Annotated in this window: 50 protein-coding genes and 2 tRNA genes; 23 read left to right on the forward strand and 29 right to left on the reverse strand. The window is 69.3% G+C overall.

The annotated features are described in order from the left end of the window. Window positions 1-37: 37 nt before the first annotated feature. The 6 genes from EIZ44_RS16360 to EIZ44_RS16385 all read right to left on the reverse strand — a co-directional run bounded on the left by EIZ44_RS16360 (window position 38) and on the right by EIZ44_RS16385 (window position 6,779). Window positions 38-772, reverse strand: coding sequence for a thioesterase II family protein (locus EIZ44_RS16360; protein WP_134729493.1), 735 nt, complete (start codon window positions 770-772; stop codon window positions 38-40). Between the two features lie 26 nt (window positions 773-798). After that, window positions 799-1,959 (reverse strand): sialidase family protein, encoded by a 1,161-nt coding sequence (locus EIZ44_RS16365; protein WP_134729495.1) that lies wholly within the window; start codon window positions 1,957-1,959, stop codon window positions 799-801. Window positions 1,960-2,831: 872 nt separating this feature from the next. Next, a complete protein-coding gene (locus tag EIZ44_RS16370; RefSeq protein WP_134729497.1) occupies window positions 2,832-3,887 on the reverse strand; it encodes an AAA family ATPase in 1,056 nt (351 codons plus the stop codon). Window positions 3,888-3,931: 44 nt separating this feature from the next. After that, window positions 3,932-4,969 carry an aliphatic amidase gene (locus EIZ44_RS16375; protein WP_037814141.1) on the reverse strand — a complete coding sequence of 346 codons (1,038 nt, stop codon included), beginning with the start codon at window positions 4,967-4,969 and terminating at the stop codon, window positions 3,932-3,934. 24 nt (window positions 4,970-4,993) lie between these two features. After that, window positions 4,994-5,620 (reverse strand): AmiS/UreI family transporter, encoded by a 627-nt coding sequence (locus EIZ44_RS16380; RefSeq protein WP_037814139.1) that lies wholly within the window; start codon window positions 5,618-5,620, stop codon window positions 4,994-4,996. Between the two features lie 88 nt (window positions 5,621-5,708). Continuing rightward, entirely contained in the window at window positions 5,709-6,779 is a 1,071-nt protein-coding gene (locus tag EIZ44_RS16385) for a substrate-binding domain-containing protein (protein ID WP_134729499.1), read from the reverse strand. Between the two features lie 95 nt (window positions 6,780-6,874). Between EIZ44_RS16385 and EIZ44_RS16390 the strand changes: the two genes are divergently transcribed. After that, complete coding sequence (locus tag EIZ44_RS16390) at window positions 6,875-7,282, forward strand: MarR family winged helix-turn-helix transcriptional regulator (RefSeq protein WP_167754156.1); 408 nt, start codon at window positions 6,875-6,877, stop codon at window positions 7,280-7,282. On the opposite strand, the gene EIZ44_RS16395 is transcribed toward EIZ44_RS16390, so the two are convergent. Continuing rightward, window positions 7,279-8,025, reverse strand: a complete 747-nt coding sequence (locus tag EIZ44_RS16395; protein ID WP_037814136.1) for an IclR family transcriptional regulator — start codon at window positions 8,023-8,025, stop codon at window positions 7,279-7,281. The two genes, EIZ44_RS16390 and EIZ44_RS16395, sit on opposite strands and share 4 nt — an antisense overlap. A gap of 106 nt (window positions 8,026-8,131) precedes the next feature. Between EIZ44_RS16395 and EIZ44_RS16400 the strand changes: the two genes are divergently transcribed. Together EIZ44_RS16400 and EIZ44_RS16405 are read left to right on the forward strand one after the other, a co-directional pair. Continuing rightward, complete coding sequence (locus EIZ44_RS16400; protein ID WP_037814135.1) at window positions 8,132-9,253, forward strand: CaiB/BaiF CoA transferase family protein; 1,122 nt, start codon at window positions 8,132-8,134, stop codon at window positions 9,251-9,253. Continuing rightward, window positions 9,250-10,440: an acyl-CoA dehydrogenase family protein gene (locus EIZ44_RS16405; protein WP_037814134.1), complete on the forward strand. Its 1,191-nt coding sequence runs from the start codon at window positions 9,250-9,252 to the stop codon at window positions 10,438-10,440. Before EIZ44_RS16400 ends, EIZ44_RS16405 begins: the two co-directional genes overlap by 4 nt. Here EIZ44_RS16405 and EIZ44_RS16410 read toward each other — a convergent pair. From EIZ44_RS16410 to EIZ44_RS16425, 4 genes are all read right to left on the reverse strand, one after another. Beyond that, entirely contained in the window at window positions 10,407-11,597 is a 1,191-nt protein-coding gene (locus tag EIZ44_RS16410; RefSeq protein WP_134729502.1) for an MFS transporter, read from the reverse strand. The genes EIZ44_RS16405 and EIZ44_RS16410 overlap by 34 nt on opposite strands. After that, window positions 11,594-12,070, reverse strand: a complete 477-nt coding sequence (locus EIZ44_RS16415; RefSeq protein WP_134663161.1) for a carboxymuconolactone decarboxylase family protein — start codon at window positions 12,068-12,070, stop codon at window positions 11,594-11,596. The genes EIZ44_RS16410 and EIZ44_RS16415 overlap by 4 nt, the downstream gene beginning before the upstream one ends. 48 nt (window positions 12,071-12,118) lie before the next feature. Beyond that, entirely contained in the window at window positions 12,119-13,504 is a 1,386-nt protein-coding gene (gene pdxR, locus EIZ44_RS16420) for a MocR-like pyridoxine biosynthesis transcription factor PdxR (protein ID WP_134729504.1), read from the reverse strand. A 157-nt stretch (window positions 13,505-13,661) separates the two neighbouring features. Then, window positions 13,662-15,797, reverse strand: coding sequence for a phosphocholine-specific phospholipase C (locus EIZ44_RS16425; protein WP_134729506.1), 2,136 nt, complete (start codon window positions 15,795-15,797; stop codon window positions 13,662-13,664). Window positions 15,798-16,134: 337 nt separating this feature from the next. Here EIZ44_RS16425 and EIZ44_RS16430 point away from each other — a divergent pair, with 337 nt between their 5' ends. From EIZ44_RS16430 to EIZ44_RS16450, 5 genes are read left to right on the forward strand one after another with little or no spacing between them, the layout of a single operon-like run. Next, the gene (locus EIZ44_RS16430) at window positions 16,135-16,671 is read left to right on the forward strand and encodes a YbaB/EbfC family nucleoid-associated protein (protein ID WP_043829430.1); all 537 of its coding nucleotides are present in this window, start codon (window positions 16,135-16,137) and stop codon (window positions 16,669-16,671) included. A gap of 4 nt (window positions 16,672-16,675) precedes the next feature. Continuing rightward, on the forward strand, window positions 16,676-17,008 hold the full coding sequence (locus EIZ44_RS16435) for a type VII secretion target (protein WP_134729508.1): 333 nt from the start codon (window positions 16,676-16,678) through the stop codon (window positions 17,006-17,008). Next, on the forward strand, window positions 17,005-21,489 hold the full coding sequence (locus tag EIZ44_RS16440) for a DUF6531 domain-containing protein (protein ID WP_134729510.1): 4,485 nt from the start codon (window positions 17,005-17,007) through the stop codon (window positions 21,487-21,489). The genes EIZ44_RS16435 and EIZ44_RS16440 overlap by 4 nt, the downstream gene beginning before the upstream one ends. Next, window positions 21,486-22,085, forward strand: coding sequence for a hypothetical protein (locus EIZ44_RS16445; protein WP_200864233.1), 600 nt, complete (start codon window positions 21,486-21,488; stop codon window positions 22,083-22,085). Before EIZ44_RS16440 ends, EIZ44_RS16445 begins: the two co-directional genes overlap by 4 nt. A 31-nt stretch (window positions 22,086-22,116) precedes the next feature. Beyond that, window positions 22,117-22,647, forward strand: coding sequence for a hypothetical protein (locus tag EIZ44_RS16450; protein ID WP_134729512.1), 531 nt, complete (start codon window positions 22,117-22,119; stop codon window positions 22,645-22,647). A 167-nt stretch (window positions 22,648-22,814) separates the two neighbouring features. On the opposite strand, the gene EIZ44_RS16455 is transcribed toward EIZ44_RS16450, so the two are convergent. The 3 genes from EIZ44_RS16455 to EIZ44_RS16465 all read right to left on the reverse strand — a co-directional run bounded on the left by EIZ44_RS16455 (window position 22,815) and on the right by EIZ44_RS16465 (window position 24,260). Then, window positions 22,815-22,886 (reverse strand) — tRNA-Val (locus EIZ44_RS16455). Window positions 22,887-22,920: 34 nt separating this feature from the next. Next, a tRNA-Val gene (locus EIZ44_RS16460) sits at window positions 22,921-22,992 on the reverse strand. Between the two features lie 83 nt (window positions 22,993-23,075). Then, window positions 23,076-24,260, reverse strand: coding sequence for a sigma-54-dependent transcriptional regulator family protein (locus EIZ44_RS16465; protein WP_037814121.1), 1,185 nt, complete (start codon window positions 24,258-24,260; stop codon window positions 23,076-23,078). Between the two features lie 161 nt (window positions 24,261-24,421). Here EIZ44_RS16465 and EIZ44_RS16470 point away from each other — a divergent pair, with 161 nt between their 5' ends. After that, entirely contained in the window at window positions 24,422-26,239 is a 1,818-nt protein-coding gene (locus tag EIZ44_RS16470) for a flavin-containing monooxygenase (protein ID WP_134663155.1), read from the forward strand. Between the two features lie 33 nt (window positions 26,240-26,272). On the opposite strand, the gene EIZ44_RS16475 is transcribed toward EIZ44_RS16470, so the two are convergent. Continuing rightward, window positions 26,273-26,905, reverse strand: coding sequence for a TetR/AcrR family transcriptional regulator C-terminal domain-containing protein (locus tag EIZ44_RS16475; RefSeq protein ID WP_134663154.1), 633 nt, complete (start codon window positions 26,903-26,905; stop codon window positions 26,273-26,275). Between the two features lie 71 nt (window positions 26,906-26,976). Between EIZ44_RS16475 and EIZ44_RS16480 the strand changes: the two genes are divergently transcribed. Both EIZ44_RS16480 and EIZ44_RS16485 read left to right on the forward strand, forming a co-directional pair. Then, on the forward strand, window positions 26,977-27,852 hold the full coding sequence (locus EIZ44_RS16480; protein WP_240691320.1) for an alpha/beta hydrolase: 876 nt from the start codon (window positions 26,977-26,979) through the stop codon (window positions 27,850-27,852). A gap of 9 nt (window positions 27,853-27,861) precedes the next feature. Next, window positions 27,862-29,364: a class I adenylate-forming enzyme family protein gene (locus EIZ44_RS16485; RefSeq protein ID WP_134729516.1), complete on the forward strand. Its 1,503-nt coding sequence runs from the start codon at window positions 27,862-27,864 to the stop codon at window positions 29,362-29,364. Window positions 29,365-29,367: 3 nt separating this feature from the next. Here EIZ44_RS16485 and EIZ44_RS16490 read toward each other — a convergent pair whose 3' ends face one another. Further along, window positions 29,368-30,777, reverse strand: coding sequence for an aminotransferase-like domain-containing protein (locus EIZ44_RS16490; protein WP_134729518.1), 1,410 nt, complete (start codon window positions 30,775-30,777; stop codon window positions 29,368-29,370). On the opposite strand from EIZ44_RS16490, the gene EIZ44_RS16495 reads away from it, so the two are divergent. After that, a complete protein-coding gene (locus tag EIZ44_RS16495) occupies window positions 30,776-31,696 on the forward strand; it encodes a DMT family transporter (RefSeq protein ID WP_134729520.1) in 921 nt (306 codons plus the stop codon). The two genes, EIZ44_RS16490 and EIZ44_RS16495, sit on opposite strands and share 2 nt — an antisense overlap. A gap of 373 nt (window positions 31,697-32,069) precedes the next feature. Here EIZ44_RS16495 and EIZ44_RS16505 read toward each other — a convergent pair whose 3' ends face one another. Next, window positions 32,070-34,313 (reverse strand): helix-turn-helix domain-containing protein, encoded by a 2,244-nt coding sequence (locus EIZ44_RS16505; RefSeq protein ID WP_134729522.1) that lies wholly within the window; start codon window positions 34,311-34,313, stop codon window positions 32,070-32,072. Between the two features lie 146 nt (window positions 34,314-34,459). Between EIZ44_RS16505 and EIZ44_RS45500 the strand changes: the two genes are divergently transcribed. From EIZ44_RS45500 to EIZ44_RS16530, 5 genes are all read left to right on the forward strand, one after another. After that, window positions 34,460-34,699 carry a hypothetical protein gene (locus EIZ44_RS45500; protein ID WP_238605005.1) on the forward strand — a complete coding sequence of 80 codons (240 nt, stop codon included), beginning with the start codon at window positions 34,460-34,462 and terminating at the stop codon, window positions 34,697-34,699. Between the two features lie 32 nt (window positions 34,700-34,731). Then, entirely contained in the window at window positions 34,732-35,892 is a 1,161-nt protein-coding gene (locus EIZ44_RS16515; RefSeq protein ID WP_134729524.1) for a serine hydrolase domain-containing protein, read from the forward strand. Window positions 35,893-35,915: 23 nt separating this feature from the next. Next, window positions 35,916-36,767, forward strand: coding sequence for a hypothetical protein (locus EIZ44_RS16520; protein ID WP_134729526.1), 852 nt, complete (start codon window positions 35,916-35,918; stop codon window positions 36,765-36,767). A 23-nt stretch (window positions 36,768-36,790) separates the two neighbouring features. Then, window positions 36,791-37,876, forward strand: coding sequence for an alpha/beta hydrolase (locus EIZ44_RS16525; RefSeq protein ID WP_134729529.1), 1,086 nt, complete (start codon window positions 36,791-36,793; stop codon window positions 37,874-37,876). Window positions 37,877-37,983: 107 nt separating this feature from the next. Continuing rightward, window positions 37,984-38,877 (forward strand): NADP-dependent oxidoreductase, encoded by an 894-nt coding sequence (locus EIZ44_RS16530; RefSeq protein ID WP_134729531.1) that lies wholly within the window; start codon window positions 37,984-37,986, stop codon window positions 38,875-38,877. A 7-nt stretch (window positions 38,878-38,884) separates the two neighbouring features. Here the strand turns inward: EIZ44_RS16530 and EIZ44_RS16535 are convergent, their stop codons facing one another. The 4 genes from EIZ44_RS16535 to EIZ44_RS16550 are packed head-to-tail and all read right to left on the reverse strand — an operon-like array spanning window position 38,885 to window position 43,501. Further along, on the reverse strand, window positions 38,885-39,541 hold the full coding sequence (locus tag EIZ44_RS16535; protein ID WP_134729533.1) for a GDSL-type esterase/lipase family protein: 657 nt from the start codon (window positions 39,539-39,541) through the stop codon (window positions 38,885-38,887). A 14-nt stretch (window positions 39,542-39,555) separates the two neighbouring features. Beyond that, window positions 39,556-40,968, reverse strand: a complete 1,413-nt coding sequence (locus EIZ44_RS16540) for an amidase (RefSeq protein ID WP_134729534.1) — start codon at window positions 40,966-40,968, stop codon at window positions 39,556-39,558. Further along, the gene (locus tag EIZ44_RS16545; protein WP_134729536.1) at window positions 40,965-42,281 is read right to left on the reverse strand and encodes an MFS transporter; all 1,317 of its coding nucleotides are present in this window, start codon (window positions 42,279-42,281) and stop codon (window positions 40,965-40,967) included. Before EIZ44_RS16545 ends, EIZ44_RS16540 begins: the two co-directional genes overlap by 4 nt. Before the next feature lie 20 nt (window positions 42,282-42,301). Next, window positions 42,302-43,501: a CaiB/BaiF CoA transferase family protein gene (locus tag EIZ44_RS16550; protein ID WP_167754157.1), complete on the reverse strand. Its 1,200-nt coding sequence runs from the start codon at window positions 43,499-43,501 to the stop codon at window positions 42,302-42,304. A gap of 105 nt (window positions 43,502-43,606) precedes the next feature. Between EIZ44_RS16550 and EIZ44_RS16555 the strand changes: the two genes are divergently transcribed. Beyond that, window positions 43,607-44,224, forward strand: coding sequence for a TetR/AcrR family transcriptional regulator (locus EIZ44_RS16555; protein ID WP_167754158.1), 618 nt, complete (start codon window positions 43,607-43,609; stop codon window positions 44,222-44,224). Here the strand turns inward: EIZ44_RS16555 and EIZ44_RS16560 are convergent. Both EIZ44_RS16560 and EIZ44_RS16565 read right to left on the reverse strand, forming a co-directional pair. After that, window positions 44,206-44,781 carry a DUF3885 domain-containing protein gene (locus tag EIZ44_RS16560; RefSeq protein WP_134729540.1) on the reverse strand — a complete coding sequence of 192 codons (576 nt, stop codon included), beginning with the start codon at window positions 44,779-44,781 and terminating at the stop codon, window positions 44,206-44,208. The genes EIZ44_RS16555 and EIZ44_RS16560 overlap by 19 nt on opposite strands. Then, window positions 44,778-45,446, reverse strand: a complete 669-nt coding sequence (locus EIZ44_RS16565; RefSeq protein ID WP_439098601.1) for a DUF4291 domain-containing protein — start codon at window positions 45,444-45,446, stop codon at window positions 44,778-44,780. The genes EIZ44_RS16560 and EIZ44_RS16565 overlap by 4 nt, the downstream gene beginning before the upstream one ends. Before the next feature lie 144 nt (window positions 45,447-45,590). On the opposite strand from EIZ44_RS16565, the gene EIZ44_RS16570 reads away from it, so the two are divergent. Together EIZ44_RS16570 and EIZ44_RS16575 are read left to right on the forward strand one after the other, a co-directional pair. Further along, window positions 45,591-46,298 carry a DUF6218 family protein gene (locus tag EIZ44_RS16570; protein WP_134729541.1) on the forward strand — a complete coding sequence of 236 codons (708 nt, stop codon included), beginning with the start codon at window positions 45,591-45,593 and terminating at the stop codon, window positions 46,296-46,298. 5 nt (window positions 46,299-46,303) lie between these two features. After that, window positions 46,304-47,584: an exonuclease domain-containing protein gene (locus tag EIZ44_RS16575; RefSeq protein ID WP_240691329.1), complete on the forward strand. Its 1,281-nt coding sequence runs from the start codon at window positions 46,304-46,306 to the stop codon at window positions 47,582-47,584. Window positions 47,585-47,679: 95 nt separating this feature from the next. Here the strand turns inward: EIZ44_RS16575 and EIZ44_RS16580 are convergent, their stop codons facing one another. Genes EIZ44_RS16580 through EIZ44_RS16590 form a run of 3 tightly spaced genes read right to left on the reverse strand, consistent with a single transcriptional unit; the run spans window position 47,680 to window position 50,358 of the window. Then, window positions 47,680-48,648, reverse strand: a complete 969-nt coding sequence (locus tag EIZ44_RS16580; RefSeq protein WP_205673173.1) for an ornithine cyclodeaminase family protein — start codon at window positions 48,646-48,648, stop codon at window positions 47,680-47,682. 19 nt (window positions 48,649-48,667) lie between these two features. Next, complete coding sequence (locus EIZ44_RS16585) at window positions 48,668-50,137, reverse strand: sodium:solute symporter family protein (RefSeq protein WP_134729547.1); 1,470 nt, start codon at window positions 50,135-50,137, stop codon at window positions 48,668-48,670. Beyond that, the gene (locus tag EIZ44_RS16590; protein ID WP_037814089.1) at window positions 50,134-50,358 is read right to left on the reverse strand and encodes a DUF3311 domain-containing protein; all 225 of its coding nucleotides are present in this window, start codon (window positions 50,356-50,358) and stop codon (window positions 50,134-50,136) included. Before EIZ44_RS16590 ends, EIZ44_RS16585 begins: the two co-directional genes overlap by 4 nt. A 290-nt stretch (window positions 50,359-50,648) precedes the next feature. Between EIZ44_RS16590 and EIZ44_RS16595 the strand changes: the two genes are divergently transcribed. Continuing rightward, window positions 50,649-51,143, forward strand: a complete 495-nt coding sequence (locus EIZ44_RS16595) for a hypothetical protein (RefSeq protein ID WP_134729549.1) — start codon at window positions 50,649-50,651, stop codon at window positions 51,141-51,143. 25 nt (window positions 51,144-51,168) lie between these two features. Here the strand turns inward: EIZ44_RS16595 and EIZ44_RS16600 are convergent, their stop codons facing one another. The 3 genes from EIZ44_RS16600 to EIZ44_RS16610 are packed head-to-tail and all read right to left on the reverse strand — an operon-like array spanning window position 51,169 to window position 53,973. Then, entirely contained in the window at window positions 51,169-51,759 is a 591-nt protein-coding gene (locus tag EIZ44_RS16600) for a TetR/AcrR family transcriptional regulator (protein WP_037814086.1), read from the reverse strand. Beyond that, on the reverse strand, window positions 51,756-52,778 hold the full coding sequence (locus EIZ44_RS16605; protein ID WP_134729551.1) for a phosphotransferase family protein: 1,023 nt from the start codon (window positions 52,776-52,778) through the stop codon (window positions 51,756-51,758). The genes EIZ44_RS16600 and EIZ44_RS16605 overlap by 4 nt, the downstream gene beginning before the upstream one ends. Beyond that, window positions 52,771-53,973 (reverse strand): acyl-CoA dehydrogenase family protein, encoded by a 1,203-nt coding sequence (locus tag EIZ44_RS16610; RefSeq protein WP_134729553.1) that lies wholly within the window; start codon window positions 53,971-53,973, stop codon window positions 52,771-52,773. The genes EIZ44_RS16605 and EIZ44_RS16610 overlap by 8 nt, the downstream gene beginning before the upstream one ends. 127 nt (window positions 53,974-54,100) lie before the next feature. Between EIZ44_RS16610 and EIZ44_RS16615 the strand changes: the two genes are divergently transcribed. Further along, window positions 54,101-54,865 carry an SDR family NAD(P)-dependent oxidoreductase gene (locus tag EIZ44_RS16615; protein ID WP_205673174.1) on the forward strand — a complete coding sequence of 255 codons (765 nt, stop codon included), beginning with the start codon at window positions 54,101-54,103 and terminating at the stop codon, window positions 54,863-54,865. A 449-nt stretch (window positions 54,866-55,314) separates the two neighbouring features. Then, window positions 55,315-55,917 carry a DUF3558 domain-containing protein gene (locus EIZ44_RS16620; protein WP_043831439.1) on the forward strand — a complete coding sequence of 201 codons (603 nt, stop codon included), beginning with the start codon at window positions 55,315-55,317 and terminating at the stop codon, window positions 55,915-55,917. Window positions 55,918-56,655 lie beyond the last annotated feature (738 nt).

Genomic DNA, 56,655 nt, shown 5'->3' on the forward strand with positions numbered 1-56,655 from the left:
CCGTCACCCGGCTGACCAACCTCCCTGGACATCACAGTTAGAACCCGCTCGTGGTCAGTTTCAGCAGGGCGTCGGTCAGCGCGGCCGCGTGTTCCACCAGGTAGAAATGGCCGCCTGGGTAGGTGGTCAGGGTGAAATCCCCGGTGGTGTGGGACGACCAAGCCTGTACGTCGTCTACGGGGGCATGCGGGTCGGCGTCTCCGGTGTGGGCGTGGATGGGCGCGGCTAGCGGTCCTGGGCTTGGGCGGTACGTCTCGACAGCCGTGTAGTCCGCGCGCAGGGCTGGCAGGAACAGTTCTCGCAGTTCGGGGTCTCGCAAGACTTTCGGGTCGGTGCCTGCCAGGCCTTCGATCTCGGCCAGCAAACCGTCGTCGTCTTGGAGGTGGACTTGTTCGTTGACCAGGCGGGACGGGGCTCGGCGGCCGGAGATGACTACTGCTTCCGCTGGGGTGCCTCGCGATTCCAGGCGCAGCCCTACCTCGTACGCGAGCGTCGCGCCCATGCTGTGGCCGAACAGCACTACCGGGAGGTCCAGCCACGCCAGCAGGGCTTGGGTGACGCCGTCCGCCAGTTCTTCGATGGTGCGCAAAGCCGGTTCGGCCATTCGGTCCTGGCGGCCGGGGTATTGCACCGCCAGGACGTCGACAGTGGGGGACAGCGCCTTCGACAACGGGTGGAAGAACGGGGCCGCGCCGCCTGCGTGCGGGAGGCACACCACGCGGGCGGGGGCGTCGTCGGCGGGGTGGAAGCGGCGTAGCCACGGGTCCGTCATGCGCGCGATTTTACCGGCGACCCCTGTCAGGAAAGGGGCAAGCGGCGGAATTCGATCTTTTCGTACGCACTGGTGACGCCCGTTTCGAACAGCACTCCGATGGTGAAACGGTCTGGTTGGACCAGGTCGGAGTAGCCGGCGGGGGCGTCGGCGAGAACGGTGTACGGCTGCCAGGTTTTGCCGCGGTCTGAGCTGGTCCTGAGTTGCATTGTGCGGCGGGACGCTGGATCCGACGGGCCGGAATAGAGGAGTACGCTGCGGTTCGTTGTTTGCAGGACGCTGCCTTCTACCTTCGGGCCGGACAGGGTTGGCTGCACTTGGTACGGGCGGGTCAGGGTGGCTCCGCCGTCGGTGCTGTAGGCGTCTAGGCGGTGTTCCGGGGCCGAGCCTTGGTTGCGGCTCGAGAAATACACCGTGCCGTCGGGGAGTTCGGTGGCGGTGGTTTCGTTGGGGGCGAGGACGCCGTCAGTCGGGTCGTCGGTGAAGCCGATGTGCCAGGTGCGGCCGTTGTCGTCGCTGTAGAGGTCGTGGCCGCCGTAGTACTTGGCTTCGGTTCCCACGTCCGCGGAACCTGCGGGCGGGGCGCTGGAGTGGTTGGCGGGGACCACGATCCGCCCGGCGTGGCGGCCGTGTTTGAGGACGGTGGCGTGACCGGGGGCGGTGGCGTACCAGCGCCAGGCCGGGAGTTTCGTCGTGGCGGTGATGTCGCGGGCTGGGGTCCAGGTGCGGCCGTTGTCGGGGCTGCGTCGGACGAAAACCCGGCGGGTGTCTTGTGCGGACACGGTGCCGGACATGATGGCTTTCTCGCTGACGGGTCCGTTGTGGACAGTCAGGAGCACCAGGTCGCCGTTGCGGGCTACCGCGGGGGTCGGGTTTCCTGCGGTGGCCTCGCCGTTGCTGTCGACTACCCGCAGGTCGCCCCAGGTGCAGCCGCCGTCGTGGGAGGTTTTGGCTACGGTTTGGATCGCGCCGGAGTCGCCGGGGGAGTCGCGGCGGCCTTCGGCGAAGGCGATCAGCGAGCCGTTCGCTGCGCGGACCACCGCGGGGATGCGGAAGGTGTGGTAGCCCTCGGCGCCTGAGACGAACGGGGTCGACGACGTGCAGCTGCCGCTCGCGTGGGCGGGCGGGGTCGGGGTGAGGCTCAAGAGGGTTGCGGCGAGCGCAAGCGTGACTGTTCTCGGGAGCACCGGGGGACCGCCTCTCGCTCCGGACGTGGGATGTCCGACGTCCTATGTCCGGAGAACTTAGAGAGGCGGTCGCGCGGCGTCAAGGCTCTGGGTCGGTGGTGGTGGCGCGGGTGGGTTTCGGCTGAGGTGGTCGTGGGGTGTCGAGGCTCTGGGTCGGTGGTGGTGGCGCGGGTGGGTTCCGGTCGAGGTGGTCGTGGGGTGTCGAGGCTCTGGGTCGGTGGTGGTGGCGCGGGTGGGTTCCGGTCGAGGTGGTCGTGGGGTGTCGAGGCTCTGGGTCGGTGGTGGTGGCGCGGGTGGGTTCCGGTCGAGGTGGTCGTGGGGTGTCGAGGCTCTGGGTCGGTGGTGGTGGCGCGGGTGGGTTCCGGTCGAGGTGGTCGTGGGGTGTCGAGGCTCTGGGTCGGTGGTGGTGGCGCGGGTGGGTTCCGGTCGAGGTGGTCGTGGGGTGTCGAGGCTCTGGGTCGGTGGTGGTGGCGCGGGTGGGTTCCGGTCGAGGTGGTCGTGGGGTGTCGAGGCTCTGGGTCGGTGGTGGTGGCGCGGGTGGGTTCCGGTCGAGGTGGTCGTGGGGTGTCGAGGCTCTGGGTCGGTGGTGGTGGCGCGGGTGGGTTCCGGTCGAGGTGGTCGTGGGGTGTCGAGGCTCTGGGTCGGTGGTGGTGGCGCGGGTGGGTTCCGGTCGAGGTGGTCGTGGGGTGTCGAGGCTCTGGGTCGGTGGTGGTGGCGCGGGTGGGTTCCGGTCGAGGTGGTCGTGGGGTGTCGAGGCTCTGGGTCGGTGGTGGTGGCGCGGGTGGGTTTCGGCTGAGGTGGTCGTGGGGTGTCGAGGCTCTGGGTCGGTGGCGGTTGTGCGGGTGGGTTCCGGCTGAGGTGGTTGCGCGGTGTCAAGGCGCCGGATCGGTGGCGGTCGCGCGGACGGATCCGGCCGAGGCGGTTGCGGTGATCCGCAGCGGGGTGGTGCCGGTCGGGCGTACGCGCATGATTTCGGCGGCTACCGGGGCGGCCAGGTGGGTGCGCAGGGTCCGGCGCAGGCCGCGGGCGCCGTATATCGGGTCGAAGCCTTGATCGGCGAGGAGGTGGACGGCGGAGTCGTCTACTTGGAGATCGACGCCGCGGCGGCGGAGTCTCGTGCGCAGCAGGTCGGTTTCGAGGCGGGCTACTTGTTCGATGGTGGTGCGGTCCAGTTCGTCGAAGATCACCGTTTCGTCGATGCGGTTCAGGAATTCCGGGTCGAAGAACGACTGGAGGGCTTTGTCGACCACGGTGCGGCGGGTGTGGCCGCGGTCGAGGAGCGTGCGCCAGCGGGAACCTCGGCGGCGGGCGAGTTCCTTTGAGCCCAGGTTCGAGGTGAGGAATACGAAGCTGTTGCGGAAGGAGATTTTCTCCTGGCCGTTCGCGAGACGGAGGATTCCGTTGTCCAGTACGCCCAGGAGGGCGCGCAGAACAGTAGGGTGGGCTTTCTCCACCTCGTCGAAAAGGACGATTCCCGGGGTGTACGGATCACCCTCCACAGTGGACCGGTCGAAGACGGTGAAGGCTTCCTTGCTTCCCGCGTACCCGGGCGGAGCACCGTTGAAGGAGGCTGCGTAGTGCTCTTGGGCGAGGGAGTTCATGTCCACTCGGCACAGATCGTCCGGGCCGGAGCGCAGGGCGGCGGCGACCTGGCGGACCAGTTCGGTTTTGCCTACGCCGGTGGGGCCCAGAAGTAGAACAGTCGCGGGGGGACGGTCGGGTTCCGTCGCGCCCGCGCGGGCCAGGGTGATCGCGCGGACGACGGCGTCGATGGCTGGGTCTTGGCCCAGGACGCGGCTGCGCAGGCGTTGTGCGAGCGCTTCGGGAGTGTCCGGAGTGGATGGAGTGGACGGAGCGGGGGCGGCGGCCGGAGCGGCTGGCTGCCGGTTCCGGTTCTGGTCGTGGTACCTGTCGGTGATGAACGGCATGGTGTCCTTTCCCTGAACCGAAAAACCGGCAGCCAGCGGGGGGATCAGGCCTGCTTGGTCTTTTCCGCGGGCAGCTGGCCGACCGGGCATTCGGCCACGCCGATCGTGCTGCGCGTGATGGCCTCGACGTTTTCCTGCGCCTTCTGCGCGTCGGTGACCCACGTGCGGTAGAACTCGAACGGGCAGTCCGCGACGCCCTTGTCGCCGTCGCCGGCCGCGTGCACGCCTGAGTAACCGCGGTGCAGCAGTTTGAACAGGTGATTCTGCGACTGGTCGTACTCGCGGGCGTCCCGGATCGCCGAAAGCGACAGCTGGGCGAACTGGATGCCGTATTCTTCCTCGCCGGTTTCGCCGAGCGTCCGGCCGTCGAAACCGATGATCGAGGAGTGGCCGAAATACGAGTACACGCCGTCGAATCCGGCCGCGTTGGCGACCGCGACGTAGCAGTTGTTGGCCCACGCCATGGCTTTCGCCATCAGCACCTGCTGGTCCTTCGCCGGGTACATGTAGCCCTGGCAGCGGACGATCAGCTCGGCGCCCTTCATTGCGCAATCCCGCCAGATTTCCGGGTAGTTGCCGTCGTCGCAGATGATCAGCGAGATCTTGAGCCCTTTCGGGCCGTCCGTGACGTACGTCTGGTCGCCCGGGTACCAGCCCTCGATCGGGCACCACGGCAGGATTTTCCGGTACTTCTGCACGATCTCGCCGTGGTTGTCGATCAGCACCAAGGTGTTGTACGGCGGTTTGTTCGGGTGGTCCTCGTGCTGTTCGCCGGTGATCGAGAAAACGCCCCAGGTGTCTGCTTCGCGGCAGGCGGCGGAGAAGATCGCGGTCTCCTCGCCGGGGACGGTCGCCGCGGTGTCGTACATTTCCTGCTCGTCGTACATGATCCCCTGCGTCGAGTATTCGGGGAACACGACGAGGTCCATTCCGGGCAGGCCGCTCTTCATGCCGACCACCATGTCGGCGATCTTGCGCGCGTTGTCGAGCACCTCGGCCTTCGAATGCAGCCGCGGCATTTTGTAGTTCACGACCGCGATGCCGACCGTGTCCGGGCTCGAGGAAATGTCACCGTGTCGCATGGGATTTCTCCTTCTGGTGGAGGGTCAGGCCGCGGCCGCGGCGCGGTCGGGGACGGAGCGGGGCTGGCCGCGGAACCCGAGCACCGCGGCGAGGGCGACGAGCAGGATCGCGATCGCCGCCGCGATGAGGGCGGCGGTCGCGGTGGAGCGGTAGCCGCCGGTGAGCGCGAGGAACGCGGGCAGCGTGCAGGTCGGCTGGCTCAGCAGGACGGTCGTCCAGCCGGTGAACCGGGTCAGCTCCTCGCGGCCGAGCCCGAGCACGAGGAAGAACAGGCCCCACAGCAGGGCCCAGGACAGCCAGATGACGCCGAACACCGGATCGTCCTGCCGCCAGAACGCCAGGCCGGCGTACACGATCGCGGCGCCCGCGACGAACAGCGAGAACCAGCCGATGCCCTCGGGTTCGAGACCGGCGAGGTTCGCGATCCCGACGTACAGGTAGGTGAAGCCGAACAGGAACAGCCCGGACGCGCCGAGGATCGCTTCGGAATCCCCGTGCGCCTGGATGATCAGCACCGTCGGCGTCACGCACTGCAGTCCGCCCACGAACAGATTCAGCGCGGCGGCCGACCGCGCGGGCACGCGCCCGAGCAGCATCAGCCCGTTGACCAGCAGTACCGCCCCGACGTAGAGCAGGCCGACGTTGTTCATCGCACGCTCCTCAGTTGGTACCAGATGAAATACTGTCAAGTGAAAATAAATGGGCGGACGGCGGCCGTCAAGAGCGGAGCGGGACGGGTCAGAGCCGGGTGATCGGATCGAAGTCGCAGCCTTGCGCGGCGGCGAGGTGCACGTGCTGGGCGGCTTGCTGGCCGTGGAATTCGACGGTGCCGCGCGGTCCGTCGTAGGCGACGCCGTCGATCGCGGCGTTGAAGGCGCGCATGTCCGGAGTGCCTGCCCGGCGGGCGAGTTCGGCGAGCGTATGCAAGCCCTCGTAACAGGATTCGGCCGCGTTGTTGAGCGGCGGCGCGGCCGGGCCGTGCAGGTGGACGTAGCGGCCGAGCAGGTCCATCGCGTCCGCGGTGACGAGGGAGCGGAAGTACGCGGCGGACGCGAAGAGGTTCCGGGTCGCTTCGGCTCCGCTGGCCAGCAGCATGTTTTCTTCCATCAGCGGACTGAACCGGAGCATCTGCTCGTGGAGGCCGCGCGCGGCGAACCGGCGGTTGAACCGGACCGCGTCCTGCCCGACGAACAGCATCAGAACGCCGTCGCACGCCGAGGTTTCGACGCGCCGGACGAGCCGGGCCATGTCGCCCGAGCCGAGTCCGACGAACGCTTCGCCGACGATCTGGAGATCGAGTTCCCTTGCGTAGCGCCGGATCGCGTCCGCGGAACCGCGCGGCCACACGTAATCGTCGCCCGCCACGAACCAGGTGCGCGCGCCGCAGTTGTCGCGCAGCCACCGCAGCGCGGGCTGGATCTGCACACGCGGGATTTCGCCGGAACAGTAGATGCCGGAACGACTTTCGCCGCCTTCGTAGAGCGACGTGTACACGTACGGAACGCGATCGGCGAGGACCGGCGCGAGGGCGTTGCGGACCGAGGAAATGTGCCAACCGGTGACCGCGTCGACCTCGCCCGCGTCGACCAGCCGGCGCACGGCCGAGGCGACCTGGGCCGGGGGAGCGCCGCCGTCGACGACTTCCAGCGCGACCTCGCGGCCGAGGATCCCGCCCGCGTCGTTGAGTTCCCGGACCGCGAGTTCGCTGATCGCCTCGCACGAGGGCCCGAAAAGGCCCGCCGGTCCCTGCAGCGGGACGACCAGCGCGACGCGCAACGCGCTCGCGCGGCTGGCGACTCCGAGTCCCATGCCGGCTCCGGGCTTCTTTGCCGGTTGACTTGCTTCCATTTGAAAGTCTTACAATGCGGAGGCATTTGCGCAAGGGCGGAACGAGGGCGGGCGAGATGAGGCAGGCACAGGCGGCCGAGGCGTCGCTGATCCGCGCGCTCACCCGCACCGCACGCGCGGTCACCCTGCGGATCGAGCCGCTGCTCAAGCAGGAGGGGCTGTCGCTCGACGGCTGGCTGGTGCTGGACGCGCTCGCCGCCGGCGACGGGCTCACGATGACCGAACTCGCCGGGCACACGCTGGTCACCGGGCCGACGCTGACGCGGGTGGTCGACCGGCTGGTCACCACCGCGGCCGCGTACCGCGAGGTCGACGCGGAGGACCGGCGGCGGGTGCGGGTGTATCTCGCGCCGCGCGGACGCAGCGCGCATCAGCGGGCGACGGCCCGGCTGGCCGAGGTCGAACGCGACCTGGATCCGGACGGCGGCGTGCTGACGGCGATCGTGAGCGTTGAAACCGGTTAGAACCGGCTTTGCCACTCACGACGGTGCTGGGTAAGGACTTTGATCAGCTCGTCCTTGCGCTCGGCCACTTCGGCGTGGCTGCCCATGATCCCGACCGCGGCGACGGTCCGGCCGTCCTCCACCACGGCGACGGACACGCCGTCCGCCTCGGTCGATGCGCTCGGCGCGGCGACCAGGCCTTCGGTGCGGATCCGGGTCAGGTCCTGCACGAAGCGTTCGACCAGTTCGGCATCCGCGGGCGGCAATGCGCCGATCTGCGGCCACAGGTCCCGGTTTTCCATGGCCGCCAGCAAGATCCAGCCGGTGGACGTGCGGATCGGCGAGCGGCGCACGAAACCTTCGGCGAGATAGGCGTAGCGCGGGTCGTGCGACGCGTAGTCGACGTAATAGAGGTCGCTGCCCACCATGATCGCCAGCACCGCGGTCATCCCGGTTTCCTCGTGCAGCGCTTCGAGGTCCTCGTGCGACACCGTGGTGACGGTGGGGCGGCCGACGAGGCGGACGAGCAGGAACGGTGCCGGGCCGAGGGAGTAGCGGCGGTCGTGCTCGTCGAGGTAGCCGGTGGCGACGAGGCCGTTGACCAGGCCCTGGATCGAGCTCATCGGCGCGTCGAGCTCGCGTGCGAACTCGGTGAGCGTGACCCCGTTCCGGGAGCGCGCGGCCCGCTCCAGGATGGTCGACACCCGGTCGATCATCCGGTGGTGCGGCCTCGGACGGCCGTCCGGCGTGGGGTGCGTCGGCATCGGTGCTTTCTCTCCTCGGGTGATCGGGAACTCTACCCGGACCTGCAGGTTGCGTAAATACGTATTTCGATGCCAGTATGCGTAGCGAGGAGGTGCGCTCGTGAGCATGCCACTGGACGGTGTCGTCGTCGCGGATTTCAGCCGGGTGCTGGCCGGTCCGCTGGCGTGCGTGAACCTGGCCGACCTCGGGGCGACGGTGATCAAGGTCGAACGGCCCGGCTCCGGGGACGACACGCGCGGCTGGGGACCGCCGTGGACCGCGCACTCCAGCTCGTACTTCGAATGCGCCAACCGGTCCAAGCAGTCGGTCGTGCTCGACCTCGGCGATCCGGACGACCTGGTGCTGGCGCGCGAACTCGCCCAGCGCGCCGACGTGCTCGTGGAGAACTTCCGGTCCGGCGCGTTGCAACGGCGCGGGCTCGACTACGAATCCGTCCGCGTGGGTAATCCCGGCGTTGTGTACTGCTCGGTTTCCGGCTTCGGCGGCGACGCGGACCTGCCCGGCTACGACTTCCTCGTGCAGGCCATGGGCGGTCTGATGAGCGTCACCGGCACCGACGAACCGGCGAAGGTCGGCGTCGCGCTGGTCGACGTGCTCGCCGCGAAGGACGCCACCATCGGCATTCTCGCCGCGTTGCGAGCCCGCGAGCAGACCGGGCGGGGGCAGCGGGTCGAGGTGAATCTGCTGTCCAGTCTGCTCGGTTCGATGGCCAACCAGGCTTCCTCGTATCTCACGACCGGACGCGCGCCGCAGCGGATGGGCAACGCGCATCCGTCGATCGCGCCCTACGAAACGTTGCGTTGCAAGGACGACGTGCTCGCGTTGGCCTGCGGCAACGACGGGCAGTTCCGCAAGCTCGCCGAGGTGCTGGGCGCTCCGGAGCTGGCCGACGACGAGCGGTTCGCGACGAACGCCGAACGCGTGCGCAACCGTCCGGAGCTGCGCGCCGCGCTCGAACGGCAGCTCGGCGCCGACACGGTGGCGGCGTGGGCCGCGCGGCTGACCGAGGTCGGCGTGCCCGCCGGTGCGGTCGGCGATCTCGCGGACGGGTTCAAGCTCGCGGAATCGCTCGGCCTCGCGCCCACCGTGCCGGTCGGCGACTCGCCGCCCCAGGTCCGTCACCCGATCGGCTATTCGGAGACGCCGGTCGCCCGCTACACCGCCCCGCCCCGGCTGGGGCAGCACAGCGACGAGATTCGCCGCTGGCTCGCAGAGGAGAAGAAATGAGCGCCACGAAGTCCCTGCCGCCGCTGGATCCGCGCGACCCCGCCGGGCTCGGCGACCTGTTCACCGAAGACGAGAAGGCGATCGCGGACGCGGTCCGCCGGGTCTGCGCCGACCGGATCGACCCGTACGTCGGCGACTGGTTCGAGCGCGGCGAACTGCCCGACGTCCGCGGTCTCGCCAAGGACCTCGGCTCGCTCGGGGTGCTCGGCATGCACCTGGAGGGCTACGGCTGCGCCGGGATGTCGGCGACCGAGTACGGCCTGGCCTGCCTGGAGCTGGAAGCGTCCGACTCGGGCATCCGCTCGCTGGTGTCGGTGCAGGGGTCGCTCGCGATGTTCGCGATCTGGAAGTGGGGTTCGGAGGAGCAGAAGCAGCAGTGGCTGCCGTCGATGGCGGCGGGCGAGGCGATCGGCTGCTTCGGGCTGACCGAACCGGACGCCGGCTCGGACCCGGCGAGCATGCGCACCCGCGCGCGGCGCGACGGCGACGACTGGATCCTCGACGGCCGGAAGATGTGGATTACCAACGGAAGCGTCGCCGACGTCGCCGTGGTGTGGGCGCAGACCGACAAGGGCGTGCGCGGCTTCGTGGTGCCCACGGACACTCCGGGCTTCTCGGCGCCGGAGATCAAGCACAAGCTGTCGCTGCGCGCTTCGATCACCAGCGAGCTTGTCCTCGACGGCGTGCGGCTGCCCGCGGATGCGGTGCTGCCGGAGGTCACCGGGCTGAAGGGGCCGTTGAGCTGCCTCAACGAAGCCCGCTTCGGCATCGTCTGGGGCTCGGTGGGCGCGGCGCGTTCCTGCTTGCAGGCGGCGATGTCCTACGCCGAGGAGCGCACGCAGTTCGGGAAGCCGATCTCCGCGTTCCAGCTGACGCAGCAGAAACTTGTCGACATGACGCTCGAGTACACGAAGGCGTTGCTGCTCGCGATCCACTTGGGACGGCGCAAGGACGCCGGGGTGCTGCGGCCGGAACAGGTGAGCCTCGGCAAGCTGAACAACGTCCGCGAGGCGATCGAGATCTGCCGCACCGCGCGCACGATCCTCGGCGCGAACGGGATTTCGCTGGAGTACCCGGTGATCCGGCACATGAACAACCTCGAATCGGTGCTCACCTACGAGGGCACCGTCGAGATGCACACGCTGGTAGTGGGTCAGGCGATCACCGGGCAGTCGGCTTTCCGCTGAGGGCTCCGCCGCGGCACGGCCATGGCCGCCAGTCCGGCGGCCGCGGCCAGCATCCCGAGCCCGGCGAGCGTCCAGCCGAGGAAGCCGAACGTCAGCACGAGCGGGACCAGTACGATCGGTCCGGTGATGCGCGCGAGCGCGGTGCTGGTGGCGAACAGCGCTTGGTACTGGCCCTGATGTCCTTCGGGGGCAAGGCTGAACGCGAGATGCCAGGCACCGGCGGAGGCGGTCGTTTCGGCGAGGGTGAGCAGGAGCGCGCCGACCAGGGCCAGGACTACCGGGTGTGCTGAAGCGCTGAGCGAGCCGAAGACGGAGCAGGCGGCGATCAGGAAGATCCCAGCCACGGCAAGGGATCGGCGTGCGGTGCGGGCGTCGCGGACCTGGCGGCTGATCGGCAGTTGGAGCAGGACGACGAGGACGGTGTTGGCCAGCAGCACCACCGCTGACGTCCATTGTGGAGCGGAACTGCGCGTGACTATCCACAGTGGAAGCGTCACGCTGAGGATCGGCATGGTCAGCTGCGTGATCGCGGCCAGCAGCGTCAGAGTGACGTAACGGCGGTCGCGCAAGGCTGGCCAGCCGGTCTGGCGTTCGGTGGGTGCGTCCGGTCCGGCGTGCAGGTACAGCGCGGTGGCGAAGACGAACAATCCGGCGTCGACGAGGAAAACGGTGACCGCGTTGGTGCCGGCGGCCAGGACGAGCGCGCCGACGCCGGAGCCCGCGCCGATGCCGATGTTGACGGCGGTGTGCAGCAGGGCGCGGGCCCGGACGCGGCCTTCGGGAGCCACCACCGTCGCGACGACGGCTTGGCGGCCCGCCGCGAGCGCGCTCTGCCCGCAGGCGAAGAGCGCGCACGCGGCGATGTACAGCGGAACAGTGTGCGCGACGGCGAACAGCAGCAGGCCCGCGACCGAGGCGACGGTCGCCGCGGCGAGTGCGCGGCGGGCACCGATCCGGTCCAGCAGCGTTCCGAACGGAACGGTGGTGGTCAGGCTCGTCGCCGCGCCGAGCGACAGCCCGAGCGCCACGATTCCGGCCGGCAGGCCGACCCTGGTGGTGAAGTGGACGGCGGACACGGCCAGTACCGCGCCGTCGCCCGCCGAGGTCAGGGCTTGGGCGGTGGCGATCCGCCGGATCGCCGTGCGCGTGCTGGTCATGCCGGGCTGACCGACCAGCACCGGGTCGAGACGCCGACCGTGTTCCACATGTTGATGGCGGTGATGAGCGCGATCAGCGCGGCCGCGCCTTCCTCGCCGAATGCCGCGACGGCCTCGGAAACGGTCGACTCGGGCACGTGCGTTTCGGAGAGGCGCGTGACGTCCTCGGTGAGCGCGAACGCGGCCCGCTCGGCAGCGGTGAACAGGCCGGATTCCGCCCAGACCGCGAGAGCGTCGACCCGCTGAGCGGTGACGCCTTCCTTGCGCGCGGCCTGCGAGTGCATGTCGACGCAGTAGGCGCAGCCATTGATCTGGGACGCGCGGAGGCGGACCAACTCGCGCAGGCCCGGGTCGATCTCGGCGTGGTCGAGCTGCTGGGTCGCGGCGTCGTCCAAAGTGCTCATCGCACGGGAGAAAATCGGGGCCAGCGCGTCGAAATCGAGGCGCTGGGGGATCGGGATCGTCGTTGTCATGGACCTAGATTAGGTCTCGAATGGTCCGGGTTCCCGGCCAATCTGAAGCTAAGAACTCAGACCATTTGCCAGCGCGTCGGCGGCCAAGGCGAGGGCGCGCGTGGCTCGGGCGGACGACACCGCGCCGTAGCCGATGACGACTCCGGCGCGGTCCGGGTTGCCGCCGGGGGCGCGGTAGTCGGCGAGTCCTTCGAGGGCGACGCCGAACTGGCGGGCGGCGGCGAGCGCCCGTTCTTCGGCCGCGGCGTCCGGGAGTTCGACCAGGCATTGCAGACCCGCGGCGAGGCCGCCGGGCCGCAGGTCCGGAGTGCGTTCGGCGAGGAGCTGGGCGAACAGTTCGCGACGCGTCCGGAACGTGGCGCGGCGGCGGCGGACGGCACGGTCGTACTCGTGGGAATCGAGGAAACGGGCGAGGACCTGCTGGTGCAGACCGCTGGGCGTGACGCCGCTGAGGCTTCGCTGCCGGAGCAACTCGGGGAGGAGGTCGGGCGGGGTCACGGCCCAGGCGACGCCGACGGCCGGGGCGAGGGCTTTGCTCGACGTGCCCAGGTACACGACTCGATCCGGCGCGAGGGCTTGGAGTGCGCCGATGCTGCGGCGGTCGTAGCGGAATTCGCCGTCGTAGTCGTCTTCCAGGATCAGCGCGTCGCGCGCGTTCGCCCATTCGACGGCGGCCCGGCGGCGTTCCGGGGAGAGCGGGACGCCGGTCGGGAACTGGTGGGCCGGGGTGAGGAAGACCGCGTCGGCCTTCGTGCCGTCGAGGTCCGCGCCTTCCGCGTCCACCGGAATCGGGACGATGTCCAAACCGGACTCGGCGATGATGCGCCGGTGCCGTTCGTGCCCGTACTCCTCGACGGCGATCCGCTTGCCGCCGCGCGCGCGAATACTGCGGCAGGTCAACGAAAGCAGGTCGCCGAAGCCGCTGCCGATCACGATGTCCCCCGCGGTGACGCCGCGCGTGCGGGCCAGGTATCCGGCGAGAGTGTCGCGGAGTTCGGGCACTCCCTCGGGCGGTGCGTAGGCGAACGCGGAGACCGGCATTTCCGACAGCGCCCGCCGGGTTTGCGCGCTCCATTGGCTGCGCGGGAAGTCTCCGGCGTCGGCGAGGCCGCCGCGAAGTTCGTACTCCGGCGGCGATTGTTGTTGCGCGGCAGCTGGTTGTGCCTGCCGGGGGAACCCGGCGATCCACGTTCCGGCACCGACGCGGCTTTCCAGCCAGCCTTCGGCGGCGAGTCGCGAGTAAACCTCGGAGACGGTGCTGCGGGCGATGCCGAGGTCGGCGGCGAGTGCGCGCGAGGCGGGCAGCCGGGTGCCCACCGGGAGACGGCCGTCGACGACCGCGGCGCGCAACGCCGTTTCGAGCGCGTGCGCTGGGCGCGTGGTGGACACGGGCAGGTAGAGGTCGAGCCCGTCGGCCGCCGATGCGCGCTTCATGGCCGGACTTTAGCCGCTTCGTCAGCGGAGAGCCTGCACGATCCGCCCGCGCCGGGCGTGGCCCGGCTCAAGCGACGAAGCGATCGGCACGCGGAAACGCCCGGCCAGGACTGCCCGGCCGGGCGTTTCCATTACGCGCGAACGTGTGCAGCGGTGATCATCGCCGCGGGCCGGGGTCGCTGAAGCTCGGCCGGCCGGTCTCGTTGTGTCCGGCGAACCGGCGCAGGTAACCCGGCGCGGCCGGGTCGGTCAGCGAGATGTCGAACCAGCCGAACGCGGACGCGGTTTCGCACGGCACCCGGCGGGTTTCTCCCGGGCCGAGCACGATCGTGCGGGCGGCGCCGCGGCTGTAATCGTTGCGCAGCTTGAGTTTCCGGCGCTGTCGGCCCGGGTTCGTGACGGTCAGGGTCAGCAGTGGGGCACCGTAATTGTTCGTGGACACCGAAACCTCGGGTTCGGTGGTGTCCGCGGTGGTGCCGGTGAACTGCGCGAGGTAACCGTTCGCGCCGGTCACGCGCAGGTCGTACTTGCCGTGCTCGTCGGTGCCCGGTGCGCCGTCCCAGGTGTCGGTGAGGGTGTCGTGCGCGGCGACCGTGTAGCGGCGGGGCGAGTCGCCGTGCGCGTAGACGTAGAAGTGCGCGCCCACGGTGCCGTCGTTGGTGAACCGCACCGAAACCGAGTGCCCGTCGCGCTTTCCGGCGAGCGCGGTGGTGAACCGGTACGGCAGCGCCCGTGCGGGACGGACGCCCGGCTCCTGCTTCGGCATCGCCTGCGGCAGCTTCACCGAGAACGGCTGGTTCTTGCTCGGCAGCGGGGCGGGCGTGGGCGTGACGACCGGTTTGGTCTGCGGGCGGGAGAAGTCGAACGCCGAGGTGAGGTCGCCGCAGACGGACCGGCGCCACGCGCTGATGTTCGGCTCCGCCACGCCGAACCGGGCTTCCAGGAAACGCAGCACCGACGTGTGGTCGAAGGTTTCCGAGCAGACCCAGCCGCCGCGCGACCACGGCGACACGACGAACATCGGCACCCGGGAACCGAGCCCGGCCGGGTGCTTGCCGGCCAGCCGGTGGCCGCTCGGGCCGGTTCCGGTGCTCGGGCGCAGCTTGTCGAAGTCGAGGAACTCGTCGGCGAGGCTGGCCGAGAGCGCCCGCGACACGAGGCCGTCCGTGCCCGGCTGGTTCAGCAGCGGCGGCATCGGCGGGACGACGTGGTCGAACAGGCCGTCGTTCTCGTCGTAGTTGACGAAGAAGACGGTCTTGCTCCACACCTCGGGGTTCGAGACCAGCGCGTCGAGGACGAGGTTCAGGTAGTACGCGCCGTCGCTGGCGGACGCGGCGGCGTGCTCGCTGTACTTGTACGGCGGGACGATCCAGGTGACCTGCGGCAGCTTCCCGGCCTGCACGTCGGCGCGGAACTCCTTGAGCGTGTGCGTCGAAACGCCCTGCTCGACCAGCGGGCCGGACGCGCCCTCCTGCGGGTGGTACTGCGCGAAAAACTCGAGGGAGTTGTCGGTGTAGTTGTCCGTCGGCTCGCCCGGGATGCCGCTGCCGCCCTGGTAAAGCTTCCAGGTGACGCCGGCCTTCTGCAGCCGCTCGGGATAGGTGGTCCAGGTGTAGCCGTTGGTGTTCGCGCGCTCGTCCAGACCGGGGCCGTTCGCCTTGGTGCCGAGCCGGTTCTGCGTGTCGATGGTGCCCGACCAGAGCATGATCCGGTTCGGCGCGGTGTCGGCGGGAACCGAGCAGTGGTAGGCGTCGCAGATGGTGAACGCCTCGGCCAGCGCATAGTGGTAGGGCAGTTCGGAACGCTGCTGGTAGCACATGGTGAACACGTCCTGCTTCTCGTTCACCCAGCCGTCATAGCGTCCGCCGTTCCAGAGCGGCTCGCCGCTGCCCCAGCTGTGGTCGGTGCCGGCGATGTGCTCGCTGGTGCGCAGGGCGTCGAGCGGGAACGGCAGCACGTACTCGGCGTCGTCGGGAAGGCCCCGGCCGTTGTAGCGGGAGGTGCGCGTCTTCGCCGGCGGCTGGTAGAACACCGGCCGCCCGTTGGGCAGCAGATGCGGCCGCGGGTCGCCGTAGCCGCGCACGCCGCGCATGGTGCCGAAATAGTGGTCGAAGGACCGGTTCTCCTGCATGAGGACGACGACGTGCTCGACGTCCTCGATGGTCCCCGACCGGCGGGCCGGTTCGACCGCGAGCGCCTTCCCGATAGACCCGGGCAGCAGCCCTCCGGCCGCCGCCCCGGCGAGCGAAGCGCCCGCCATGCCGAGAAAGTTCCGGCGACTCGTACCCGCCATGTCGTGTTCCTCCATGTGCTCGCGGCGAGACAACGGTCGCCCGGATTTACCGGCCGCCGCTCGCCCGGGGGAGATCATGAACGAGCCGAGTGTCCCGGATCTGGCGCGCGGATGAATACTTCCGGTTCGCCGCGACCGCGCCGGATCCCGGCAATCCGGACGCCGCCCGCCCGCCATGCCGATGAGACGGACTGCCGGGCATTCCGGGCAAACGGCGAGTTAACCGCTCATAACGGCTCGGCTATTCGAGCTAACTTGCCCTGCGCGAACCATGTGCCTCGAACGCCGGTGGTTTCCTCTGGTGGGTCCGAAAACCGGGGGAACGGGGGATGCGGGGATGAGCGATCCGCTGTCCGGTGACGCCGGCGACGCGGCGGCGCGCGTGGACCGGATGGTGGCCGAGGCGAAGCAGAAAGCCCAGCGGTACCAAGCGATGCAGGCCGCGGTCGGGCAGGTCTCGGTGACCGAGACGGGCAAGGACGGTCTGGTCACGGTCACGGTCGACTCCGCGGGGAACGTGACCGATCTGCGGATCACCGATCAGGTCCGGGAGTGCTCCGGGGCTCAGGTCGCCGCTGCGGTGCTGACGACTTTGCGGCGCGCGCAGGCGCGGTTGCCGGACCGGCTCGGCGAGGTCATGGCGGAGACGATCGGCGACGACCGGCAGACGATGGACACGATCGTCGGCAACTACCGGGCCAAGTTTCCCGAGCCGGAGCCGGAGGAACCGGACCCCGGCGAGGACCGCAACGTCCGGAATCTCGGCGGCCTCGAAGAGGAATCCGCGCCGAAGCCGCCCCCGGTGCGCAGGCCGCCCGGCGACTCCGACGACGGCGACGACGGCTTCGGCCAGTCCTTCATGACACGGGGATGATCCGATGGCAGGTGACGGTTCCGGCGGCTACGAGGTCCATCCGGACGATCTCGCCAAGCACGCGCAAGCGGTGGAGCAGGTCGGCAAAACGCTGGGGCAGGCGTTGGCCGCGGCGGAGCAGGTGACGGTGGGGGTGCAGGCGTACGGCCTGATCACCGGGCCGTTGTTCGTGCCGATCGTGCTCGCGGTGAGCGCGCCCGGGCTGGCGACGCTGGCGTTGGCGCAGCAGGCGATGGGCCAGGTGGCGCAAACGGTGAACCAGGCCGTGACGACGTATCAGACCGCTGAGCAGAACCACACGCAGACCATCAACGGCCTCGGGAAGAAGCTCTCGTGAGCAACCCGTTGGTGGCGCAGCGGCAGGACTCGACCACCTGGCACAGCGGGATCAACGTCCTCGACGACGCCGCCGGGGTGTACGACGGGGTGCAGTCCGGTTCGTGGATCGAAGGCGGGATCGCCGCGCTCGGCACCGGCCTGGACATGCTGACCATGGCGATGAACCCGGTCGGCACGCTGATCTCCTACGGGCTGAACTGGCTGATCGAGCACGTCAAACCGTTGCAGGACGCGCTGAACCAGCTGGCGGGCGACGGCGACCAGATCTCGGCGTACTCGCAGACCTGGAAGAACGTCGGCCAGGCCACGCAGCAGGCGGCGAAGGATCTCGCCGCGACCGTGCAGAAGGACACCGCGAACTGGAAGGGCGCGGCGGCCGACGCGTACCGGGCCAATATCGGCAAGAAGATCGACCACATCAACGCCGCCGCGACGTGCGCGAACACGATCAGCACGGTGGTGGAGGTCGTCGGCGTGATCACCGCCGCGGTGCGCTGCCTGGTCCGCGACATGATCACCCAGGCGGTCGGCGACTTCATCCAGGACGCGCTGGAGGAGGTGTGCTCGCTCGGGCTCGGCACGCCGGTCGTGGTGGCACAGGTCGTCGAGCAGGTGTCGGCGTGGCTGGAGAAGATCGGCGCGCTGATCAAGAAGCTGATCAACTCCGTCGAAAAGCTGCGGCCGCTGATGTCGAAGCTCGAAGAGATCTTCGCGTCGATCAAGAAGGTGCTGGCCGAACTCCACGGCGGACGGGGCGAAGCCGGCGACGCGACCCACGTGTCGTCGGCCGAGGATCCGCACACTTCCCCGCACGGCAAGGAACCCGGCGGCGACGGAACGCAGGCCGCGCACGCCGACGATCCCGCTGCCGCGCCGGACGGGCACACCTCGCCGAGCGAGGCGCGCACCGGGAATCCGGACGGCGAGGGCTCGGTGCACGAGAACGGCGAGCCGCGCAAGGACGGCCGCTCCAACGACGGGAAATGCGAGGGCGGCGACCCGATCGACCTGGCCACCGGCGACATGCTGATGGTGCAGACCGACGTCGAACTCCCCGGCGCGCTGCCGCTCGTGGTGACCAGGGCACACCTGTCCTCCTACCGCGCCGGCCGGTTTTTCGGCCCGTCCTGGGCCTCGACGCTGGACGAGCGGCTCGAGTCGGACGGCACGCGGATCTGGTACGCCGCCCCGGACGGCGTGTTGCTGGCGTACCCGGTCCCGCCCGAGGACGGTTCGCCGGTGCTGCCGGAGGAAGGCGCGCGGTGGCCGCTGGCGCGCACGCCGGACGGCGGCTACGCGATCGACTGCCCGGAACTCCGCCGTACGCTGAGTTTCTCGCCCTCGCACCAAGCCGGCGCGATCACCGTGCTGCCGCTCGCGTCGATCGCCGACCGCAACGGCGACCGGATCGACGTCGACCGCGACGAGAACGGCGTCCCGACTCTGCTCCGGCATTCGGGCGGGTACCGGATCGCGGTGGACAGCGGCAACGGGCTGGTGACCGGGCTTCGCCTGCTCGGCCCGGACGCCGGGGCCGGGATCGACCTGGTGCGCTACCGCTACGACGACGCGGGCCGGCTGGCCGAGATCCTCAACTCCTCGGGTCTGCCGGTCCGGTTCGAGTACGACAGCCACGGGCGCGTGGTCAAGTGGACCGATCGCAACGACCGTTGGTATGCCTACGTTTTCGACGAACTCGGCCGCTGCATCCGCACCGACGGCACCGGTGGCGCGCTGGCCTGTTCCATCGGCTACGACTCGGCGGCCCGGACGACGACCTACACCGATTCGCTGGGACAGGTCACGACCTACCACTTCAACGACGCGTGGCAGCTCGTCCGCGCGGTCGATCCCTTGGGACACACGGTCGTCACCGAGCGGGACCGGTACGACCGGCTGTTGTCGCGCACCGATCCGCTCGGGCAGACGACGCGCTTCCGCTATGACGAGGACGGCAGGCTGATCGCCGTCACCGACCCGGACGGCCGGACCACGACCGCCGAGTACGACAGCGACGGCCAGCCGGTCGTGCTGACCGGGCCGGACGGGACGGTGTGGCGCAACGAGTACGACGAACGCGGCAATCTCGCCGCCGTCACCGATCCCGCGGGAGCAGTCACCCGGTACCACCTCGACAGCCGCGGGCATCCGGCCGGGCTGACCGACGCGCTCGGCCAGACCCGGCGTGTCGAATCCGACGCGGCGGGCCAACCGGTCGCGGTCACGGATTTTCTCGGCGCGACCACCCGCTACACCCGGGATGTCTTCGGCCGGATCAGCACGGTCACCGATCCGCTCGGCGGGATCACCCGGTTCTCCTGGACGGTCGAAGGCAAGCTGCTGTCCTGCACGCAGCCGGACGGGACCACCGAACACTGGCGGTACGACGGCGAGGGCAACGAGATCGCTTACGTCGACGCGCTCGGCCAGACCATCCGCACCGAGTACACCTTTTTCGACTCGCCGTCCGCGAAGATCGACGTCGACGGGTCCCGGCTGGAATTCGCGTACGACACCGAACTGCGCCTCCTGTCGGTTACCGGCGCCCGCGGCCGGGTGTGGCGGTACGACTACGACGCGGTGGGCAACCTGGTTTCGGAAACCGACTTCGGCGGGCGGACATCGTCCTATGCCTACGATCCGGCCCGCCAGCTGATCGCGCGGACGAACGGAACGGGCGAAGTCATGACGTTCCGCCACGACGCGCGGGGGAACGTCATCGAGAAGAGCGTCGGCGGCCGGGTCACGACGTACGAGTTCGACGCGGCCGATCAGCTGGTCCGGGCGGCCGGGCCGGACGCCGAACTGGTCCTCGAGCGGGACGCGCTCGGCCGGGTGCTCAGGGAAAGCTGCAACGGCCGGGCCGTCGAATCGGGGTACGACCTGCTCGGCAGGCGGATCCTGCGCATGACCCCGGCCGGGGTGCGGACCGGCTGTGAGTACAACGGGAACGACCAGCCGGTGGTGGTCCGCACCGACGGCCATACGGTCCGGCTCAGCTACGACGCGGCCGGTCGCGAGGTCCGCCGTCAGCTCGGCGGCGGCGCGATGGTGAACCAAAGCTGGGACGCGAACCATCGCCTCGTCGGGCAGCAGGTCACCGACGCCTCCGCCCGGTCGCGTCAGCGGCGCGCCTACCACTACCGCGCGGACAGCGTCGTCACCAGTATTCAGGACCAGCTCGCCGGCGCCAGGCAGTACGACCTCGACCGCTGGGGACGCGTCACCGCGGTGCGCGGGGCCGGATGGACGGAACGCTACGCCTACAACGAATTCGGCGATGTCAGCAGCGCCGAGTGGCCGGATCAGGACCCTGCCCCGCAGGGCGGTCGCGAATACGCGGGCGTCGTCCTTCGCCGCGGCGGCGCCGTGCATTACCGGCACGACGCGCAGGGCCGGATCGTCGAACGTTCCAGCCGCACGCTTTCCGGGCAGCGGCGGGTCTGGAGCTACACCTGGGATTCCGACGACCGGCTGACCGGCGTGACGACCCCGGACGGGACCAGGTGGCGCTACCGACACGATCCGCTCGGGCGGCGGATCGCCAAGGAGCGGCTCGGCCCGGACGGCGTGAGCGTGGCCGAAGAAACCGTTTTCGCCTGGGACGGCGTGCATCTCGTCGAACAGAGCACTCGTGCCGTCGACCGTCCGGACGTGACGACCACGACCTGGGACCGCGACGGGGTGCGTCCGGTGAGCCAGGTCGAACGCCGGACGGCGGCGGACGCTCCGCAACATGTGGTGGACGAACGGTTTTTCGCGATCGTCACCGACGTGCTCGGCACTCCCACCGAACTGGTGGACGAGAGCGGCGCCGTCGCGTGGCACGCGCGGCGCACCGTGTGGGGCGTCACCAGCCGGGCCCCGGACTCGACCGCCGACACGCCGCTGCGGTTCCCCGGACAGTACTTCGATCCCGAAACCGGCTGGCACTACAACTACTTCCGGCATTACGACCCGGCCACCGCGGAGTACGCCAGCGCCGACCCGCTCGGTCTCGCCGGCGGTCCGAACCAGCGTTCGTACGCGATCAACCCGATGGCGTGGCTGGACTATCTCGGATTGCTGACGTGCAAGCAGAACGCCGCGATCCTGCGCAACAACATGGCGGCCGAGGGGCGCGCTCCCGCGCCGGGGGAGGCGGCGGCGCACATCGTGCCGTCGGGCGGGACCAAGAACCAGTGGGCGTGGGGCGCGAAGAGCCGGGATCTGCTGGACGCGCACAAGGTCGACATCAACGACCCGGCGAACGGCATTCCGCTGGGGCATCCGACGCCGCACAATTACACGCACCGCGGCGGGTTCCACGAGAAGGTCTACAACCGGCTGCAGGGCGTCGTCGCACAGGGCCAGGCGCGCGGTCTCAGCCAGACCGCGATCGGCGGGCTGCTGCGGAACGAGTTGCGCGGCATCGGGAAATCGGTGCTGGGCGAGCTTTCCAGCGGCGCGCCGGGGCCTGGGGCATACTGGACCGCGTGATGGCCGACATCCCACGTGGCCGGGCGGTGTGCCGCCTGCTGCCGAGCGTGAGCGAAGCCCGCGGGGAGTATCGCGCGCTGACCATCGGGGGCGAACTGACGAAGGTCGTCCGCTGGATGCTGTCGGGCTCTCCGGACGACTATCCGCGCGGGATCGTCGCGGAGTGGGTCGGCGACCCGGGCTGGCGGCCGGTCGAGTTCTCGCCGGGCGCGGACGAGGCCCCGATCGTCGGCCGCCGCGTCGCCGACGAGTTCCGCGCCGATTTCGAGGCCTCCGGAAGCTTGCTGCCGCTCATTGTCGACGGCAAGGAAAGCGACGAGTGGTTCCTCTTCCTCGTCGAGCAGGTCGTCGACTGCCTGGATCTCGGCGAGTCGTCCGAGCCGGAATGGGACGGGGTGATCCGGAAATCGGTGTTCCGCCCCGACGCGGTGCCCTCCGGCCTCCCGGTTTTCCGGGTTCCGCAGTCGACCAAGCTCTACTGGAACGAATGGGCGGCCGACCGCCTGCGGACCCTGGCCGCTCCCGACGTGGAAACCCGCCTCATCTGGTCGGCGGACCCCACCAGAACCCCGCACCCCGACCCCTGGAGCTTCTGACCGGCCAGGCCGTGCTCGAAGGACGCACGAAGTGACGACGCTGCGAGCCGACCTGACCGCCTTGTTCGCGGCCGCCGAGCTGACCGACGTCGAAGTGGACGCCGCGATCGCGGACGAGCACGTCCGTTCCGCCGCCTACCGCCGCGTCATCGCGGCGGACAGCATCGACCCTCGAGAGCTGGCAGCAGTGCTGGCACGGGACCCGGAACCACTGACAGCCAAGACCGCAATAGTGAACCTGCTCGACCACATCGCAGAAAAAACCGCAGACCCGACCAAATTCCAGCAACAGGCGGCAGACATCGTCACCGAAGCAGACCGCCTAGCACCGCCAAACGACCGCGCGTTCGTCCGCCAACGAGTACGAGACTGGCAACTGTGGCTGGACACCGAAAACGGTCAGCCCCCGGACGCCGCCGCCCTGTCCGCAGCGAGCGACTGGATGCAGCGACGCTTAGCCGACTTCTCCGCGTCCCCGCAGACCCTCGCCCTGCTAGCCGAACACGCCCGCACGAAGAAAACCCGCCACACCGCCGCAACCAAAACAAACCCCCGCGCCTGACCCACACCGGCACCAGCACCGACAAGACCGACGGAACCACGCGCTTTGGGGGGTCCGGGGGGCGAAGCCCCTCCGGGCGGGGCCTGGGGGTTGCACCCCCAGAAAACACCTCGAGGCGAGGAAGGCCCGCGCGTTGTGCGGGCATACCTCGCCTCGAGATCCGAGCGTGGGCGATACTGGGATCGAACCAGTGACCTCTTCGGTGTGAACGAAGCGCTCTCCCCCTGAGCTAATCGCCCGTTGTGCAACGCACCAGCCTGGGGTGGACTGGAGTGCGCGATACTGGGATTGAACCAGTGACCTCTTCCGTGTCAGGGAAGCGCTCTCCCGCTGAGCTAATCGCGCTTGCTGCTGTGCAACGTGTCGTAAACATTAGCGGATGCCTCGGCGAGGTCGCACGGGGGGCCCGGTTTCGGGGACTTCGCTGGTCACTGTCCTGCGTGGACAGTCATGCGCACGCCTTCGGCCAGGCGGTAGGGGCGGGTGTCGACGATGGCGCCGAGCAGGCGGCGCAGGCGCGACACCTCGGCGCGGACGGTGACCAGGTGTTCGGCGTCCCCGTAGAGGGCGTGGCTGAGCGCGACCGCCGACAGGCCGTCGCGGCCGGCCTTTTCCAGGCGGACCAGGATTTCCGCGTGGCGTTTGGTGATCGGGCGGCGCCAGCCGGTGTCGCCTGCTTGGAGGCTCAGCAGGGGTGCGGGCGTGAGGTCGAGGTCGAGCCGGACGGTGCGCGCGGTGTCGGCGGGGCGGACGAGCCAGCCGTCGGCTACGGGTTCGGGGAGGCAGGCTCCGAGGCCGGGGACGGCGACGACCTGGCCCGCTTGGGGCGCGGCGATGCGTTCGCCCGCGGAGACGCCGACGCTGTGCGCGACCCAGCCGTCCTCGTCGACGACCAGGGCGGGGCCGGAGGAGAGGACAGGTTCAGCCATTTGGCGCAGTCGTTCGAGGCGCTGGCGGTGGGTGCGCCACAGTTGCGATTCGGCCAGCCGCTTGCCGGTTTCGACGAGGGCGCCGATGGCGGGGTGGAGGGTGAGCGCGGGGCCGCTGACGTCGATGACGCCGAGCAGTTCGCCGGTGCGCGGGTCGTGGATGGGCGAGGCGGTGCAGTACCACGGGTGCTGGTTCTGCTCGAAGTGTTCGCCGGCGAGCAGTTCGATCGGGGCGGCTTCGGCCAGGGCGGTGCCGATCGCGTTCGTGCCGACGCGGGATTCGGTCCATTCGGAGCCTTCGGTGAAGCCCAGCGTGTCCGCCTTGCGCCGGATGGCGGACGAGCCTTCGCGCCACAGGATGATGCCGTCGGCGTCGGTGACCACCAGGAGCATGTGCGCGGAATCGGAGGTCGCGCCGACGACCTGGCGGAGGTCTTCGATGACGTGCCGCAGCGGGGAGCCGTGCCTGCGGCGTTCGACCTCGTCGCCGGGCACCGAATCGCGGGCGTTCATCCCGTCGGCGGTGAGGCCGAGGCTCAGCACGCGGGACCAGGAACGCGAGACCAGCGGACGCGGCGGCACCGCGGGACGGCTGCCGCCGATGACGGCCTCGTGCATGCGGACCAGGTCGCGGGCGTGGGTGGGCAGGTTGCGGCCCGGAGGCACCGCACTGTGCACCACCACAGTCACCTCCCGCACCGTCGCGCTAGCCGCCCAGCATAGGTGACCTGCGCCGATGTTTCCACGTACCGGGCGCGTGCAACACGCTGCAACCCTTGCCGCACCCTTCGCCGGAGGAGTGTGATCGGCGCTACACCCACGACAGCGACGTCCGAGGAGTAGCGATGACACAGACAGTCGACCGGATCGCGGAGGCGAGCACGCCGCAGGCCCGGGTCGAGGACTGGCTGGCCCGGTTCGAGGCCGCGCTGGCCGCTCGCGACATCGAGGCTGCCTCGGCGTTGTTCGCCGTCGATTCCTATTGGCGCGACTTGGTTTCGTTCACCTGGAACCTCAAGACCGTCGAGGGCCGCGACGGGATCGCCGGCCTCCTCGGCGGCTGTCTGGAGACGACCGATCCGAGCGGCTTCCGCACGAGCGAACCGGCCACCGAGGCCGGCGGGGTCACCGAGGCGTGGATCGAGTTCGAGACCGCCGCCGGACGCGCGAAAGGGCATCTGCGGCTGAAGGAAGAAGGCGCGTGGACGCTGCTCACCAGCCTGCGCGAGCTGAAGGGCTTCGAGGAGTCGCAGCGCGAACGGCGGCCCAAGGGCGTCGAGCACGGCGTGGTCCGCGGCCGCCGGTCGTGGGCGGAGAAGCGGGCCGAGGAGCAGGAGACGCTCGGCTACGGCCGGCAGCCCTACGTCGTGGTGATCGGCGGCGGGCAGGGCGGGATCGCGCTCGGCGCCCGGCTGCGCCAGCTCGGCGTGCCGTCGCTGGTGGTGGAGCGCAACGACCGGCCCGGCGATTCGTGGCGCAAGCGGTACAAGAACCTCTGCCTGCACGACCCGGTCTGGTACGACCACCTGCCTTACCTGCCGTTCCCGGAGAACTGGCCGGTGTTCGCGCCGAAGGACAAGATCGCCGACTGGCTCGAGATGTACACGAAGCTGATGGAGGTGCCGTACTGGACGCGTTCGGCGGTCACCTCCGCGGTGTGGGACGACGACGCGAAGCAGTGGCACGTCACGGTGGACCGCGACGGCGAGCAGGTGGTCCTCACGCCGCGGCACGTCGTGTTCGCGACCGGGATGTCCGGCAAGCCGAACCTGCCGTCGTTCCCCGGCATGGACGAGTTCGAGGGCGACCAGCACCACTCGTCGCAGCACCCCGGACCGGACGCGTACGCGGGCAAGAAGGCGGTCGTCGTCGGCTCGAACAACTCGGCGCACGACATCTGCGCGGCGCTGTGGGAGCACGGCGCGGACGTGACGATGGTGCAGCGTTCGTCCACGCACATCGTGAAGTCGGATTCGCTGATGGACCTCGGCCTCGGCGACCTGTACTCGGAGCGCGCGCTCGCCGCGGGCGTCACCACCGAGAAGGCCGACCTGATCTTCGCGTCGATCCCGTACCGGATCATGCCGGAGTTCCAGATCCCGGTGTACCAGGCGATCCACGAACGCGACAAGGACTTCTACGCCCGGCTCGAGGCGGCGGGCTTCAAGCACGACTGGGGCGACGACGGCTCCGGCCTGTTCATGAAGTACCTGCGCCGCGGTTCCGGCTACTACATCGACGTGGGCGCGTCGGAACTCGTCGCCAACGGCAGCATCAAACTCGCGCACGGCCAGGTCGACCACCTGACCGCGAACTCGGTGGTGCTTTCGGACGGCACGGAGCTGGAAGCCGACGTGGTCGTCTACGCGACCGGCTACGGCTCGATGAACGGCTGGGTCGCCGACCTGGTCGGCCAGGAGACCGCGGACAAGGTCGGCAAATGCTGGGGCCTGGGCTCGGAAACGACGAAGGACCCGGGCCCGTGGGAGGGCGAGCAGCGCAACATGTGGAAGCCCACCCAACAGGAGGGATTGTGGTTCCACGGCGGGAATCTGCACCAGTCGCGGCATTACTCGCTGTATCTGGCGCTGCAGTTGAAGGCGCGCTTCGAAGGGCTTGAGACGCCGGTGTACGGGCTGCAGGACGTGCATCACCTGTCTTGAGCCCGGGAGAAAACCCGGTGGCTGCCTCGGCGGTCACCGGGTTTTTTCGTGCAGGCCAGCCAAAAGCACGCGCATTCCGTCGGTGAACTCGGTTTCCGGATCGCTTCGCGCGGCGGCTTCGGCGATCTCCCGGAGCCCGGCGAACTCGTCGTGATCCAGTTCCGCGATCCGGTCGGCGGTCTCGGCGGAGTCCGCGTCGCGTGACAGGGGACCGGCCAGTTCGGCCTGGGCGAAGCCGGCCACGAAGGCGGACACCGTGCGGAACGCGACCAGCAGCTCGGCTCCGGATCGTCCGCTTCGGGCCAGCGCCCGGACCAGGGCCTCGGCGGGCCGCAGGGTCGGCAGGTCGAAGCTGCGGCGGGTCAGGATCAGCGGGATGGCGTGCGGATGCGCCCGCACCGCCCGCCACATTCCCTCGGCGACGGCGTGGACGTCGGCGCGCCAGTCGTCGGAGGGATCCGGCCAGGTCGCCGACGCCATCACCGCTTCCGTGACGAGGTGTTCCAGCCCGTCCCGGCCGTCGACGTAGTTGTAGATCGTCATCGGCCCGGTGCCGAGTTCGGTCGCGAGGCTGCGCATGGTCAGGCCGTCCAGCCCGGCGGCGTCGACCAGTGCGAGCGCGGCGGCCTGCAGCCGTTCGCGCGTGAACTTCCGCGGTGCGGGCATGCTTCTCCTTGATTAAGTACAAGGTACGTGTTTAAGGTAGGTTCACGTACAACGTACTTGATGGAGGGATCGTGCGCACTGCTTTCCGTTCCGGCCGCGACCAGTGCGCGGCCTGGCTGACCCTCCCGGACCGGGCGGGACCGCATCCGGCCGTCGTGCTCGTGCACGGCGGCGGCGCGACGCACGAAATGATGCTCGGCCAGTACGAAACCTGGTTCTCCGCGGCGGGTGTCGCCGTGCTGGCGTTCGATTTCCGGCACCTCGGCGAGTCCGGCGGCGAGCCCCGGCAGCTGGTCAGCCAGCGCCGGTACGCCGAGGACGTCGACGCGGCGCTGGCGTTCGCCCGCTCCCGGCCGGAGATCGACGCGAGCCGGATCGCGTTGTGGGGCACGTCGTTCGGGTCCAGCCACGTGCTCGCCGCGGCGGCGCGGCATCCGTCGCTGGCCGCGGCGGTCGTGCAGTGTCCGGTGTTCAGCGGCCGGGCTGTCGTCGCGCGAGCGGGGCTGCGGCACCTCGCGCGGTTCACCGGGCCGATCGTGTCGGACCTCGTGCGGTCCGCGTTGCGGCTGCCGCGCCGGTACGTTCCGCTGGTCGGCCGCCCGGGTGAGCTGGCGTTCGTGAATCAGCCCGGCGCGTTGGCGGGCTGGGAATCGGTGACGCCCGAAGGCGATGAGTTCGACAACCGGATCACCGCCGCGTCCGGGCTGGACATGGTGTTCTACAACGCCGCCGCGCAGGCCTCGCGGGTGCGGTGCCCGCTGCTGATCTGTGCTTGCGACCGCGAGAACCTCATCGATCCGTCGATCGCCGCCGCGGTGGCCGAGGACGCGCCGCGCGCCGTGCTGAAGCACTACGATGCGGATCACTTCACCGTCTACCATCCGCCTGTGGTCGAAAAGGTCGTCGCGGATCAGCTCGACTTCCTCGCCGTCCACCTGACCCAGTGAGGACGAGCGATGACGCGTATCCACGACCTGCTCCGCACCGCCCCGGCGGACGCCGTCGGCTGGACGGCCGGGTCCCGGGACCTCCGGTTCGGCGAGATGGACGCCTGGTCGGACCGGATCGCCGCCGATTTCCTGCGGCGGGGCGTGCGGCGCGGCGACCGGATCGCGGTCAACGGGCGCACTACGCCGGAATGGCTGGCGGTCTACTTCGCCGCCGCGAAGATCGGCGCCGTGGTCGTCGGATTGAGCCCCCGGTACCGGGAAACCGAATTCACGCACATCCTGAACGATTCCGGCGCGCGTCTCGTGGTGACCGAACCTTCGGCGGGCGACGTCGATTTCCTTGCCCTGCTGGGGAAACTCGCGCTGCCGGGCGTTTCCGCGGCGACTTTCGCCGAAGTGGGCACGGCGGAGCCGGACGCCGAGGCGCTGGCTGCTGCTTCGGCGGCAGTCGAGAAGGACGATCCGGTGATGATCATCTACACCTCCGGCACCACCGGTCGTCCCAAAGGCGCGACGCTGACGCATCGCGGCCAGCTGGCGTCTGCCGCCGCGGAAGCCGATCACCTGCAGTTGAGCGCCGACGACGTGTTGCCGGTCGCCGTTCCGCTGAACCACGTCAGCGGCATCACTTGCTGCATCCTGTCCGCGTTGGTCGCGCGCAGCCGGACGGTGCTGCTGCCGTCCTTCGACGCTGGTGCCGCCGCTGATCTGTTCCGGACGGCTGGCCTCACGATGTGGGTCGGTGTGCCGACGATGCACACGCTGCTGCTGAACCACGAGCGTTTCGTAGGTGTCGACACTTCGGCGATCCGCGTGGTCGTCACCGGTGGTGCGAACGCGGAACCTGCTTTGCTGCAACGCCTTACGGTTGCGTTCCCCAAGGCGACCGTGATGAATCTGTACGGGCTGAGCGAGGTGTCCGGTGCCGTGGTGATGACGCCGTGGAATGCCAGCACGGAAGCGACTGAACGCTCGATCGGCGTCCCTTTCCCCGGCGTGGAAGCGAAAATCGCGTCCCCGTCCGGAGAAGCCCTGCCGACCGGCGAAACCGGCGAATTGCTGTTCCGGACCCCGTCGATGATGGCTGGCTACCACAATCTGCCGGAGGAAACGGCCGCGGCGGTCGACGCGGACGGCTGGTTGCACACCGGCGACATGGCCCGCGCGGACGAGGACGGTTACCTGACGCTGCACGGCCGCGCCAAGGACATGTTCGTCCAAGGCGGATTCAACATTTACCCGGTCGAGGTGGAGAACGTCCTCGCCGCGCATCCCGGGGTGCTGCTGGCGGCCGGGGTCGGCGTGCCCGATCCGGTGCTGGGGGAGATCGGCCGGTATTACGTTGTCCCGGCGAAGGATTCGGCTGTCACCGAGGCGGAGCTGAAGGAGTTCTGCGCGGCGCAGGTGGCGGATTACAAGGTCCCGCGCCAGATCGTGCTCCGCGACAGCCTGCCGCTGACACCGTCCGGGAAGGTGCAGAAAGCTGCACTGCGCGCGGAAAACGGCTAGCGGTCAGACGTTCGCCTCGACCGCTTCTTGGATCACCCGCGCGGCGTCGGCGAACGCGTCCGGATTCGGCCCGGCGTAGTTGAGCCGGATGAACCGTCCGGTCGGCTCGGCGGGGAACCATTCGTCGCCAGGCCCGATCACCACGCCGGCGGACTCGCAATCGCGGACCACACGCGGCAGGTCGACCGTGCCGGGCAGCCGCGCCCAGAGGTTCAACCCGCCCTGCGGCACGGATTCCACCTGCACCGCGGGCGCGTGTTCGCGGAGACCGGCGAGCAGGAGGTCGCGGCGGGTCTTGAGCTGGTGCCGGACCCGGCGCAGGTGGGTGCGCCAGGCGGGCTGGGTCACGACGTCGAGCGCGACGGTCTGCAGCACCGTGCTGACGTACATCGATTCCGCCAGCGTGTCGACGAGAATCCGGTCGCGTGCCGGGCCGCGGGCGATCAGCGCGGCGACGCGGATCGCGGGGGAGACGCTCTTGGTGAGCGAGCGGAGGTAGACCACGTGGCCGTCGTCGTCGCGGCCCGCGAGCGGCTGCGGTTCCGCGGTGATGCCGAAATCGTGCGCCGAATCGTCCTCGATCAGGAAAGCGCCGTGCCGGCGGACGGTGTCGAGGACGCGGTCGGCGAGGTCGGGCTGCCACAGCGCGCCGGTCGGGCTGGCGAAGCTGGCCTGCGCGTAGAAGGCCCGCGCGCCGGTTTGCTCGAACGTCCGGTCCAGCGCGTCGGGATCCGGTCCGTTCGGGCCGCTCGGCACCGGAACCACCGCGACGCCCGCTTTCGTCGCCGCGAGGATCGCGCCCCAGTACGTCGGGGATTCCAGCAGCAGCGGCTGCCCCGGCCCGACCAGCGCGCGGAAGGCGGTGACCAGGCCGCTCTGGCTGCCCGGGGTGATCACGACGTCTCGCGGGTTCACCGGCGCGATTCCGGCCGGAGTCGCCGTGCGCAGTTCCGCGGCGAACCAGGCCTGCAGTTCGGGAACGCCCGCGGTCGGCGGCCGTCCGACTAGCGCCGCCGTGCGCGCGGCCCGGGAGAACGCGCTCCGGACGAGCCGCTCGGGCAGCAGCTCCGGGTCGGGGTAGCCGGAATGAAGCGCTACTGTGCCCGTGGAGACCGATTGCAGCGATGCGGGCTGTTTGAGCGGCCCGTGCGCCGGGGTGCCGAGCGCCGCGGTCTGCCAGCCGTAGTCGCCGGACCCGGTGGCGGGCGCGGCGCGGACGAACGTGCCGACTCCCGGCAAACTCTCCACCAGTCCCTGGGAAGACAGGCTGCGCAGTGCTTTCTGGACAGTCACCGGACTGGCCGAATACCGCGCGACCAGCTCCCGCGACGAGGGCAGCTTCGCGCCCGCTGGGGCGGTGGCGATCCACTCGCGCAGTGTCGAAGCGATCCGGGAGCTGCTATCGTCGGACATGAAACTGAAGGATAGCGCTACTCTCCCAGCGGCACCGGCGCTACCCCGGGCCGGTCTCTGGTGGGGCCTGCTCGGTGTCGTGGCGTTCTCGTTCACCGTGCCGTTCACCCGGGTCGCGGTGGAAAACGGCGGCCTCTCGGCGATGTTCATCGGCTCCGGGCGAGCAGTGGTCGCCGCGGTGCTCGCGAGCGTCGCGCTGATCGCCACCAAACAACGCCTCCCGCGCGGTACGCAATGGTTCCGCCTCGCCGTCGTCGCGGGCGGAGTGGTGATCGGCTTCCCGATGCTGACCTCGTACGCCCTCACCACAGCCTCCGCCAGCCACGGCGCCGTCGTCATCGCGCTGCTCCCCGCCGCGACGGCGGTAGTAGCGGTGCTCCGCACGCGCGAACGCCCGCCCGCCACTTTCTGGGCCCTGGCCGCCGTCGGCGCCGTCGCGGCGATCGGCTTCGCCGTCCTGCAAGGCGGTGGCCTCAGCGGACTCCAATGGTCGGACGCACTGTTCTTCGGCGCGGTACTGGCCGCCGCGGTGGGTTACGCAGAAGGCGGATTGCTCGCGCGGGAATTGGGTGCCTGGCAAACGGTTTCGTGGGCGCTGGTGGTCGCCTCGCCGTTGATGGTCGCGTTGACCGTCGTGTCGGTGACGAACCACCCTCCACATGCGACAGTGGGCGAGTGGGCCGCTTTCGCCTATCTGGCGGTGGTGAGCATGTATCTGGGCTTCTTCGCGTGGTACCGGGGGCTGGGCCTCGGGCCGATGACCCGGGTCAGCCAGGTGCAGTTGGTGCAGCCAGTGCTGAATCTGGCGTGGGCAGCGGTCTTCCTGGGCGAGGAACTGACCTGGCAGACCATGCTGGGCGGGCTGGCGGTGATCGTCTGCGCGGGGAGCGCGGTGCGGGTGCGGACTGCTCGGGGTTAGGCCCGGGCGGCCCGGTGGCCGAACGGTTGTCGACGGGGCGCAGTCCTGCGTACACGCCCTGGTTGCCGCTCGTGGGGTTGGCGTACATGCCGTAGCAGGTCGTCCCCGCGGACAACGCCTTGGTGACGCCGGGCATCTGCGGCGCGAAAGTCCCGCGTCCGGCAGCTCCGGCGCGGGGCTCGCGAGGCTCAGCCGGGCCGGGGACCAGCCCGACATCGCGTCCACGTCGTCCTCCGGCGCGCTAGTTCGACGATGACCTCCGCTGAGCCGCGGTCGGCCGCGGCGTGCAGCGGCGGGTCGTGAAGAAACCCGACGTGCGGGTCGCCACCCTCGTCCAGCCAGACCCGCACCTTGCCGAGACCAGCATGTCGGATCAGGCGCGATACGCGCGACCGAGGTGATCCTGAAGCCGCGCATGGCGAAACTGGTAAACCGCCCCCGCCTGCCGCAATACCCCGCGTTGGTACGCGTCGTCCAGAAACGCCGGTACCGCCCACGGCAGGCGGCCGGTCAGCGGCAGCCAGATGCGCGCCAGCAGCACCCACTGTCCCCAAGCCGTGAACGCCAGTACATACGAGAGCCCGCCCCCGAGACCTCCGACGGCACCGATCAGCAGGCCCGACGACAGCGGCCACCGGAGCGGACCCAACGGACCCTGGAGAAGCTCCACCAGCAGCGCACCACCGAAAGCGATCGAGAGAGCGACCGTCGGCACCAGAATGAGCAACTGCCGCAACGCTGTCGTGCGATTCGTGGCCAGCAGACCGAGCGGGGTGGCGGCCGACCCGACGTCCAGCGGGATTTCCAGCGCCGCCATCAGCCCGAACACCAGTCCGGCCGCGAGCCCGAAGATGAGCCCGTAAACGAGCGTGGGCACGAGCATTTTCTCGACGAGCGACTTGCCGTCCGGCGGAAAACCGAAGAGCAGGCCGTGCAACGCCGTGTTGACCGGGCCGTATCCGAGGCCGATCACGAACCCGCCGAGCAGGGCGGCGCCGAGCCGGGCAGCGTAAGCGTGGAAGAACTGCCTGCCGGTCCGATGTCGTCCGCGCAGCCGGATCTGGACGCGCGACGGTTCGATTTTCCGGCCGCCGCACACGATCATCAGGCCGTGGACCAGCCCGAACGCCAGGCCGACCATCGGCCCGATCAGGAGCCCGTCCATCAACCCCGCGCGGAAGGTGAACGCGGTGCCCCGGTCGATGAGGTCGAGGGGGACGAAGACGAGCCAGTTCAGCACGGCGATGGCGAGCGTCGAAGCCATGACGAGAGCGAGGATGCGCGACGACCGGCGCAGCGAAGCGCCCAGCTGCCACCACGCCAGATCGTGCTCGTCGAGCTGGCCGACGTGCTGGGCCAGATAGCCCAGCCACCGTTGGGCGCGTTCGGGATCCCAGCTCCGGACCGGGCGGGCGACGTGCGGGGGCCGGTGCTGGTAGACGGTCGGCACGAAGCTGGCGAGCAGGTGGTCTTCCAGCGCGTCCGAGGTCGGGAACCGGGCGGTGTCCAGCAAAACCGCCGGGTCCCGGCCGTCGCGGTAGACGGTTCGCGCGAGGACCACCATCAACGGCGTGCTCAGCGCGGTCGCGAGGGGTCCGTCCGGGCAACTGTGCAGTTCGGCGAGTACCGGTTCCCACCGGTCTCCGGCGCGGGAAGTCGTGCGGGGCAAGTAGTTGGCGACGTCGGCCGGGGTGAGGTCGAGCAGTTCCACGCCCGCGGTCGAGGTCGGCACATCCGTCGCGGCGACCGCGGTCGCGTACTCGGCGGGACGGCTGGTCAGCAGGAACGGCAGTGACGTGGCGCTGAGCGCGGCCAGTGCGGCGGCGTGCAATCCGGCGGCGATCTCGTCGAATCCGTCCAGAACCGGGAGGACGCACCCGGTTTCGACCAGCTCGCCGGCCAGCGGACCGGTCAGGCCGGGGTAATCGGGGTAGTCCTGCGGCAGGCGTTCGATCAGCCAATCCCGCAGCGTGTGGGCCGTCGGGTCCCACGAGCTGACGTTGAAGATCGTCGGCACCGGCTCGGCGGCGGTGCGCGTGCGGAGAAAGCCCAGCACGAACCGCAGCGTCAGGATTGTCTTCCCGGAACCCGCCCGGCCGAGGACCGTCAGGCGTCCGGACGGGATCCGCCGGTAGACGTTCGCGATGTCGTCCAGTTCGCCGTTCAAGTCCAACGGTTCCGCGGTGCCGCCCGGCCGGACGCCTCGGATGTTGTCCCAGCGATCGGTCAGCCGCGGCGAAGCCGGCTGCCATCGCACCGGCAGCGGGAAAGGATCGTGGACGCGGCGCTGTTCTTCCTCGCGTTGCCAGCGAGAAGCGACCACCCGCGCGAACTGGTCCGCGGCGTCGGACAGCGCGCTCCGGATCCGCGGCGGCTCGGCCTCTTCCGGTGCGGGAGAGACGCCGAACTCGGCCAGCAGCGCGCGCCGTTCGGCCGTCGTGGTTCCCAGTGCGTCGGCCAGAAGTTTCACGGTGCCCATCCGCGGATCGATGGGTCTGCCGTTCTCGAGCCGCCGGATCGTGCTGACGCTGACCCCGGAACGCTCCGCCAGCTGCTCTTGGGTCAACCCCGTCTGACGCCGCATTTCGCGCAGCAGAACGCCGGCCCGGCTCGTCACCGCGGAGACCCCTCACTATGCGCCCGCTCACCCCGAAACGAGCTTACCGCGCCGGCCGGTCATGCCTGACCGGCTTGTGCTCTGGTGCGGTGACCTGCGCGAACCCCACGATGATCGGGATCGGGTCACCTCGGCATCGGAGAGACATGGCCGCCGACTTCCGGTACTGGTGCGGCGAATGCGGCTACCGGACACCTTGGCTCACGCAGTCGCAGAGCGCCGAACAGCGAGCTCGGCATTACGCCCGGTGCCATCCCGGCGTTCCGCCAAGGGGGCAGGCGGAGCGCCGGCGGTCGAACAGCGGCGGGGCCGGCTGCCTGGTGCTGGTGGGCGTGCTGCTGCTGATCGTCGTGGCGGTGGCCGTCTGCCGGTACACGGCCAGGTAGTTCCGGAACCCTTTGAGCGAAGGAGAGAATTTGTGCGCAGACTGAGACAGGCGGTTTCGATTCTGGCGAGCGCGGCTGTCGCCGTGGCGCTGGCCGCACCGGCGTCCGCTGCCGGTGCCCACGCCGACACCCAGGCTGTTCTCAACGGCTACCAAGCCCACGCCGGACCAGGCGCGGCCGTCTACGCGGGCAACGCGTCTGGGTCGTGGCATCTGTCGACGGGCAGCGCCACGATCACCGGCCCCGCGCGTCCCCTGGGGCCGGACGAGCATTTCCGCATCGCCAGCCAGACCAAGACCTTCACCGCCGCCGTCGTCCTGCAGCTGGTCGACGAGGGCAAGGTCGCGCTCGACGCGCCGATCGAGCGCTACCTGCCCGGTCTCGTCGACGGCAACGGCTACGACGGCAACCGGATCACCGTCCGGCAGCTCCTTCAGCACACCGCCGGAATCCCCGCCCCGGATGTCGTGGCGTGGGCGCAGAAAGCCGCCGGGCTGGTCAAACCGGACGGCAGCATCGGCCTGCACGATCTGGTCCAGGTCGGGCTGCGGAACTTCCCGCCCGCGTCCGCGCCCGGCGCCAGCGTGCTCTACTCCAACCTGGGCTACCTGATCAACGGGCTGCTGATCGAGCAGGTCACCGGGATGTCCGTCGGCGACGCGGTCACCACCCGGATCATCGACCGGCTCGGACTGGCCCGGACCAGTTTCCCGCGCGCGGGCGACCGGTCCCTTCCCGCGCCGTACCTCCCCGGGTACCGGGGGGTCCGGGCGGGCCCGTTCTTCTTCTGGACCGAGACGACCTCGGCCCCGGTGATCTCCGAGCCGTCGATCGAAAGCTCGGCCGGAGCGATCGTCTCGACGCTGACGGATATGTCGAAGTTCTACCGCGCCCTGCTCGACGGCAAGGTCGTCTCGCCCGCCGCGCTGGCCGAGATGCGCCGGACGATCCAGGTGCCGGTGCACGATCCGGCCTACGTCGGCCTGGGCCTCGGACTACAGGCCATCACGCTGTCCTGCGGCGGCGAAGCCTGGTTCCACAACGGCCTCGCGGCGTCCGGCTACACCTCGTGGACCGCCGCGACCGACGACGGCCGGTACGCCTCGATGATGACCAACGCGTGGGAGGAGACGAGCATCCGGCCCTCGCCTCTCGACGTGATCGACTCCGCTCTCTGCGGCAGCAGGCAGTGAACCCTACGAATCAAGGAGCGTGCGTGCGCACCCGACGTTTCCTCGCCGCGATCGCGGCGGTCGTCCTCGTGGTCACCGGGGCGGCCGGCGCCTCGGCCGAACCCGCCAAACGGGTCTTCAACTCGATGCAGATCCTGTTCGACCTCAGCACCCCCGATCACTTCTGCACGATCGGCGCGGTCGGCACCGACAAGTACGACCGGAAGATCGCCGTGTCCGCGGGGCACTGCCTGGTGGACGCCCCCGGGCAGCACTACTCCGACCGGGACATCCCGGAGAACATCGCACCGGTCTACGACCGCAACGACACCGGGTTCGGCCCGATCGGCTACGTGCGGTACTTCAAGAACCGCGAGGGCTCGATGACGGGCCACCCGACCAAGGACTACATGATCATCGAGCTGGTGCCGTCGGTGACGCCGTCCTCGCAAGGGCCGTACCTGAAGCAGACCGGCGAACTGGAAGTCCCCGACGGGCAGCCCAGCCCGAACGCGCTCAACCCGTCGCTGAACAACGAACGCCTCCTCGGCGCCGCGCTGAACAACACCAACGAACTCGTGGTGTCGGGTCAGCTCGGCGTCTGGTACGGCCGCGTCACCAGCAACGCCAACGGCGTCTACCAGTCCTGGGCCAAGCACCAGGCGAACGACTCCGGCGGCCCGGCGATCTGGCACGTGCCCGGCACCGAATATCCCGGACAGGGCAACAACTTCCAGGCGGCCGGCCCGTGGGCGGGCATCACCAAGGCGATCATCCTCGGCGTCCCGCAGTACGTCTACACCAGTTCGGCGAACATCCTCGCCGACCTGCGCGCCCGCGACGCCGCGCACCCCGGCACCTATGGCGCCGGTTTCCACGTGACCCAGAACCCGTGACCCCGCGACCAGGGAAAGTGACCATGAGACTGTTGCTCAAGCGCGCACTGGTGTCCGCCGCGGCCGCGATGCTGGCCTTCACCAGCCCCGCCGCGCACGCCGACACCCCCGCCCTGCCGACCTTGACCGACGGCTTCGGCCTCACCCAGGTCGGGACCGCGCAAGGCACCCCCACCAACTTCGTCCTCACCGTGACGACCCCGGCGGTCGCGGGACAGCACCACATCCGCGTCATCGTCCCGAGCAGCTACTACGCCGACACCACCACGCGCTACCCGGTGTTCTACTTCCTGCACGGCGTCGGCGACGATCCGAGCAACCCGTATCTGGCCTATCCCGCGATGCTGGCCAGCCAGAAGATGATCACCGTGATCCCGGACGGCGGGCTCCGCGGCTGGTACACCGACTGGGTGCGCCAGGACACCGCGGCCGGGGCGCAGAAGTGGGAAACCTTCCATCTCGACCAGGTGATCCCGTTCATCGACGCCAACCTCCGCACCGTCGCGGCCAAATCGGGCCGGGCGGTCGGCGGGCTGTCCATGGGCGGGTTCGGTGCGCTGCACTACGCCGAGGACCGTCCGGAGTTGTTCTCCCAGACCGTTTCGCTGTCCGGCGCGATCGACTTCAACCTGTACTGGGTCCGCACGGCGATCCGCGGCACGTTGTCCAACGTCGGGTTCGCCATGTCGGGCACGTCGGGCTCCGGCGAGGGCGCCGGCGGCAGCGGGTTCGGCCCTGCGGTGCCGACCGATTCCGCGTTCGGCTCGCTCAACGAGGCGGGCGACATGTCCGCGGCGCTGTCCCACGGCCCGGTCGTGAACGCCGGGAAACTCGCCGGCGTCGGCGTTTCGCTCTACACCGGGTCCGGCAACGGCAACCCGATCAACGTGCTGCTCGACGAACCGGCGTTCGCCGAGTCGGTCACCGAGGCCGCCCAGCAGAACCTGAAGGCGGCGCTGGACAAGGCCGGACACCCTTACTACGCCGTGGACTACGGCAACGGCAAGACCTGGGGACCGAACTGCCAAGGCAAGCACACGGCCGGCTGCTGGGGACAGGACCTGGTGGACTACCTGCCGCGGCTGGAGCGGGCTTTCGCCGCCGCGTAAGGAAATGCTGGGGGTGCCCCGGACGGATCCGCTCCGTCCGGGGTCCTTGCGATCGACTGTAACACTAACCGTTGCAAAACACTAACCGTTGTTGTTAAGTTGGCGGCATGAAAGCAGTGCGCTTCGCCGCCTATGGCGGCCCCGAAGTCCTTGAGCTGGACGAAGTCCCCGAACCGCACGCCGGACCCGGCCAGATCCGCGTCGCCGTGCGGGCGGCCGGCGTGAACCCGCACGATTGGCGCACTCGCGAGGGCCAGTTCCAGCGGATCCGCCCGATCGAACTGCCCTCCGGCGTCGGCCAGGACGCCTCCGGTGTGGTCGACGAGATCGGCGAAGGCGTCACCGGCGTCGCGGTCGGGGACCCGGTGCTGGGCCGAGGCTCGAATACCTACGCCGAGTTCGCCGTGCTGAATTCCTGGGCGCCGTTGCCGTCCGGGCTGACCTTCGCCGAAGCGGCCGGATACCCGTCAGTGGTCGAGACCGCGCTCCGCGTCCTCCGGCTGGTGGGTGTCCAAACTGGACAGACGCTGCTGGTGAGCGGTGCCGCGGGCGGAGTCGGGTCGGCGGTGCTGCAGGTCGCCCGGGACCGGGGAATCAAGGTGATCGGCACGGCCAGCGCCGCGAATCAGGATTACGTGCGCGGCCTGGACGCCATCGCGACCACCTACGGCGAGGGCTGGGTCGACCGGGTGCGCCAGCTCGGCCAGGTCGACGCCGCCCTCGACCTCAACGGCACCGGGGTGATCCGCGGCCTGCTGGACCTGACCGGGGACCCGGACAAGGTGATCACGATCGCCGACCTGGAGGCCCCGATGCTGGGTATCCGGTTCGCTGGGACAGGGGGGAACATGAAGGAAGCCCTCGCGGAGACCGTCGACCTGATCGAGCGCGGCAAACTCCACATCCCGGTCGACAAGTCCTACCCGCTGGCCGAAGCTTCGGCGGCGCATGCGGACAGCCAGGCGGGACATACCCGCGGACGGCGGGTTTTGCTGGTCTGACTATCGCTCAACCGGCGATTCGCTGCACTTCACCCGCGATCACCCGGGCGAACCGTTCGTGCGAGGGCACGCTGAAGTGCGTCCCGTCAGCTCCCGTCTCCGCCACGGTGGCCGCGTCGACAAACGTCGCGCCGCGCGCCGCCGCGAGTTCCGCGAGCGGTCCGGCCAGTTGTACCGCTTTCGCCGCCGATGTCGCGTCGTAGAAGGCTCCGTTGACGGCCGCGAAGTCCGGCGCGGTCACGTCGATGTGCGGCGGCGACACCAGCACGACCTCCGGCGCGCGTCCGGCATCCGTCCTCCCGTGCGCAGCCACGTCGTCCAGCAGCCCGACGATCGCGGCGACCACCTCCGCTGCCGGTCGTCCGAACTGGATCTTCAAATCGTTGGTGCCGAGCATCAGCACGACGACGTCGATCGGGTTGTGGCTCAGCAAAGCGGGCAGGAGGTAGGTGCGTCCGTTGCGGCCCGGCCGGTTCATCGATGCCGGGTAGTCGAGGTCAGTGGTCCGGCCGCCGAGGCCCTCCTCGAGCACGTGGTATCCGCCGCCGAGGAGGGCCGCCAGCTGGCCGGTCCACCGGAGGTCCGCGTGCCACCGTCCCTTGTCCGTTTCCTCGGAACGCTGGCCGTAGGTGTTGGAATCGCCGTAGCAGAGCACGCTGATCATGCAGCTGCGCAACGCTATCGCCGGGCTGTTATTCCCGGGCGAGGCGCACCGAGCACCCGCTCCAGGTCAGCCGCGACGCGGAGCAGGAGCTCGTCGCGGTGGTGCGGAGCGACGAGTTGGACCGCGCACGGCAGGCCGTCCGGGCTGAGACCGGTAGGGATGCTGATCGCGGGGTTGCCGGTGTCGTTGAACGGCGCGGTGAAGGCGATCGGGATCGTCCACCGCTGGACGTCAGGGCCTTCCGCGGGCCAGGCGGTGGTCGGGGTGGTCGGGGTGAGGAGCAGGTCGCAGCGGTCGAAGCGTCCGGCGGCCCAGCGGTCGAGCTGCCCGCGGTATTCCCAGTAGCGCGAGAGTTCTGCTGTGGTGACGGAACTTCCGTGGTCGAGGAGGTCCGCGAACCAGGGTTCGAACCGGTCGCGGTGCGCGGAGAACTCCTCGGCAACCGCGGCGAACCGCTGGTAGGCAAGGACTTTCTGGCGCAGCTGGACGGCGGCCGGGAAGTCTTGAGCGTGCGGATGGGCGATTTCGTCCTCCGCGACGTTATGGCCGAGTTCTCGCAGAACCTCGATCGCGCGGTCGACCGCGTGCAGCACCGCCGGTTCGGGATCGGCGATGCCGAGGGTTCGGTGGACGACGATCCGCAACGCAGGCGGCCGCTGCTGAAGTCCCTCCACATAGGACTTCGCCGGACGCGGAAGGGAGTACGGGTCTGCCGGGTCGAACCCCGCGGCGAGATCCAGGTGCAGCGCGGCGTCGCGCACCGTGCGGGTCATCGGCGTGAGACAGCTGTGCTGCGTCCAGGACGGAATCGCGGCCGGGCCGTGGGGAATGCGGCCGCGGGTCGGCTTGAATCCGACGATGCCGCAGAGCGCGGCGGGGATCCGGGTGGAACCGCCGCCGTCGCCTGCCGTGGCGAGGGAAACCAGCCCGGCGGCGACGGCCGCAGCGGCCCCGCCGCTCGAACCGCCTGACGACTTGTCGAGATTCCACGGGTTTCGGGTGATGCCAAAGGCTTCGTTGTGGGTCGCGATCGCGGCTCCCATCGGGGGAGCGTTGGTCTTGCCGATCACGATGGCCCCCGCCGCGCGAAGCCGGGCGACGTGGACGCTGTCGGAGGCGGCGGGCGGAGCGTCGCGGAAAGCTTTGGTCCCTCGGGTGGTGGGGAAACCCTCGGCGTCTTCGAGGTCTTTGACCGCGATCGGAATTCCGGCGAGCGGACCGGGATCGGCTCCGTGCGCGAGCCGGTCGGTCAGTGCCGTCGCCTCGTCGAGCGCGCGTTGGGGGTCGAGCGACACGACCGCGTTGAGATCGCCGTTGATCGAGGCCACGCGGTCCAATGTGTGGCGCATGAGTTCGAGCGGCGAGAGTTCGCGAGTGCGGATCATCGCGGCGAGTTCGGTCGCGGTGGCGAAGGACAGGTCGGTCACGCGTGCTCCTGAGCCGGGCTGGTCGCTGGGCGGATGTTGGGCGCTGGGGAAAGGCCGATGCGCGCGGCGTCGCGTTGCGGCCGGATGGCGAAAGCGGCGTAAGCGCCAGTCAGCACCATGATGGCGGCTCCGACGGCGAAAGCGGCCGGATAGCCGTAGTGGTCGATGAGGCTGCCGGTGACCGCGGGCGCGATGATCCCGGGCAGCGTGCTGATCGCGACAGCCAGCCCGAAAACCGTGCCCCGCTGCCGGACGGGTACGAGTTCGCCTGCCGTCAGGTACCCAAGCGGATAGGCGAGGCTGCCCGCCGCGAACGCGATCATGATCAGCACGACGCGCAGGCCGTCCGACGTCGTGAGCGGGAACAACGCCATACAGACGCCGGCGAGCGCGACCGCGATCCCTTGCGTGGCACCGCGGGCCCACCGGCTCGAGACCCCGCGCCGGACGAGCCGGCCGGTCGCGGGGACGACGGTGAGGATGAGCACGATGCTCAGCGCGGCGTGCAGGCTGATCACCGTCGCCGAGGTCTTCGGGCCGAATCCGGCTTCGGTTTGCAGGTACGCGGGCAGCCAGGACGAGCCGAGCGCCAGCGACCAGTAAGCGCCGAAAGCACTGGCGAACCCGCCGAAAACCGTGCCGTTGAGCAGTAATTTGCGGTACGGGACACGTGCTGGTTCGGTGTTCGTGGCAGCCGCCGTCGGTGCCGCGTAGGGCCCGTCGTGCCCGACCGGCAGCCACACGAGTGCCCAAAGTCCGGCGACCACCGCGAGGACGACGAACGCGGCCCGCCATCCGTAATCGGTGATGATCCAGGTGAGCAGCGGCGCGGCGACGAAGATGCCGGCCGAGCCGCCGGTGAGCTGCAACGCGGTGGGCAAACTGCGGCGCTCGTCGGGAAACCATTTGTACAGCGCGTGCATGCTCATTCCGGACGCCGGGCCTTCGGCGGCGCCGAGCAGGACGCGGCTGGCGAACAGCGTCGGCACCGCGGCGAACGCGAGCACCGGCACCTGCGCGACGGCCCAGCACACCGCCAGCGCGAACAGGATCCAGCGGCTGGCGACCTTCGCGGACAGCAGTCCGGCGGCGAGACTGGTGATGCTGAACAGCAGGTAGAAACTGCTCGCCAGCAGGCCGTAGGTGCTGTTGGACAGGTGCAATTCGCGCATGATCGGCACCGCGGCGAGCCCGAGCACCGCCTTGTCCGCGAAGTTGATGACCATGAAGACCGCGATGAGCGCGGTGACCGCCCAGGCCCGGCGGCGGATCGACCGAGGCGCGTCCGGGGACGGCGGCGCTGCGAAAGGCATGATCGGCTCCTTTGCCGGAATCAGATGACGCCGTCGCGGCGGAGGGTCGCGAGGTCGTCGTCGCGCAGGTCGAGCAGCTGGCGGAGAACGTCGTCGGTGTGCGCGCCGAGGCTGGGCCCGAGTGAGTTGATGCGTCCCGGGGTGGCGCTGAGCCGGGGGATCGGCGCGGCCATGGAAACGGTGCCGTGCTCCGGGTCCTCGACGTCGACGATGGTGCCGCGCTCGCGGTAGTGGACGTCCTCGGCGATGTCGGCGATCGTCATGATCGGCGAGGACGGGATGCCCGCGTCGTTGAACACCCGTGTCGCCTCGTCCGCCGGCTGCTCGGCGACCCAGCCGGCGATGATCGCGTACAGCTCGTCGGCGTGCTCGGTGCGAGCGACGCGGGTGGCGAACCGCGGATCGGCGGCGAGTTCCGGCCGGCCGATCACCGCGGCGAGCCGGCGGAACAACGGGTCGGTGCCGGCGTGGACGGAAATCCGCCGTCCGTCGGCGGTGTCGAAATCGCTGGCGGGCACCACGTGCGGATTGCGGTTGCCCATGCGGCGGCGCACCCGGCCGTTCGCCGAGAAGTCGAGCAGCGCGTCCTCGACCGCGCGGAACCCGGCCTCGTACAGGCCCAGATCCACGACCTGGCCGTTGCCTCCGTTGACGTCCCGCTCGTACAAGGCGACCATCGCCGCGAAAGCGGAAAGGTACGCGCCCATGTAGTCGATCACCGCGTAGCCGGACCGGACCGGAGCCCGCCCGGGTTCGCCGCTGACGTCGGTCAACCCGGCGAAGGCGCTGGCGATCCGGTCGAACGCGCCCCGGTCGCGGTAGGGGCCGGACAAGCCGTAGCCGGTCAGGTACACCAGCACCGCGCGGGGATTGAGCGCCTGCAGCGTTTCAGGGTCGAGGCCCCACTTCTCGAGCGTCGGCGGGCGGTAATTGGTGATCACGACGTCGAAGTGCGGCACCATCCGGCGCACGAGGTCCTGTCCGGCGGGCTGGCGCAGATCCACCGTGACCGACTTCTTGTTGCGGCCCTCCTGCAGCCACTGCAACGACCGGCCGCCCCGCTCGGCGGCCCGGCCGCGAGTGAAATCGCCGCGGCCCGGTTCCTCCACCTTCACCACCTCGGCGCCGAAATCGCCGAGGAACGTGGCCGTCACCGGCGCGGCCAGCACCGTCGCCACGTCCAGCACCCGCACGCCCCGCAACGGCAGTTCTGCTTCCACCACAACTCCCAACGAAGTGTTATTAACGAAACGTTGGTAACGAACCGTATAGAGTGGCCCGAGGCACAACAAGGCGTACTGACGAGTAACTTACGAGGGGACGGCGTGACCGAGCAGCCGAGCACCGCACCAGCCCGACGCCGGCGGCGCAGCCGCGAGGAGACCAAGGCCGATCTGCTCGCCGCCGCCCTGCGACTCCTTCGCCGCGACGGCGTGCTCGCGGGAATCAACCTCCGCGAGGTCGCCAAGGAGGCGGGCGTCAACCACGGGCAGATCTACGTGTACTTCGGCAGCCGCCAGGCACTGTTGCGCGCGGCGATCGCCCAGATGCTCGAACAAGACCGCCTTGACCCGAGCACACACTGGGAACAGCCCTTCGCTGAACGACGGCGAGCGATGTGGCACTGGGCGCTCCGGCAGCCGGACCTGGTCAAACTCGAAGCGCTGCTCGCCCTCGACGAGGACCCCGAACTCACCCCGTTCCCGGCGCTGGACCTCACCCGCCGCGCCCTGGAACGAGACAAGAGCGACGGCAGCCTCCCCGCCGACGCCGACGGAGAAGTCATGCACGCCATGACTGCCGCCGCCTACTTCGGCTACTGCATCTTCCGCACGGCGTTCGCCCGGGACCTCGATGTGCCGCCGGAGGAACTCGACGCCCGGGCAGCCCGGGTCTACGACCAGATGGTGTCGGCGCTGGCCGCTCAGAAACCGGAGGGGTGAGCGGAAAGCCAGTCGGCGTGGCGACGTTTCAGTTCGTCGCGTTCGCCGGTCGTGGGCAGCAGGATGTCGGCACCTCCGTCGTACGGATGGTGCACGCGGTCAAACGACAGGCTGGCGATCATCACGTGGGCGGCGACCTCGTCGGCAACGGCGCGGAGCAGGAGGTCCACCAGCCCCGTACGCCAACGTCGGCGGCCCGCGTAAAGATGGGTGTAGACGATGAATTCCGGGTCGGTTTCACCCTCGTTCGCGCGCACAGTCGTCCAATGCTGGGCACCCGGATTCCAGAGCGCGTGTCGCTCGGACAACTCCGGGGGCTCGGACGTCCCTGACCAGTCAGCGGTGACGATCCAGACCTCCTGCCCGCCGAACAATTCGTCCAGAACCGTGTTGTAGCGGCCGAGCACGATTGCGTACTCGGCGTCGGTGCCGGGATAGCGCTGGGATTCAGGCAGGCTGTGGAAACGCACCCATCGGTCGGGGTAGGCGTGCTTCAGGCCGTCGGGCAGCGGACGGCACTGGGGCCACTGCTCCCGCCACAACGCGGACAGCTTCACGCGGGCTCGTCGACTTGAGGCTCGCTGGCCCCGATCAGGCCGAGAATCGGCGCGGGCACGGGATAAACCCGCTCGACCGGCAGTTCCTCCCGCGCAGCATCGAGACGGCCATCGCTGACCTGGCGGTGGACCCGCTCCGCGAACGGGGTGATGTCCGTGATCTTGGTGATCCACTGGTCGAGATAGCGGTCGACAGCCTCGCCGGACAGCCCGATCTGGATTGCGCGCCGGTTGAGCGGAGCGAGTGTCACCGATCGGTCCGGATCCCACTGAATCCGCACCGGACTGGCGTTTTTGCGCTCAGCCCACTGCTGCTGGCTCGCGTAGGTCCCGGATTCGTAGCTGCTCAGGGCAGCGTGCGCGAGCGCCCATTCGAAGCCGTCCCGGGTGAGCTGGATTTCCAGGATCCGTTCCTGCCCCGGTTTGGCCGCCCACCCGGCCCGGTACATCATCCACAGGAACGAAGGTTTGATCCAGGTCATCCGCTCGCGCTTGAACGGCGCCACGAACGTCTGCGCTTCGACTGCCGCGTCGGCGATTTGCGGTGAGTACGCCTGATAGACGGTGATGGTGTGGTCAGTGAAACTGGCCTGCACGTCACGGCGAGGCATGCTTGGCGCGTCAGGTTTCGTGGGTGAGCGGTCGGGGATGAGCTGGCCGGGCACGTGCTTGCCTCCGTGGTCGTCAAGTGAGGCTGATTGTGCCTGCTCGCAACGATTGTGTCGCTTGCATTTCGACTCTCGCGCGAACTCCTCCGTGTAACGGATTCGCCGCAGCGACGACCTGTTGTTGTCGGAAGAGGAGGTTCGATGACGGACGCGGTGACTGACGAAGTCGCGGCGAGTGATGCTGCGACGTTCCAAGTTCCCGGAACTGCGGTGCTCGCGATTGGCGAGGGAGACAACGGCGTGGAGTCGCTCGCCGTGTGGCACGTCAGCGCGGTGGGTGCGCTGACGGGAGCCTGGGTCTCGCCGGTCTCGGAGGTGTTCGGTGCTCGCTCGGCGGCACGGCGCGTTCTGTCGTTCCTCGAACGCCGCGCTGTCGCCGACGTGTATCCGGAGACAGTGCCGGGCTGGTTGGAGCAGTTGACCGCGGCGGCGGATCTTCCGGAGCGGAACGGCTGGTGGAAACGCCAGGAATTCTCGCCGGTCGAAGCGTTCGGGGAGATCGTCGAGCGTCGGCGGAGGTACGCGGGCACCGTCGAAGAGGAACGCGCGCGGAACAAGGCGATTACCGATCTGGAGTGGGTGCACGAACTGTCGGACGGCGTTGAGGTCGGCAGCTTCGAGGAGCTGCGGCGGATTGCCGGGGTGCGCACCGCTGAGGGGAACCCTGTCGTGTCGGAGGCGCTGACGATCGCGCGGACGTTGAGGTGGGTGGCGTCGGTGTGGGCTGAGACTGAGAAGGCGAAGAACCGCCGTCGTTATGTGCGGGAGGTGCACGGCGAGGTGGAACCCTTGCCGCCGAGCTGGCTGAGCGCGGTGCAGGTCGCGAGTGCGACGAGGCTGCCGCTGTGAAGGCCGTGCACGGTTACGCCGTCATCGACACCGAGACCACCGGAATCCTCACCGGCGGATGGCAGCACCGGATCGCGGAGATCGCCGTCGTCCACGTCAGCCCGGACGGCACGATCACCGGCGAATGGTCGACCTTGGTCAATCCGGAGCGTGATCTGGGCCCGCAGAACGTGCATGGCATCCGCGCCGTCGACGCGCGGCGCGCCCCGTTGTTCGGCGAGGTGGCCGGCGATCTCGTGGCGCGGTTGCGCGGACGAGTCGCCGTCGCGCACAACTGGTCGTTCGACGCCAGGCACCTTCGGTCCGAGTTCGAACGCCTCGGCATCGAGACGCCGTTCGAATCCTCGTCGGGCCTGTGCACAATGCGCGCGGCCGGCCGGATCTGCCTGGGTTCTCGGCGCTCTCTGGCCGACTGCTGCGCGGCGGCAGGCGTGCCCGAACGTTCCTGGCACAGCGCGCGTGACGACGCACTGGCAGCGGCCGAACTGCTGGGGTACTTCATCCGCTGTGCGCCGGACGCGGTGACGCTCACCGAAGCGCAGGTGGGCGCCGCGTTCTGGGACTGGCCGCGGATTCCGGTTGGCACCGCGGCTGCGGTGAGGCGCAGCGAACCAGGACACGTGGAACCGCATTTTCTCGCACGGCTGGTAGAGCGGATGCCGCGCGACGAGGAACCTGTCGCCGACGCGTATCTGGCCATGCTCGATGCGGCGCTGCTCGACCGGGACATCTCCTCGACAGAGGGGGACATGCTCGTCGACCTCGCGCACGATCTCGGCCTGGGCCGCAACGAATTGGTCGCACTGCATTTGAGCTATATGCGCGATCTTGCCCGGGAAGCATGGGCCGACGAGGTGGTCACCGACGAGGAGCGACACGACCTGCTCACCGTCGCGACGCTTCTCGCGCTCGATCACGTGGTGGTGGACCAAATCCTGGACGAGGAACGCGCTGCGGCCTCTTCCGCCGCGCCCTCCGGCGGCAGACTCGGCGGGCTGGCGCTGAGACCAGGAGACAAGGTGGTGTTGACCGGGAGCATGGCGCGGGGTCGCGAAGAGATCATCGCGCAGGCGGCAGCCGCAGGCGTGAGAGTAATCGGGAGCGTCAGCCGGCAGACTCGCGTCGTGGTGGCGGCAGACCCTGACTCGCTGTCGGGCAAGGCGCGCAAGGCGCGTGAACTCGGCGTTCCGGTGGTGTCGGAAGAGGCGTTCCTGACAGTCCTCGACCGGTTGGCGGAGCCGGTTTCAGCACCGGTCGTGAGGATTGACGATCTGCTCGATCACTGAGGCGGAGGTCTTGCGCCCAGGAGACCCGGGCGCAAGCTGCGTTCCGCCCGAGGATCATCGTTGTGGACAGCGAAGTTTGTTGCCGCACTGCGCCGTCATCGGTCCAGTGCGATTTCGACGCCGAGCCCTTTGCTTACGACGCGCCGCAATACCAACGCCGCCGTAGCGATGTCCTGGACCGCCACCCCTACCGAGTTGAACAGGGTGATCTCACTTTCCCTAGTGCGCCCAGGACAGACTCCCGCCAGCACTTCTCCTAGTTCAGTTGTCAGGTGCTCCTTGCTGATGACGCCCTCGTGCAGCGCGGTGAGCGTGGCACCCGACTCGGTCAACGCGGTATGCCTGCTGTCCACGACGACGCGGGCGCGCCGCAGGCATTCCGCGTCGATTTCGCGGTGGCGGGGGCGGGGCGGCGCGCCGACCACGTTCAGATGCTGGCCCGCGCGCAGCCAGGTTCCGTGCACGATCGGGTCCACTGACGGGGTGAGCGTGCACACCACGTCGGCGGCCTGGACTGCTTCGGCAGGGGTGTCCGCCACGCGGATTTCGCACCCGGAATCGGCTGTCTCGTCCCGGAACGCCTGTGCGGTCGCGGGATTGCGGCTCCAGACCACCACTGTCCTGATCGGACGGACGCAGGAAATGGCCGCCAGGTGCGCTCGCGCCAGTGCACCGGCCCCGATCAAGCCCAGCACTGAGCTGTCCGGATTGGACAGTGCTCTGGTCGCTACCGCTGAAGCCGCCGCAGTGCGGTAGCGGGTGATGACCGCACCGTCCAGCAGAGCTTCGGCGCGGCCGGTCGCGCTGTCGAGCAGGGTGATCGTCGACTGCTGGCGCGGCCTGCCTGCCGCCGGATTTCCCGGCAGGTCGGCCAGCAGCTTGACGCCCCCGGCACCGTCCACTGTGGCCGTCATCGGGACGAGAAGCCCGTCGTTGCCGGGGATCGGCGCGCACGAGCGGCCGGGCTGGGTGGCTCCGCCGAGCACGAGCTGGCGGTGCGCGTCCTCGACGGCGTCGATCACCTCGCGCAGGTCAAGCACTGCCTCGACATCCGAACGCGTCACGATGCGAACCATGTCTGCCTCACCGTTCGCCGGTCGCCGGAACCGGCTGGGCTGGTTTCCTCGCCGGCGAAAGGATTTCGCGCGCCCGGCGGACGATCGGGATCTCGTGGTCGACCGGTTTGCCCGCATAGAGTGCGGACAAGCCCGCCGCGACCGCCGCGTTCACCGCGGCCGCGATCAGTCCGCTGTTGACGACTCCGCCGACCGGAGCCTTGCTGAAGTACAAGAACGCCACGGTGACGCAGCCCGTGATCAGCCCGACAGCCAGCGGGACCGCGCGCAGCTTCCGGAAGAACAGCACGCCGAGCCAGGCCGGCACCAGTTGCGCGGTCAGCGACAGCGCCAGGTTGAGGAACGTCAGCATGATCGAGGACGCGAACGTCGTCAGCGCCGCGGTGCCGACCAGGAACGCCGCCATGATCGGCTTGAGCCTGCCCTGCGCGGCCGCTTGCGAGCGCTTCGGCAGGATGTTGCGGGTGAGCACGCCGCTGAACATCAGCGCGTTGCCCGCCAGCACCAGCACCCCGGCCAGCCCGGCGCCCGCCGCGACCAGGCCCACGATCCAGTCCGGCGCGAGTTCGCGGGTCACCTCGAGAAAGACCGAATCGGCGTTGTGCAGGCCGGGCCTGGTCTGCAGGCCGTAATAGGCGGCGAAGACCAGCAACGGGTACATCAGCATGTACAACGGCATCCAGATCACGGACTTCTTCACCCCGGCCTCGGAACGCGCGGAGAACAGGAACTGCGCGGGCAGCGTGAGGTAGAACTGCAAGGACTGCATGAGAATCGTGGTCATCGCGAAGACCAGCCCGGCGCCGCCGACGGTGGCCAGCCGCGGCGCCGTTTCGACCACGGCGAAAACTCCGGGCACGCCCTTCGCCGCGATCACCGCCGCGATGCCGGCGAGCATGATGCCCAGCAGCATGAACACGTCTTTGACGATCGCGACGAACGCGGTCGAGCGCATGCCCGACGCGGCGACGTAGACGAACGCGATGACCCCCGCTCCGACGATCGCCTCCAGGCGGGTGACCGGGATGCCCAGCCCGGTGAGGACCGTCTGCAGCCCGATGAACTGGAAGATCGCCCACGGCACCAGCGCCAGCACGAACGAGACCGCGGTGAGCCGTTCCAGCAGCCGGTTGCGGTAGTGGCCGTACATGACGTCGGCGACGGTGACTGCGTCGTACGCCTTGCCCGCGCGCCACACGAGCGGAGCGAGGAAGTAGCCGAGGACGTAGCCCGCCAGGATGTAGCCGATGAACCAGATCCCGTAGGAGGCGCCTTTGGCGTAGATGCCGCCCGGGAAGCCGAGCATGGTGCCGATGCTGTAGATCTCACCCACCGCGAGGAAAAAGATCAACCGGCTCGGCAACGCCCTCCCGGCGACCAGCGTGGCGACCGCGCCCTTGCCGGTCCCGCCGCGGCGAGCGGCCAGCGCCACCCCGATCGACAACGCCATGACGACGGCGAATACCGCTGCGATCATTCTTCTCCGCCTTCCACTCGCCGGTACTGCGCACGATCGAAGAACCGCCACGACGCCCACAGGCAGAGCGTCGTCAGCGGCAGCCAAGCGAACAGCCACGCGAACACCAGTGGTATGCCGAACACGGTGGCGGTGCTCTGACTGCAGAGCGGCACGCCGACGAAGATCGCCAGCCCGGGCAGGCCTAGAGCGATCACGAGAGACCAGCGACTTCCGAGCATGAGACCTCCTGAAGCCTGGGACGGCACCCGCCGGGACGACAGCGGCCGGGTCGGTTGCCCGGCTCCGGATGCGGTGTCCCGGAGGCAATTTGGTATACCAGAACTACGGTAAGAGGGCGGCGAGGTCCAGCGACAGGTCCAGTTGTGAGCCAGATCTCAGTGCCAGATGGTAGGCCTGGCTGAGCGTCGCGGGTCTTCTGACTCCGGCGGTCGTCCGAATATTGCGATTCCCCGAAATGCTGCCGCGAGCGTATGGTCCCTCGTCGTCCCAGCCCTCCGGAAGGCTCCTGATGCTCGAAGAAGATTTCGTGCGCGATCTGCGAAAGCTGGCGCACGAGACCGGGCTGGAGGGGGACTCGTTCGAAAGCGGCCATGCTCGCTGGCGCGTATATTCCGCCGCCCTGCGGATTCCTGGCAGAGCCGACCAACTGATCTCAGCGCTAGGCCATGAGCCAGACGAGGCAATCGCTGTTTCGGTTGCCTTGAAGTGCATCGAGGAGCTTCCCGAGCCGCTTCGCGAGATGGTGGCAAGCACGCTTCCTGTTGGTAATTCACAAGAGTTCGTAAGAGCGCGCATGGCGGACCTGTCGGTGCTCGATGCAATCGTTTCACGGCCTGGTGATCAGGTGGAGCCAGCTTCGATGGAACGCTGGTCGCCGTGGCTGCAACTGCGGGCCGCGACCTCTTCCTCTCGGCAGCAAGTGCTCGAGTACCTGGCTTCCTCGGGGCGCACGAAACGAATCAGACGGACGGCACTGGCTCGATCGAAGGAATTGAGCAGTTGAGACCAGTGCCGATCGCGCTGATGCGTCAGTCTCCCGCAGCCTGGCGGTAGCCGACGAGACGCAGTGCGTGGTCGTCGTACGCGTACGCCAGCGCGTCCTCCGCGAGGTCGCCGTCCTCCCGGTACCAGACGGAAATGCCCATGCCCATGTCGAGAACCGCGTAAGACGCCAGCTTCGGCGAGCGAGTGTGGAACACCCCAGCCGCGGCGCCTTCTTCGATCAGTTCGCGGAATCCGTTCTCGTAGCGGGTTCGCTGTGCCACCACCTGGTCATGCGGTTCCGGTTCCAGGTTACGGATTTCTCGCGTTCCCACAAAGGCTTCGAGCCGTCGCCGGGCGTGGAAGCGCACGTGGGCGTCGACCGCGCGGCGGAAGCGGTCTACTACGTCGTCGGTGCTTGCGGTTGCCTGGTCGAAGCCGGTCTGCAGGTCGCGCATCGTGGCGGTCATGATTTCGGCCAGCAGATGCTGTTTCGAGGGCACGTGCTTGTAGATGCTGGGGCCGCGGATCCCGACGGCGGATCCGATGTCGGCCATTGTCGTCGCGAGGTAACCGCGCTCGGCGAACAGGGCGAGTGCCGCGTCCCGGATCTGGTCGATCCGCTCTTCGGAGCTCATGCTGCCGGGAAGGCGCGCAGGCCCGCCGCGACCAGTTCGGGGACGGCTTGTCCGACGGTGTCGAACCCGTCGCCGACGGTCTGGCCGGCCAGGTGCCGGGCGTGGATTCCTTCGGCGATCACCGCGATCTTGAAGTATCCGAGCGCCAGGTGGAAGTCCAGATCGGACAGATCACGGCCGGATTCGCGTGCGTAGAACTGCGCCTGGGTTTCCCAGGACGGCAGGCGGTCGTCGGTGGACGCGGCACCGCCCGGCAGGACCGGGGCGAACGCCGGATCGCGGTAGACGAGGCTCAGCGCCAGGTCGGCTAGCGGGTCGCCGAGCGTGGCCATTTCCCAGTCGACGACTGCCCGTACCTCGGCCGGGCGGCCGGTGCCGAGGATGGCGTTGTCGATGCGGAAGTCGCCGTGGACGATGGCGGCGCCGGACTCCGCGGGCACCGCGGCGGAGAGGCGGGCGTGCAGGGTCTGAAGGTCGTCGAGTTCGCGGGTCGCGACCCGTCGCCATTGGTCGGCCCAGCGGTCGACCTGGCGGCGGAGATACCCGGCTGGCCTGCCCAGCCCGCTCAGGCCGACCTCGGCATAGGGCACGGCGTGCAGCCGGGCCATGGTCGTCATCAACGTCTCCGCGATTTCGGCGAGTTCGGCGTCGCTGAGCGGGTTCAGGTCGGCCGCGGTGCGCAGTACCGGACCGTCCACATGCGACACGATGGAGAACGGCGTACCAAGCACCGCTGGATCTTCGCACAGGGCAACCGCCCGGGCGACGGGGACGGCGGTGTTCTGCAGGGCGTCGACAACCCGGTACTCGCGACCCATGTCGTGCGCGGACGGCGTCAAGCCGCCCAACGGCGGGCGGCGCAGTACCCACCGCACGGCGTCCGCGCGCAGCAGATACGTGAGGTTGGAACGGCCGCCGGACAGCAGTTCCGCTTCCACCGGGCTAGTGAAGCCGGGGACTGTGCGTCGCAGGTATGCCTCGAGCGCGGGTACGTCGAGGCCGACGGGCGAATCAGGCATCCGCGGCCGTCCTCGCCTGCTTGGCCGCGCGCTTGGCGATCGCCCAGCGGTGCGTCTCGGACGGGCCGTCGTAGATCCGGAACGGCCGGACCTCCCGCAAGAACCGGGACAGCGGCACATCGCCGGAAACGCCCAGCGAACCGCAGAGCTGCAGCGCGCGGTCGACCGTCCGGTACACCGCCTCGGCGGTGAACGTCTTGGCGATCGAGACCGATTGCGCCGACGGCTGGTCCAGGTCGATTTCCCAGCACGCGCGCAGGATCAGCGCGCGGGCCGCGGCGATGTCGATCTCGTTGTCGGCGATCATCTGCTGCGCCATGCCCAGTTCGGCCAGCCGGGAACCGAACAGCCGCCGTTCGTTGGCGCGCTCCAGTGCGATGTCCTGTGCCCGGCGGGCGATCCCGAGCCACCGCATGCAGTGCGTGAGCCGGGCCGGGCCGAGGCGCACCTGCGCGTACTCGAAGCCCCGGTCGACCTCGCCGAGCACGGCGTCGTCCGGTACGAAGCAGTCGTCGAAGACGAGTTCGCAATGCCCGCCGTACAGCGATTCGTCGAGAGTCTCGATGTGGCGCACCATTCGCATGCCGGGGTTGTCCGCGTCGACGAAGAACATCGTCGCGCCGCCGCGATCGCCGGGCGCGCCGGACGTCCGGGCCATGCAGATCGCGTACGCGGCACCGTCTGCGCCGGTGATGAACCACTTGCGGCCGTTGAGGACCCAGCCGCCCGCCGCCTGCGCCGCGTGGGTGGTCAGCGCGGCAGGATCCGCGCCCGCTCCCGGCGCCGGTTCGGTCATCGCGAAACACGACCGGACCGCGCCGGTCGCCAGCGGGCGGAGGTACCGCTCCCGCTGCTCCGGAGAGGCGATCCGCTCCAGCATGTGCATGTTGCCCTCGTCCGGCGCGGCGATGTTGAGCGCCAGCGGCCCGAGCAGGGAGTAACCGGCTTCCTCGAACACCGGGGCCCGACCGCGCATGTCCAGCCCGTGGCCGCCGTACTCGGCGCTCACGTGCGGCGCGAAGACGCCGGCGTCCTTGGCGGCCTGTTGCAGCTTGCCGCGCACGGCTTCGCCCTCGTCGCCGGTCAGGACGCCGCTGGACGCTTTCTCCGCGTCCAGGACGGTGTCCTTGACCAGCCACCTGGTCCGGTCCGCCAGAGCGAGCACCTCGGGGTCCTGCGCGAAATCGACGGCCATGCGGTCCTCCTGGCTAATTGAGATTAGCTGAGCGAGATCTAGGGCGTTAGTTGTCCGTCAGTGTAAGGCTAACGTACATTAGCTGCTCGCGGCGCCCGTCGCGAGGAAGGCGAAGGAGAGTGGCGTGATGTCGGTACTGGACCTGTTCCGGCTGGACGGCAAAGTCGCGGTGGTCACGGGGGCGAGTTCCGGGCTGGGCGCCGGATTCGCGCTCGCGTTGGCCGACGCGGGCGCGGACCTGGTCCTCGCCGCGCGCCGGACCGAACTCCTCGACCGGACGCGCGCCGCGGTGGCCGAACGGGGCAGGCGAGCGCTGGCCGTGGCGACCGACGTGCGCGACCCGCGTCAGTGCGACCGGCTCGTGGAGGCCGCGCTGGCCGAGTTCGGGCAGGTCGACGTGCTGGTCAACAACGCGGGCATCGGCACCGCGGTACCCGCGCTGCGCGAAGAACCGGACGAGTTCCGCAAGGTCATCGACGTCAACCTGAACGGCGCCTACTGGATGGCCCAGGCGTGCGGCCGCGCGATGGGACCGGGGTCGAGCATCGTGAACGTCGCCAGCGTGCTGGGGCTGATCAAATCCTATGTCCCGCAAGCCGCGTACGCCGCGAGCAAGGCCGGGCTCCTCGGCCTGACCCGCGACCTGGCCCAGCAGTGGTCCGGCCGCAAGGGAATTCGCGTCAACGCGCTCGCGCCGGGCTATTTCCAGAGCGAGATGACCGCGGAAGTGCCGAGCGAGGGTCTGGCGGAGTTCATCCGCTCCACGAGCCCGCTCGCCCGGATGGGAGAACAACACGAACTGGACGCGGCGATGCTGTTCCTCGCGTCACCGGCGTCCGGCTACGTCACCGGCACGACACTCGCGGTCGACGGCGGAATGTCCATGCACTGACTGCGTCGCGGGGCGACCAGTCGGCGTGCGTACTGGACGCAGCACTCGGCTGTGGGTGTTCCAGGGGCGGCTGACCGCGGATACGTCCGTCTACTGTGGACGGACCTGCCCGGTGGCCGAGGTGCCTGCGGAGATGGCACGCCACGCCCGATGCGGCGGTCCGGGTCCTCCGCTCGCGGACAAGTCAGCCGCGAATTGGTTCTTCGAGGTTCGGCGCATGCGGACAGAGCGCCTTCACCGCCGCCGGCCTCATCAGCCTCGGGCGGGTCTCGACGATATCGGCGTGGCAGGCCGCGCCTTGTGTGAAGGGCGGGCACAATCTCGATGGTGATCACGGAGACTTCCTCGTCGTCAAGGAGCCCGGATCGCGACCGCGCAGCACTGAAGCTGGGTGGGGCAAGATAATCGCGACACGTTGAACCAGCAGGCTAAGGGAGTCTGAGCACCAGATGCCGCACCGCACCGTCCGACTCGCCACCGCTGCCGTCGCCACGATCGGCTTGCTCGCCGCCTCCGCCTGCGGCGGTGAGACCGGCGGGACCGGAGGAACTGCTCAGCCGCCGGCCAGCAGCCCGGCCGACAGCGGCGGCTCGGGGCCCAAGGTTCCGGCCCCGCTGCCTACCAAGGACTTGCTCGCCGATCCGTGCAGCGTGCTCAACGCCGCGGAGGCAGCACAGGTCGGTCTCAAGTATCCCGGCGAGAAGAGCTCCGGCGTGTTGAACGGGTGCCGCTGGACTTCCTCCGGAAGCAACCTGAACTTCGTCAACAACACGCCGATCGAGCAGAACAAGCGCGGGATCAGCGACATCTACGACCAGAAGGCCAAGCAGGCCTACTTCGAACCCACCACGGTCAACGGCTACCCGGCCGTCTTCGCCGGTACCGAGGACAGCCGCTCGAACGGGATCTGCACCCTCTGGGTCGGCGTCACCGACCAGCTCGCCGTCTCGGTCCTGCCGAACATCAGCATGGGTTCGAACAAGAAGGACCCCTGCAGCATCGCGAAGAAGTTCGCCACCGCGATGATCGGACATCTCCAGGGGGCGTCGTGATCGTCACTCGACCTCTGGGCGGGCTCAGGCGGGAAGCTCAGCGTGTCTTGTCCATGTCGTGGCCGGAGGGGATCCAGCGGTTACGCCTTCCGCTCGGCGGCGTCCGGCTTCTGGTGGCCCCGATGCGCTGATTCGACCAGCCCGATCCAGTGCTGTTACGCGCTGGGCGGCTTCGGGTACGAGGAGCGCGGATACCTGCGTTCGCCTCCGCTGATGCTCGAGCGGGGAAGCTGGCTCTTGTCGTCGGAGCGGGCTGGCCCAATGTGGTTGGCGGCTAGGCGGCTTCGTCCGTTGCGGTGGTCTTTGTGGACGGTCGGTGCGACGGCGTTACCGGCTGGCGGGCGAGGTCGATGCCGAGGGTGAGTTGCCCGGGTGACCGGCGGACTCTGGTCGGTGGGGCCGGCACCTCGGCGGCGCGCTGGTTCTCGGCAGGTCGCGGGGTGCTCGCGGTCAGTGATCGTGGGTGACGGGCGAGATAGTGGAGTTTGCGGAGGTGTCGCTGGACGAGCCCGGCGCGGCGCGCTTCCTCGAAGAGAACTCGGGCTGCTCGGTTCCGCGTTCGTCGGCTGGGACTGGGACGGTCGGACATGGGGATTCCTGGCGTGGGTGAGCTGGCTGAGGGCAAGATCACGAGTGCGGTTCGACCTGATTGAGGCGTCGTGATGGCGAGTGGCGGCGGGGTGCTTCTGGACGGGCGGGAGTGCCGACTCGGGGCAATGCCTTGCCGGAGACGTCGGA

This window comes from Amycolatopsis nivea (assembly GCF_004522235.1).
In the GTDB taxonomy this organism is placed as follows: domain Bacteria; phylum Actinomycetota; class Actinomycetes; order Mycobacteriales; family Pseudonocardiaceae; genus Amycolatopsis; species Amycolatopsis nivea.

Bases quoted from the DNA above. Each gene is read 5' to 3' on its own strand.
- EIZ44_RS16430 (WP_043829430.1), top strand. From the start codon at position 16,135: ATGAGCGATCCGCTGTCCGGTGACGCCGGCGACGCGGCGGCGCGCGTG.
- EIZ44_RS16525 (WP_134729529.1), top strand. From the start codon at position 36,791: ATGAGACTGTTGCTCAAGCGCGCACTGGTGTCCGCCGCGGCCGCGATG.
- EIZ44_RS16610 (WP_134729553.1), bottom strand. From the start codon at position 53,973: ATGGCCGTCGATTTCGCGCAGGACCCCGAGGTGCTCGCTCTGGCGGAC.
- EIZ44_RS16395 (WP_037814136.1), bottom strand. From the start codon at position 8,025: ATGCCGACGCACCCCACGCCGGACGGCCGTCCGAGGCCGCACCACCGG.
- EIZ44_RS16615 (WP_205673174.1), top strand. From the start codon at position 54,101: ATGTCGGTACTGGACCTGTTCCGGCTGGACGGCAAAGTCGCGGTGGTC.
- EIZ44_RS16535 (WP_134729533.1), bottom strand. From the start codon at position 39,541: ATGATCAGCGTGCTCTGCTACGGCGATTCCAACACCTACGGCCAGCGT.
- EIZ44_RS16415 (WP_134663161.1), bottom strand. From the start codon at position 12,070: ATGACAACGACGATCCCGATCCCCCAGCGCCTCGATTTCGACGCGCTG.
- EIZ44_RS16585 (WP_134729547.1), bottom strand. From the start codon at position 50,137: ATGATCGCAGCGGTATTCGCCGTCGTCATGGCGTTGTCGATCGGGGTG.
- EIZ44_RS16485 (WP_134729516.1), top strand. From the start codon at position 27,862: ATGACGCGTATCCACGACCTGCTCCGCACCGCCCCGGCGGACGCCGTC.
- EIZ44_RS16620 (WP_043831439.1), top strand. From the start codon at position 55,315: ATGCCGCACCGCACCGTCCGACTCGCCACCGCTGCCGTCGCCACGATC.
- EIZ44_RS16490 (WP_134729518.1), bottom strand. From the start codon at position 30,777: ATGTCCGACGATAGCAGCTCCCGGATCGCTTCGACACTGCGCGAGTGG.
- EIZ44_RS16390 (WP_167754156.1), top strand. From the start codon at position 6,875: ATGAGGCAGGCACAGGCGGCCGAGGCGTCGCTGATCCGCGCGCTCACC.
- EIZ44_RS16545 (WP_134729536.1), bottom strand. From the start codon at position 42,281: ATGCCTTTCGCAGCGCCGCCGTCCCCGGACGCGCCTCGGTCGATCCGC.
- EIZ44_RS16475 (WP_134663154.1), bottom strand. From the start codon at position 26,905: ATGCCCGCACCGCGGAAGTTCACGCGCGAACGGCTGCAGGCCGCCGCG.
- pdxR (WP_134729504.1), bottom strand. From the start codon at position 13,504: ATGAAGCGCGCATCGGCGGCCGACGGGCTCGACCTCTACCTGCCCGTG.
- EIZ44_RS16385 (WP_134729499.1), bottom strand. From the start codon at position 6,779: ATGGGACTCGGAGTCGCCAGCCGCGCGAGCGCGTTGCGCGTCGCGCTG.
- EIZ44_RS16425 (WP_134729506.1), bottom strand. From the start codon at position 15,797: ATGGCGGGTACGAGTCGCCGGAACTTTCTCGGCATGGCGGGCGCTTCG.
- EIZ44_RS16410 (WP_134729502.1), bottom strand. From the start codon at position 11,597: ATGACCAGCACGCGCACGGCGATCCGGCGGATCGCCACCGCCCAAGCC.
- EIZ44_RS16495 (WP_134729520.1), top strand. From the start codon at position 30,776: ATGAAACTGAAGGATAGCGCTACTCTCCCAGCGGCACCGGCGCTACCC.
- EIZ44_RS16360 (WP_134729493.1), bottom strand. From the start codon at position 772: ATGACGGACCCGTGGCTACGCCGCTTCCACCCCGCCGACGACGCCCCC.
- EIZ44_RS16595 (WP_134729549.1), top strand. From the start codon at position 50,649: ATGCTCGAAGAAGATTTCGTGCGCGATCTGCGAAAGCTGGCGCACGAG.
- EIZ44_RS16435 (WP_134729508.1), top strand. From the start codon at position 16,676: ATGGCAGGTGACGGTTCCGGCGGCTACGAGGTCCATCCGGACGATCTC.
- EIZ44_RS16570 (WP_134729541.1), top strand. From the start codon at position 45,591: ATGACGGACGCGGTGACTGACGAAGTCGCGGCGAGTGATGCTGCGACG.
- EIZ44_RS16405 (WP_037814134.1), top strand. From the start codon at position 9,250: ATGAGCGCCACGAAGTCCCTGCCGCCGCTGGATCCGCGCGACCCCGCC.
- EIZ44_RS16375 (WP_037814141.1), bottom strand. From the start codon at position 4,969: ATGCGACACGGTGACATTTCCTCGAGCCCGGACACGGTCGGCATCGCG.
- EIZ44_RS16400 (WP_037814135.1), top strand. From the start codon at position 8,132: ATGCCACTGGACGGTGTCGTCGTCGCGGATTTCAGCCGGGTGCTGGCC.
- EIZ44_RS16600 (WP_037814086.1), bottom strand. From the start codon at position 51,759: ATGAGCTCCGAAGAGCGGATCGACCAGATCCGGGACGCGGCACTCGCC.
- EIZ44_RS45500 (WP_238605005.1), top strand. From the start codon at position 34,460: ATGGCCGCCGACTTCCGGTACTGGTGCGGCGAATGCGGCTACCGGACA.
- EIZ44_RS16380 (WP_037814139.1), bottom strand. From the start codon at position 5,620: ATGAACAACGTCGGCCTGCTCTACGTCGGGGCGGTACTGCTGGTCAAC.
- EIZ44_RS16370 (WP_134729497.1), bottom strand. From the start codon at position 3,887: ATGCCGTTCATCACCGACAGGTACCACGACCAGAACCGGAACCGGCAG.
- EIZ44_RS16590 (WP_037814089.1), bottom strand. From the start codon at position 50,358: ATGCTCGGAAGTCGCTGGTCTCTCGTGATCGCTCTAGGCCTGCCCGGG.
- EIZ44_RS16470 (WP_134663155.1), top strand. From the start codon at position 24,422: ATGACACAGACAGTCGACCGGATCGCGGAGGCGAGCACGCCGCAGGCC.
- EIZ44_RS16605 (WP_134729551.1), bottom strand. From the start codon at position 52,778: ATGCCTGATTCGCCCGTCGGCCTCGACGTACCCGCGCTCGAGGCATAC.
- EIZ44_RS16530 (WP_134729531.1), top strand. From the start codon at position 37,984: ATGAAAGCAGTGCGCTTCGCCGCCTATGGCGGCCCCGAAGTCCTTGAG.